Below are 57168 nucleotides of genomic sequence, written 5' to 3'. Positions count from 1 at the left end.
GCGCCCGACCCCATGAGCGGGCAAAGGACGATCGCGAAAAGCAAAGCTCAGACCGCGTTCTGAGGGCGCTCCGACAAGGAAAGGCCAAGACGGCTCCAACACTCGACAGGTCTCGTGCGCTTCGGCCTGCGGAGGCGTCCACTGGTTGAAGGACGCACCCGTCCTCGTCCAGCGGACAAGAGGAGCTGGCATGAGTGAGATCGCAGGTCAGACCGGGCAGATCACTGGAGATCCTGGCCACCGCACCACGGCGACCGACATAGTCCACGAGTCGTACTCCTTCGCCTGCATGCGCTGCGGGCACGGCTGGGAGCAGTCGTACGAGATCGAGCACCACCTCGACGCCGAGGGCACCGAATTCGTCATGTACGTGGCCGACGGCCGGGTCGTGCCGTCGCCGCTGAGCCGGCCCAGCTGTCAGAACTGCGACGGCCATGTCGTCCGCATCATGCGCGCGGGGCAGGTCTCCTCGGCGCAGAACTCGCTGCACCGGCCGACGCCCGTAAGGCCGCGGAGGGCCCCGGACGCCGAGACCCCGGACACGGCGGAGAACGCGGGGTCGGCAGCGGCCGAGGAGCGTCACCACTGGCACCTCTCCGATCTGCTGCACCCGTTCCACCACCGCAGGGCGAGCTGATCCTCCGGTCTGCCGCCCGATGCCGGGCCCCACGTTCTGCGGCCTCCCCCCGCCTCCCGGACCGTGGGGCCCGGCATCGCCCTTCCCGAGACCTCCCGAGATCTCCCGGGCCCCCGAGACCTCCCGAGGCCCCCTTCGCAGGATCGGGCTTCGTAGGATCGGGGCATGCCTTCCAACGCCGAAGCCCCGCCCCCGCCGACCCCTCTCCGGGTGCCGGTCGCCGACTCGCACACCCACCTCGACATGCAGTCCGGCACGGTCGAGGAGGGCCTCGCCAAGGCCGCGTCGGTCGGTGTGACCACGGTCGTCCAGGTGGGCTGCGACGTGAAGGGCTCGCGCTGGGCCGCCCAGACCGCCCTCGACCACGAGGCCGTCCACGCGACCGTCGCGCTGCACCCGAACGAGGCCCCCCGGATCGTGCACGGCGACCCCGACGGCTGGTCCCGGCAGGGCGCGCGGCAGCCCGGTGGCGACGGCGCGCTGGACGAGGCGCTCGCCGAGATCGACCGGCTCGCTGCCCTTCCCCAGGTCAAGGGCGTCGGCGAGACCGGCCTCGACTACTTCCGCACGGGCCCCGAGGGCAAGGCCGCCCAGGAGAGGTCCTTCCGCGCCCACATCGAGATCGCCAAGCGGCACGGCAAGGCGCTGGTCATCCACGACCGCGACGCCCACGCCGACGTGCTGCGGGTCCTGAAGGAGGAGGGCGCGCCCGAGCGGACCGTCTTCCACTGCTACTCGGGGGACGCCGCCATGGCGGAGATCTGCGCCCGCGCCGGCTACTACATGTCGTTCGCCGGGAACATGACCTTCAAGAACGCCCAGCCGCTGCGCGACGCCCTCGCCGTGGCCCCGCTCGAACTGGTCCTCGTCGAGACCGACGCGCCCTTCCTGACCCCCGCGCCGTACCGCGGACGGCCCAACGCCCCGTATCTCATTCCGGTCACGGTCCGGGCCATGGCCGTCGTGCGGGGGCTGGACGAGGACGCGCTGGCGACGGCGATCTCGGCGAACACGGCCCGCGCGTTCGATTTCTGAGCCGTAACGACCGGCCCGCTCGCGGGGGTCCGACCGGGGGACGTGTCGCGACACAGCGTAGTCACGATGCTTTGGAGAGTGACGAACGCTCCGCTAGGTTCCTCTGGCCCGATCCGGATCGGATCCCTGGAGCGTGTCGTAGTGAGCAATTCGCAGTACGAGACGTATGGCCCGACGTACGAGATCCCTGAGCCGTACGGTCACGGATACCCGGACACGTACCGACCCGCTTATGAGGACGTGAGCGGGGGCGGCAACGAGTACGCCCCCGACGGTTGGCGCGGGCCGGAGGCTCCGACGCTTCCCCGGCAGGTTCCGCCCACGCTGGAGATGCCGCTGCCCGGCGGCCGTGCCGAAGCCCGGCGGGCCGCCCGGCGGCGCAGGAGCGCCGAGCGGCCCGACATGCGCCGGCTGCTGCCGCAGGCGCTGGTCGTGGCGTTCCTCGCGGGCGGCACCACCGCGTTCGTGGCCGACGACAAGGCGATCGAGCTGAACGTCGACGGGAAGCCGCGCACGCTGCACACCTTCGCCGACGACGTGACCGAACTCCTCGCCGACGAGGGCGTCGAGATCGGCGCGCACGACATCGTGGCGCCCGGCCCCGGAGCCGCGCTGACCAGCGGGGACGAGGTGGCCGTACGGTACGGGCGGCCCGTGCGCCTCACCCTCGACGGGCAGCGGAGCAGGGTGTGGACCACGGCCCACACCGTGGACGGCGCGTTGCGGGAGCTCGGGGTGCGTGCGGAGGGCGCGTACACATCCGTTCCGCGCTCCCGGCGGATCGGGCGGGAGGGGATCGCGCTCGACGTCCGTACCGAGCGGACCGTGACGGTCATGGCGGACGGGCGGGCGCGGACGGTCCGGACGAACGCGGCGACCGTCCGCGAGGTCGTGGCGGACGCCGGGATCACGCTGCGCGGCGAGGACACCACGTCCGTACCGTCCGGGAGCTTTCCACGGGACGGGCAGACCGTGACGGTCATGCGGATCACCGCCACGCAGGAGGTCCGTGAGGAGCCGATCCCCTTCGCGGTGCGGCGCACGGAGGACCCCGGGTTGTTCCGGGGAACGGAGGTCGTCGAGCGGGCCGGGCGGCCGGGGCTGCGGCGCGTCACGTACGCCCTTCGTACGGTCAACGGGGTGAAGCAGCGGCCTCGGCGGCTCGGGGCCGAGGTGGTGGACCTGCCGCAGGCGCAGGTGGTGAAGGTGGGGACGAGGCCGCTTCCCACGTCCGTGCGGGGGGCGGACGGGCTGAACTGGCAGGGGTTGGCGCACTGTGAGTCGGGTGGTCGGCCCGGGGCGGTCGACTCCTCCGGCACGTACGGGGGGCTCTACCAGTTCGACGCCCAGACCTGGCGCAGCCTCGGCGGGTCCGGGCGTCCTCAGGACGCCCCTGCCGCGGAACAGACCTTCCGCGCGAAGAAGCTGTATGTGCGGCGGGGGGCGAGTCCTTGGCCGCACTGTGGGGGGCGGCTGCAGGGCTGAGGGCTTTTCCTCGCCCCCGCCGCCCCTACCCTCCCCCACTCTCGGCTTCGCTCGAGCGGGGGGACCCCCATCGTCCCTTACTCAGGGGCTCCGCCCCCGAACCCCCAAAAGACTGCGCAGTTCCCCGCGCCCCTTATTAGGGGCGCGGGGAACTGCGCACCCCAGCCACAACGAACCCTCACCCGACAACCCACCCCACGGGGCTTGGGGCGGAGCCCCAGAAGGATGGGACGGGTAGGGGCGGCGGGGGCGAAAAACGGCCCCGCCGCATCACACCCGTACCCTTGGGGCGTGAGCAGCCCCACCTCCGACGCCCTCCTGGGTCCCGCCGACGTCCGCGAACTCGCGGAAGCCCTCGGCGTACGACCCACCAAGCAGCGCGGCCAGAACTTCGTCATCGACGCCAACACCGTGCGCCGCATCGTGAGGACCGCGGGCGTCCGCCCCGAGGACGTGGTCGTCGAGGTCGGCCCGGGACTCGGCTCCCTGACCCTCGCGCTGCTGGAGGCCGCCGACCGCGTCGTCGCCGTCGAGATCGACGACGTCCTCGCGGGCGCACTCCCCGCTACGATCACCGCCCGCATGCCGACCCGCGCGGACCGCTTCGCGCTCGTCCACTCCGACGCCATGCAGGTGACGGAACTCCCCGGCCCCGCCCCCACCGCCCTCGTCGCGAACCTCCCCTACAACGTCGCCGTCCCGGTACTCCTGCACATGCTCGACACCTTCCCCACCATCGAGCGCACGCTCGTGATGGTGCAGGCGGAGGTCGCCGACCGCCTGGCCGCCCCGCCCGGTTCGAAGGTCTACGGCGTGCCGTCCGTGAAGGCGAACTGGTACGCGGACGTCAGGCGCGCCGGTTCCATCGGCCGCAACGTCTTCTGGCCCGCGCCCAACGTCGACAGCGGGCTCGTCTCGCTGGTGCGGCGCGAGGAGCCGGTGAAGACGACCGCGTCCAAGCGCGAGGTCTTCGCCGTCGTGGACGCGGCCTTCGCCCAGCGGCGCAAGACCCTGCGGGCCGCGCTCGCCGGCTGGGCGGGTTCCGCCCCCGCCGCCGAGGCCGCCCTCGTCGCGGCGGGCGTCTCGCCCCAGGCACGCGGTGAGTCCCTGACGGTGGAAGAGTTCGCACGGATCGCGGAGAGCAAGCAGTGAGCGTGTCGAACGTGACGGTACGGGTCCCCGCCAAGGTCAATGTGCAGCTCGCGGTGGGCGGCGCCCGCCCCGACGGGTTCCACGACCTGGCCAACGTCTTCCTCGCGGTCGGCCTCTACGACGAGGTCACCGTGGCTCCGGCGGACGCCCTCCGGGTGACCTGCGAAGGGCCTGACGCCTCCCAGGTACCCCTGGACCGTACGAACCTGGCGGCCCGCGCGGTGGAGAAGCTCGCCGCGAGGACGGGGCGCGAGGCCCGTGTGCACATCCACATCGCCAAGGACATCCCCGTCGCCGGGGGCATGGCGGGCGGCTCCGCCGACGGTGCGGGCGCACTGCTCGCGTGCGACGCCCTCTGGGGTACGGGGGCCACGCGCGAGGAACTCCTCGACATCTGCGCCGAGTTGGGCAGCGACGTGCCGTTCAGCCTGGTCGGCGGTGCGGCGCTCGGGACCGGGCGGGGAGAGAAGCTGCGGGTCCTGGAGGTCGGGGGGTCCTTCCACTGGGTGTTCGCCGTCGCCGACGGCGGGTTGTCGACACCGGCCGTGTACGGGGAGTTCGACCGCCTCAACGAAGGGGTGGAGGTGCCCGAGCCGGTTGCCTCAGACGGACTGCTCGGGGCGTTGGCCAAGGGTGACTCTTCGGCTCTCGCCGCCGCCCTCTCCAACGACCTTCAGGCCGCCGCGTTGTCCCTCCGGCCCTCGCTGGCCCTGACGCTGGCCGCCGGTACCTCCGCCGGGGCGCTGGCCGCGCTGGTGTCGGGGTCCGGGCCGACGACCGCGTTCCTCGTGCGTGACGCCGAGGCTGCGGTGAAGGTCGCGGACGCGCTCCTTGCTTCCGGGACGTGCCGCAACGCCCGTGTCGCCGCGGGGCCCGTGCCGGGGGCTGTCGTGGTCTGACGGTTGCTGCGGCACGCGCCGCAACCGTTGGCTTGAAAGGTGCCCTCGGAAACCGCTTACACAAAAGGAGTTACCGGTTCCAGGACAGCCTGTGTGGGCCGTGTGGAGGTAGTCGGCGGATTCCGCCCGGCCCGGTCGCTTGCATATAAATGCAGGTCAAGTGTTATGCAGGTCACCGTAGTTCAATTCACGTCTATCTCCCGGCTGGACCCCTTTCGTCCTGGTCCGCCGCTCATCTCGGGCTGGCATTATCGGCCGCCTCCGGTGTCTTGTTACCGGCGGTACTTCCGTGCGTACGGTCAGGCCGTGCGGCGGGCGAGAGGGGCTTCCCCATGGGTCACATGGACCACTTCAGCGCCGGATGGGTCACTCCCGTCCTGTCCTATGCGATGGCCTGCGTCGGCGCGGCACTCGGACTGCGGTGCACGGTGAGGGCACTTGAGGCGGACGGTGCCTCCAAGCGGAACTGGCTGCTGCTGGCCTCGGTCGCCATCGGCTCCGGGATCTGGACCATGCACTTCGTCGCGATGCTCGGCTTCGGTGTCGACGGCACGCCGATCCGCTTCGACGTCCCGCTGACCGTGCTCAGCCTTGTCGTCGCCGTACTGGTCGTCGGCGCGGGTGTGTTCACCGCCGGCTACGGCCGTTCCCGGGTACGTGCCGTGCTGCTCGGCGGGCTCGGCACCGGCCTCGGCGTCGCGGCCATGCACTACATCGGCATGGCGGCGCTCAACCTGCACGGTTCGGTCCGGTACGACCCGGCCCTGGTCATCGCCTCCGTCGCGATCGCCGTCGTCGCCGCGACCGCCGCACTCACGCTCAGCCTCGTCGTCCGGGGGCCCGTCGTCGCCACCGCGGCCGCCCTCGTGATGGGCCTCGCGGTCAGCAGCATGCACTACACCGCGATGTACGCCGTGAGCATCTCCCTCGCGCCGAGCAGCGCGGCCCTGGCGGGCGCCACCGCCACGGAGTTCATCTTCCCCCTCGCCGTCGTCCTCGGCTCCTTCCTCTTCCTGGCCGCCGCGTATGTCGCGCTCTCCCCGACCGGCAAGCGCGCCGAGTCCGCGGTGGCCGCCGAACTCCTGCGCCAGGTCGAGCTCTCCACCGCCTGAGCGGGCCGCCGGGGGCGGGCGACCCGCAGCCGCCCCCGGACCGGCCACCGTACGTCCCCCCTCCCTGAACGAGGTGTCCCCATGCGTGTCCGACGCACGCCCGACCGGCTGCGACCCAGATCGGTCAGAGCCAAGATCGTCTCCCTGCTCATGCTCCCCATCGTGTCGCTGATGGCCCTGTGGGGCTTCGCCGCGGTGACCACCGCCTCCAGCATCGGCGCCACCGAGCGGGCCAAGGAGGTCAACGCCGAACTCCTCGTCCCCGTCGACGGGTTCGTCACCGCCGTACAGGCCGAGCGGACCGCCGCCCTGCGGTACGCCGCCACCCCAGGCAAGGGCGACCCCGCCGAACTGCGCGCCGCGGGGCGGACCTCCGACGCCGCCGCCAAGAAGCTCCTCGACGGCGCCAACGCCAGCAGCGCCGACGCCGGACTGCTCGACTCCGCGCTGCCCGGTCGCATCGACCGCCTGGAGACCGATGCGGAAGGCCTCGCCGCGCTGCGTGCCGAGGCCTCCGGCGACGGCGCCAAGACCACGGACCTCCACACGGCGTACTCCACGACGATCGAGCACGCCTTCGCCGTCTCCGGCGCGCTCACCGGCGAGGAACGCACGAGCTCCGCCTCCGAGGCCCGGGTCGTCCTCGAACTCGCCCGTGCCCGCGAGGCGTTGGCCCAGGAACAGGCGATCCTCGCCGCCGGCCGGGCCGCCGGAACGCTCACCAAGGACCAGTACGCGCTGTTCGTCGGCGCCGTCGCCACCCAGCGCCAGCTGCTCGCGCCCGCCGTCGCCGATCTCCGGCCCGGACACCGGTCCGCGTACAACACCGTTCTGCAGAGCGGGAGTTACGAGAGCCTCCAGGCCATCGAGAACCGGGTGCGCAGCGCCGGGCCGGGCGCCTCGGCCGTGTCGGCGGGCTTCCTCACCCAGTGGGACGGCTCCGCGAGGTCCGTCCTGGACGGGCTGGCCAAGGCCGAGAAGAGCGCCGGAACGGCCGCCGTCTCGCAGGTCAACGCCTTCGGCTGGGACACGCTCGGCGCCTCCGGCGTCGCCGTCGTCCTGGGCCTCGTCGGCGTACTGCTCTCGCTGCTCGTCTCCGTACTCGTCGGGCGCGGACTCATCGTCGAACTCCTCGACCTGCGCAACTCCGCCCTCGAAGTGGCTGGCCGCCGGCTGCCGCAGGCCATGCGGCGGCTGCACGCCGGGCAGGGCGTCGACATCGACGCCGAGGCACCCATGCGACGCCTCGCCGGCGGCGAACTCGCGCAGGTCGGCACCGCCCTCACCGCCGTCCAGCGGGCCGCCCTCAAGGCCGCCTCGGAACGCGCCGAGCTCCTCAGCGGGATCTCCGGCGTGTACGTCAGCATCGCGCGCCGCAGCCAGGTCCTGCTGCACCGCCAGCTCGATCTGCTGGACGGGATGGAACAGCGCCAGCGCGATCCGGCCGAGCTCCAGGACCTGTACCGGATCGACTACCTCGCCACCAGGATGCGGCGGCACTCCGAGAGCCTGCTCATCCTGTCCGGCATCGCGCCCGGGCGCGGGTGGCGCGATCCGATCCCGCTGTCGGAGGTGCTGCGCGCCGCCGTCGCGGAGATCGAGAACGCCTCCCGCGTACGGATCTGGGCCACGCCCCGTGTCTCCGTCGCGGGCGGGTCGGTCGCCGACGTCATCCATCTGCTCGCCGAGCTCGTCGAGAACGCCTCTGCCTTCTCGCCGCCCAGCACCCAGGTGCAGCTGCGGGCCGCGCGGGTGCGGGGCGGGCTGCTCATCGAGGTCGAGGACAGCGGCTTCGGTATGAAGGAGGACGCGATGGCCGAGGCCAACCGGAAGATCCGGTCAGAGAAGGTCGATCTGCTGGACGCCAAGCAGATCGGGCTGATCGTGGTGAACCGGCTGGCCGAGCGGCAGGGGGTGAGTGTCGAGCTGCGGTCCTCCGGAAGCGGGGGTGTCACGGCGGCCGTCCTCATTCCGGAGAATCTGGTCCGGGACGACATGCCTGTGCATGACCGGGCTCTTGCGGAGTCCGGGGCCGGGGGGCGCTCGCTGGCGCCGGCTTCTGCGCTCGTGCCGCCCCAGCGGAGGCAGTAGACACCGCGCGCGGCGGAGCGGCATCTGGGCACAGCCCCGCGCCCCTTCGGGGGCGAAGGGAGCCGCCCTCTGGACGGGCGGAAGGATCAACCTTTCGGGCGACTACCCTGGAAGGTCGATCGATCCCCCTTGTCAGGAGTGCGATGGCCGTCAATCTGGTCAATGTCGAGGCAGTCAGCAAGGTGTACGGAACCCGTGCGCTGCTCGACGGAGTCTCCCTCGGCGTGTCCGAGGGCGACCGGATCGGGGTGGTCGGCCGCAACGGTGACGGCAAGACCACGCTGATCCGGATGCTCGCCAAGCTGGAGGAGGCCGACACCGGGCGCGTCACGCACTCGGGCGGCCTGCACCTCGGCGTGCTCACCCAGCACGACTCCCTCGACCCCGAGGCCACCGTCCGCCACGAGGTCATCCGGGACATGGCCGACCACGAGTGGGCGGGCAACGCCAAGATCAGGGACGTACTCACCGGACTGTTCGGAGGGCTCGACCTGCCGGGCTTCCCGCAGGGGCTCGACACCGTGATCGGACCGCTCTCCGGCGGTGAGCGGCGGCGGATCGCGCTGGCCAAGCTGCTCATCGAGGAGCAGGACCTGATCATCCTCGACGAGCCCACCAACCACCTGGACGTGGAAGGCATCGCCTGGCTTGCCCAGCATCTGAGCCGGCGCCGGTCCGCGCTCGTCTGCGTCACCCACGACCGGTGGTTCCTCGACCAGGTCTGCACCAGCATGTGGGACGTGCAGAAGGGCGATGTGTACGAGTACGAGGGCGGCTACACCGACTACGTCTTCGCCCGGGCCGAGCGGGAGCGCATCGCCGCCACCGAGGAGGCCAAGCGGCAGAACCTCGTCCGCAAGGAGCTGGCCTGGCTGCGGCGCGGGGCGCCCGCCCGTACGTCCAAGCCGCGCTTCCGGGTCGAGGCCGCCAACGAGCTGATCGCCGATGTGCCGCCGCCGCGGGACAGCAGCGAGCTGATGAAGTTCGCCTCCACCCGGCTCGGCAAGACCGTCTTCGACCTGAAGGACGTCACCGTCCAGGCCGGGCCCAAGGTGCTGCTCAAGCATCTGACCTGGCAGCTCGGACCGGGGGACCGGATCGGTCTCGTCGGTGTGAACGGCGCGGGCAAGACCTCCCTGCTGCGGGCCATGAGGGACGCCGCCCTGTCCGAGGGCGAGACGCAGCCCGCCGCCGGGCGGGTCGCGGTCGGCAGGACCGTCAAGCTCGCCTACCTCTCCCAGGAGGTCGCCGAACTCGACCCGACGCTGCGGGTGCTGCAGGCCGTCCAGGCCGTGCGCGACCGTGTGGACCTCGGCAAGGGCCGCGAGATGACCGCGGGCCAGCTCTGCGAGACCTTCGGCTTCAACAAGGAGAAGCAGTGGACGCCGGTCGGTGATCTGAGCGGTGGTGAGCGCCGACGGCTCCAGCTGCTGCGGCTGCTGATGGACGAGCCGAACGTCCTCTTCCTCGACGAGCCGACGAACGACCTCGACATCGAGACCCTCACACAGCTGGAGGACGTCCTCGACGGCTGGCCCGGCTCGATGATCGTGATCTCCCACGACCGGTTCTTCATCGAGCGCACGACGGACCGCGTGTTCGCGCTCCTCGGCGACGCGACCCTGCGGATGCTGCCGCGCGGGATCGACGAGTACCTGGAGCGGCGCCACAAGATGGAGGAGGCCGCGGCGGCCGCGGCCCCCGCGCCCGTCCCGTCGGCCGAGAAGACCGGTGTCTCCGCCGCGGACGCCCGCGCGGCGAAGAAGGAACTCCAGAAGATCGAGCGGCAGCTGGACAAGATCTCCGACAAGGAGAGCCGGCTGCACACCCAAATCGCCGACAACGCCACGGACTTCGAGAAGGTGGCGAAAATGGACGCCGACCTGCGCGAACTGGCCACCGAGCGCGAGGAGTTGGAAATGCGGTGGCTGGAGCTCGCAGACGACGCGTGAAGGCTGCGTGAAGGACCATAACGAGGGCATCACGGGCCGGTCCTCCCTTGGGAACAGGGGAGGAACCGGCCCCTTGTTCGAGCGCGTCATGGTGATAGAAAGAGCCGTCCGAGAACACTCTTGGGCAGTCTGACAACCACTGTGAGTGCATCGCCTACTGCGGTGCGTACTGCAGGGCATGGCTAAAAATCAGTGAAGAGGGGGAACGCGCTGATGACTCAGCCGCCCAACCAGCCGCCGCAGGGCGGGTTCGGAGCGCCGCAGGACCAGCCACCGCAGGGAGGCTTCGGCCCGCCGCAGGACCCGCATGCAGCCACACCTCCGCCGCCCGCCCAGCCGCCGGGGACTCCGCCGCCGCCTCCGCAGGGCGCTCCGGGGACCCCGCCGCAGCCCGGTTACGGCTACCCGCAGCAGCCAGGTCCCTACGCCCAGCCGGGTCCGTACGGCCAGCAGCCGGGGCCGTACACCCCGCCCGGTCCGTACGGGAATCCGCAGCAGCCGGGGCCGTACGGCCAGCCCGGATACGGGTATCCGCAGCAGCCGCAGTTCCCGGGTGCGCCCGGGACGCCGCCGGGCGGTGGCTCGCGCAACCCCTTCAAGGGGAAGCCCGCGGTGATCATCGGGGCCGCGCTGGCCGCGGCGCTCGTCATCGGCGGCACCGTGTGGGCCGTCTCCGGCAGCGGCGACGACACCAAGAAGAAGCCCGTCGCCGACAAGAGCCAGGACGGCAAGGCCTCGGAGTCCGGCGCCCCGGTCAACCCCGGTGACGGCGACGGCGACGGCAACGAGGGCACCGAGGACCTCAACGAGGGCCGCCAGGCGGGCGAGTCGAAGGTGCTCTGGTACAAGGAGGCGCCCGATGCCCCCGGTTCGGGCGCCGACGCCCCCGGCATGTGGGTCACCGACAAGGTCGCCGTGAAGGCCGCGTACAAGCAGGTCTTCGCCTACAAGGTCGGCGACGGCAAGGTCGCCTGGCCCGCGGTCTCCTTCCCGGAGAAGATCTGCGCGGTGTCCCCGCAGAAGACGTCCGCGGACAAGGTCTTCGTGGCGTACAAGGAAGGCACCAAGGACACCGCCGAGTGCAACCAGGTCGTCGAACTCGACCTCGCCACCGGCAAGAAGGGCTGGACGAAGGAGATCCCGGAGGGCGACCTCTTCGACAGCGCCCTCAGCCTCAGCCTGAACATCGTTGGCGACACACTGATGGTCGGCCGCTCCATGTCCGGCGTCGCCTACGACGTGACCAGCGGCGACAAGCTCTACGACAAGAAGAAGTACGGCGCCTCCTGCTTCCCGTCGGCGTTCACCGGCGGCGCCAAGCTGCTCGCCGTCTCGTCCTGCGGGGCCGGCGGCGACGACGAGCACGACGAGGTGCAGGAACTCGACCCGGCCACCGGCAAGGCCGAGTGGACCAGGAAGTTTCCCAAGGGCTGGCGCGTGGAGCGGACGTACTCCGTCGACCCCGTCGTCATCTACCTCACCAACGCCGACAAGAAGCAGTGGAACGTCACCGCGCTGAAGAACGACGGCTCGGTCCGCTCGGAGGTCGACGTCGACGAGTCGTTCGCGCCCGAGTGCGGCTGGGCGATCCTTTCCCGCGACCTCCAGGGCTGCGGGGGTGTGGCGGCCGACGCGAACACCCTCTACCTGCCGACCGAGGCGAAGAGCGGCGCCAACGAGGTCGTCGCCGTCAGCCTGGAGACCGGCAAGGAGAAGTGGCGGGTCAAGTCCCCGGCGGACGAGTCGATGATGCCGATGAAGCTGGACGGCACGAACCTGATCGCCTACGTGCAGCCCTCGTACGACGCGGGCGGGCGGGTCGTCTCCATCCCGACCGGCGGCGGCTCGCACACGCCGCAGAAGCTTCTGCAGAACCCGCAGGGCACCGCGGACATCGAGGACGGCTTCTTCTCGAAGGCCGTCGACTACGTGGACGGGCGTTTCTACCTCTCCACCACTCGCCTGACGGGCAACGACGAGTCCAAGGAGAAGCTGATGCTGGCGTTCGGCAAATGACCGGGCCGGCTCTCCCGCACGGCCTGCACGGCCTGCAAGCCCTGTACGCCCTGCCCGCTCGTCCCGTCCGGCCCGTCCACGGCCACCAGACCTTCGTCCCCTTCGTATCCGAGGTACACACGTCATGAGCCAGCCGCCGCCCCCGCCGCCCAACCAGCCGCCCCAGGGAGGCGGTTTCGGCGCCCCGCAGGACCCGCCCCCGGGTGGCTTCGGTGCGCCCACCCCACCGCCGGCCACTCCGCCCGCCGGGCCCCCGCAGCAGCCGCAGCCGGGCTACGGCTACCCGCAGGCGCCGGGCCAGGCACCCCAGACCCCGCCCCCGGCCGGGCCCCCGTCGGCCCCGCCGCAGCAGCCGTACGGCTACCCGCAGGCACCCGGCGCGCCCCAGGGAGCCCCGCAGACGCCGCCGGCCCAGCCGGGCTACGGCTACCCCGGTCAGCAGCAGCCCGGGTACGGCTACCCGGGCCAGCAGCCCCAGTACGGCTACCAGCAGCTGGGCACCATGCCGATGCAGCCGCAGGCTCCGTCGGGCGGACGCAAGGTCAACCCGCAGGTGGCGATCATCGTCTCGGCCGTCGTGGCGATCGCGCTCATCGTCGGCGGCGGTGTCTGGTACGCGAACTCGTCCGGCAAGAGCGACGACAAGGACACCTCCGCGGGCCCCGGCGGCACTGAGGGCAAGGACGACAACAACGGCGGCGACGACGTCGGTGGCGGAGGCGGCACGGAGAGGGTGCCCGCCAGCACCAGCGCCAAGGTCCTCTTCCAGCTGCCCGCGGCGGAGGTCCCCAAGAAGGACGTCTGGAGCGTCGCCGGCTCCTGGCTGACCGACAAGGTGTACGCCAAGTCCGGCCCCAGCGAGGTTGTCGGCTACGACCCGGACACCGGCAAGGAGTCCTGGACGCTGCCGCTGACGGGTCTCACCTGCGCCGGTTCGCCCGAGATCACCAAGGACGGCGTCGCCGTGGTGGTCGCCGAGGACGCCAAGCGCACCAAGGCGAACCCGTACCCGGAGTGCACCGAGGTCACCGCGTTCAACCTGAACACCGGCAAGGCGCTCTGGACGAAGTCCGTGGCCCCGGGCGGCGGTGAGAAGGCCGCGTTCAAGGAAGTCAGCATCACCGGCACCACGGTCGCGGCCGGCTCCGGCCTCAACGGCGGCGCCGCCTTCGACATCAGCAACGGCAAGATCCTCTGGCAGCCGAAGGTCGGCACCTGCGAGGACGTCGGCTACGCGGGCGGCGAGCAGCTCGTCGCGGTCCGCAAGTGCGGCGACTACGGCAACGAGAAGTACGAGGTCCAGCTCCTCGACCCGAAGGCCGGCACCGTCAAGTGGAGCTACAAGCTCCCCGCGGGCATCGACAACGCCAAGGTCATCTCTACCAAGCCGGTCGTCTTCGGCGTGGACTCCGGTGAGATCACCGCGTCCGGCGCGACGGACGTCTTCTCGCTGGACGACAGCGGCAAGCTGCGCACCAAGATCACGCTCGAGGACGGCAAGTACGAGCACGACTGCGGTGTGAACAAGATCCACAACTGCCGGTCCATCGCGGTCGGCAACGACAGGCTGTACGTGCCGACCAAGCAGCACGAGGGCGCCGAGCAGTACTCCCGGGTCAACGAGATCGTGTCCTTCTCGCTGGCCACGGGCAAGCCCACGAGCGACCGGGCCGACGCCGGTGACGGCTACGAGATCCTGCCGATCCGGATGGACGGCGGCAACGTCCTGGCGTTCAAGAACGGCCCGTACGACAAGGGTTCCCAGGTCGTCTCCATCGACGGCAAGACCTTCAAGGAGACCAAGCTCCTGGAGACCCCGGCCGAGGCCCAGGTCCGCAGCGCGATCAGCAGCATCGTCCCGAGCAGCTCGGAGATGCGGTACACCGCCGGCCGGCTCTTCATGGCACAGGAGCTGATCAGCGCGCCGTACTCCGCGGACGACAAGGAGTACGCGGCGATCGGCTTCGGCGCCAAGTAGGCACGTAGGCGTCCGGCGGTTGCCCGAGGTCTTCGAGTGATCTCGGGCAGGTCGTACGCCGATCAAGCGTTCGCCTGTCGATCACGACTCCGTCCCTGCTCAGGGGCGGGGTCGTTCTCGTACGGCCCATCGCTCGCGAATGCGAGGAATTTCGGAAATCCGGGGCACTTCTCTCCAGTAGGGGAAGCGCAACGTCGAACAAGCGTGTAGCTTCCGGGGGATGGAGAGCCGGGGGGCTCCTATCCATGGGGTACCAGTGGGGATCCTGGGGGGACTGGGGGGTTGGGCTCGATGGGAGTGCGGCTCATGGTGGTCGACGACCACCGACTGCTCGCCGAGGCGTTGGCCTCGGCCTTGAAGCTGCGCGGGCACCGCGTGCTGGCCGCGGCCGCGCCTGCCGCGGGAGCGGCGGAGCTGGTGATCACGAGGGCGCCGGAAGTGTGCCTGATCGGCACGGCGACGCCCGCCGAACCGGGCATATTCGACCCGGTGGTGAGGATCAAGCGGGAGCGGCCGCAGGTCGCGGTGCTGGTCCTCGGACCGGTGCCCAACCCGCGCGGAATCGCCGCGGCGTTCGCCGCCGGTGCGTCCGGCTACGTACGGCACGACGAGCGCATAGAGGGTGTCGAGCGGGCCATCATGAAGGCCCGGGCGGGGGAGGCGGCCGTGGCGCCGCAGCTTCTGCAGGGCGCCTTCAGCGAACTGCTCAACCCGGCCGCGCAGCCCGACGACGAGGGCCAGCGGCTCCTCCAGATGCTGACGCCGAGAGAGGTCGAGGTGCTGGTGAGGGTGGCCGACGGCGAGGACACCCGGCTCATCGCGGCCGGCATGGGCATAGCGCCGAGCACCGCGCGGACCCACGTACAGCGCGTACTGATGAAGCTGGGCGTCGGCTCCCGGCTGGAGGCGGCGGCGCTCGCCGCACGTACGGGGCTGCTGGACCGGGCGGGGCCGATCCCGCACCCGGCGTCGGACGCGGGGTCCGAGGTCTAGCCCCGGTCCCGGTCCGGTCCTGGTGCAGGTGCAGGTGCAGGTGCAGGTGCAGGTCCCGGTACACGTGTGGGGGCCGGAGTCGCGCTGTGCGGCTCCGGCCCCGTACCCGCGCCCGCCGTGCCCGGCGGTTATTCGGCGGGGCGCTCGGTGGTGTCCTGGTCCGGTGTGGGCGGTGCCACCGGGCGCAGCCAAAGCCAGGCCAGGAAGAACAGGCCGAGCGCCAGCATGCCGAGGCCCGTCCAGAGGTTGATGTTGACGTCCTGGGCCTTGGCGATGTCGGCGTCGGACTCGGTGATGCCGGCGATCGTGACGATGATCCCGTAGACGACGAACAGGCCGCCGATGATGCGGCGGATGTCGAACAGGCGGGCCGCGGTGGCGGATTTGCCCTGCAGTTCGGTGACCTCGCGCTGGAGGTCGCGGTCGGAATAGCCAGAGTGCTCGGGCATGGGTGATCAGGCCTCCGGTCGTCAGAAGGAGAAGGGGATGTAGCAGGCGGCGGCCAGGATGATCGCGCCCCAGCCGAGCAGGGCCGGCTTGCGGTACCAGGCGTCGTCGCCCTCCGCCGACGGCTCCTCCATGCCGGGCGAGCTGGTCCCGTACACCAGGCCCTGGAGTTCCTCCGCCGGCTTCGGCGCGGTGAAGAGGGAGACGGCGAACATGACCACCGCGCCGGCCACGAACCCGGCGATCGCGGAGACGAAGTTGGCGCCCTGGTCGGAGGGGATGCCGATGACGTCCTGCTTGTAGAGGACGAAGTAGTTGATCATCGCGGCCGTGGTGCCCGCGAGCAGGCCCCAGAAGCCGGACTTCATGGAGGCGCGCTTCCAGAACATGCCGATGATGAAGACGACGAACATCGGCACGTTGAAGAAGGAGAACAGCGTCTGGAGGTAACTCATGATGTTCGAGAAGGAGGAGGCCAGGAACGCCGTGCCGATCGATGCCAGGACGCCGATCGCCGTGATGAGACGCCCGAACCGCACGTAGTACGCGTCCTCCTCGTCGCGCTTCACGTACTTCTGCCAGATGTCCGTGGTGAAGACGGTGTTGAAGGACGAGATGTTGGCCGCCATGCCCGCCATGAAGGCCGCCAGCAGACCGGTCACCGCGATGCCGAGGACGCCGTTGGGCAGCAGGTCCTCCATCAGGTACGGGATCGCGTCGTTGTACTGGAGGTCGGACCCGGATGTCCCGATCTTCGGTACGAGCACGGCCGCGACGAGCCCCGGGATCATCACCAGGAAGACGATGAAGATCTTCGGGAACGCGGCGATGAGCGGGGTGCGCTGGGCCGCGGAGAGGTTCTTCGCGGAGAGCGCGCGCTGCACCTCGGCGAAGTTGGTCGTCCAGTAGCCGAAGGACAGCACGAAGCCGAGGCCCAGGACGATGGTGAGCCAGTTGGCGCCGAGCGGGTTGTCGCTGCCGATGCCGGTGCCGCCCCACGCGGTGGTGAAGTCGGCGCCGTGGGACGCCGTCAGGGAGTCGGTCAGACCGTCCCAGCCGCCGACCTTCTTCAGCCCGAGCACCGAGAGCGGGATCAGCGCGGCGAGGATCACGAAGAACTGCAGCACCTCGTTGTAGATCGCGGACGACAGACCGCCGAGGGTGATGTAGCCGAGCACGAAGAAGCCCGCGACGACGATCGACACCCACTGCGGCCAGCCGAGCAGCGCCTCGACGACGATGGCGAGCGCGTAGAGGTTCACCCCGGCGATGAGGATCGCGGCGAACGCGAACAGGATCGAACTGAGCAGATGCGCCCCCTTGTCGAAGCGCAGCAGCAGGAACTCGGGGACGGACCTGACCTTCGAGCCGTAGTAGAAGGGCATCATCACCAGGCCCAGGAAGACCATGGCGGGGATGGCGCCGATCCAGTACCAGTGCACGGTGTAGACGCCGTACTGGGCGCTGTTGGCTGCCATGCCGAGGATCTCGGTCGCGCCCAGGTTGGCGGCGATGAACGCCAGACCGGTCACCCAGGCGGGCAGCGAACGCCCGGACAGGAAGAAGTCGAGGCTGGTCTTCACCGAGCGGCGGGCCGCGAAGCCGATGCCGAGCACGACGACGAAGTAGATCGCCAGGATCGTGTAGTCGAGCCAGTTGGTGGGGAGCCGCAGCTCCGCCGCCAGGTGCACGGGCGACGCGGGGGCCGGATATGTGGGAGCTGGATATGTGGGGGTCTGCATTCAGCACTCACTTCACTTCACTGTGGTGTTCTTTGTTTGGTTGTGGTGGTGACGGACGTGGGGATTTGTGGTTTGATGTGTTTGCTTCTGTTGAATGCTTTGATCGGGTACGGATGGGGAGTCCGGCGTGAAGAAGACCTCGACCCGGCTGGCCGACGGTCGTGAGCTCATCTACTACGACTCGCGCGACGACACGGTGCGCGACGCGGTGGACCGGCGCCCGCTCGACCGGACGGTCACCACATCGGAGGTACGCCGCGATCCGCTGCTCGGCGACGCGGTGGCCATCGCCTCGCACCGGCAGGGCCGCACCTACCACCCGCCGGCCGACGAATGCCCGCTGTGCCCCTCCCAGGGCGACCGGCTGAGTGAGATCCCGGACTCCTCGTACGACGTCGCGGTGTTCGAGAACCGCTTTCCGTCGCTGGCCGGGGACTCCGGTCGCTGCGAGGTCGTCTGCTTCACCTCGGACCACGACGCGTCCTTCGCGGATCTGACCGAGGAGCAGGCGGGTCTGGTCCTGGAGGCGTGGACCGACCGCACGGCCGAGCTGTCGCATCTCCCCTCCGTGGAGCAGGTGTTCTGTTTCGAGAACCGCGGCGCCGAGATCGGCGTGACGCTCGGACATCCGCACGGGCAGATCTACGCGTACCCCTTCACGACGCCTCGAACGGCCCTGATGCTGCGGTCACTTGCGGCACACAAGGAGGGGACGGGCGGGGAGAACCTCTTCGACGCCGTGCTTGAGAGGGAACTGGCCGGCGAGCGGGTCGTGCTGGAGACCGAGCACTGGGTGGCCTTCGTGCCGTACGCCGCGCACTGGCCGTACGAGGTGCACCTCTACCCGCGCCGCCGCGTGCCGGACCTGCTCGGGCTCGACGAGGCGGCACGCACAGAGTTCCCCAAGGTCTATCTGGAACTGTTGAGGCGCTTCGACCGGATCTTCGGCGAAGGTGAGCCTCCGACGCCGTACATCTCGGCCTGGCACCAGGCGCCGTTCGGCACGCTGGAGGAGTTCGACGGTGTGGTGCGGGACGACTTCGCGCTCCACCTCGAGCTTTTCACCATCCGCCGCACTTCCGGCAAGCTGAAGTTCCTCGCGGGTTCCGAGTCCGGCATGAGTGTGTTCATCAACGACGTGCCGCCGGAGGCCGCGGCCCAGCGACTGCGAGAGGTAGCGAGTTCATGAGTGGGAAGTACCTGGTCACCGGCGGTGCGGGCTATGTGGGCAGCGTGGTCGCCCAGCATCTGCTGGAGGCGGGCCACGAGGTGACCGTCCTCGACAACCTCTCCACCGGCTTCCGCGAGGGCGTCCCGGCGGGCGTCGAATTCATCGAGGGCGACATCCGCGACGCCGCCAAGTGGCTGGATTCCTCGTTCGACGCCGTGCTGCACTTCGCCGCGTTCTCGCAGGTCGGCGAGTCGGTCGTGAAGCCCGAGAAGTACTGGGACAACAACGTCGGCGGCACGATGGCCCTGCTGGCGGCCATGCGCTCGGCGGGCGTGCGCAAGCTGGTCTTCTCCTCCACGGCGGCGACCTACGGCGAGCCGGAGACCACCCCGATCGTCGAGTCCGCCCCGACGTCCCCGACCAATCCGTACGGTGCCTCCAAGCTCGCCGTCGACCACATGATCACCGGCGAGGCGGCCGCGCACGGACTCGCGGCGGTGTCGCTGCGCTACTTCAACGTGGCGGGCGCGTACGGCGCGAGCGGCGAGCGGCACGACCCCGAGTCGCACCTCATCCCGCTGGTCCTCCAGGTCGCCCAGGGCCGCCGCGAGGCCATCTCCGTCTACGGCGACGACTACCCGACCCCGGACGGCACCTGCGTCCGCGACTACATCCACGTCGCGGACCTGGCGGAGGCCCACCTGCTGGCCGTCGCCGCCGCGCAGCCGGGCGAGCACCTGATCTGCAACCTCGGCAACGGCAACGGCTTCTCGGTCCGCGAGGTCATCGAGACCGTCCGCCGCGTGACCGGACACCCGATCCCCGAGGTCGCGGCCCCGCGCCGCGCCGGCGATCCGGCGGTCCTCGTCGCCTCCGCGGCCACGGCCCGCGAACGGCTCGGCTGGAACCCGTCCCGCGCGGATCTCGCGGGGATCGTCGCGGACGCGTGGGAGTTCGCGCAGAACATCGCGCAGTCGCAGTCGCAGCCGAAGTCGAAGTCGAAGGAGAGCTAGTGGGGGCACAGCAGGTACGAGAAGGCTTCGAGGCGCTCTTCGGGGCGGCCCCCGACGGTGTCTGGGCGGCACCCGGCCGGGTCAACCTGATCGGTGAGTACACCGACTTCAACGAGGGCTTCGTGATGCCGCTCGCGCTGCCGCACACGGCGGTGGCGGCGGTCTCGCGCCGCGACGACGGCGTACTGCGCATCCACTCGGCCGACATCGAGGGCCCGGTCGTCGAACTGCACGTCGACGAGCTGGCGCCGCTGACGAACACGAGCTGGGCCGCCTACCCGGCGGGGGTCGTCTGGGTCCTGCGCGAGGCCGGCCACGCCGTCACCGGCGCGGACATCCACCTCGCCTCGACGGTCCCGACGGGCGCGGGCCTGTCGTCCTCGGCCGCGCTGGAGGTCGTCACGGCCCTGGCGCTGAACGACCTGTTCGACCTTGGCCTTACGCGTCCGGAGCTGGCCCGGGTCTCCCAGCGCGCGGAGAACGACTTCGTGGGCGTGCCCTGCGGAATCATGGACCAGACGGCGTCCGCCTGCTCCACGGAGGGCCACGCCCTCCACCTCGACTGCCGTGACCTGTCCATCCGCCAGGTCCCCTTCGACCTGCCCGCGCACGGGCTGCGGCTCCTCGTGGTCGACACCCGTGTGAAGCATGCGCTGGGGGACGGGGAGTACGCGGAGCGGCGGGAGGGCTGCGAGGAGGGGGCGCGGCAGCTCGGCGTCCCGTTCCTGCGGGACGTCCGGTACGAGGACCTGGAGGCGTCCCTCGCCCGCCTGTCGGACGAGCGGGTCCGTCGCTACGTACGCCATGTCGTGTCGGACGACCACCGGGTCGACGAGGTCATCGCGCTGCTGGACGCCGGGGACGTCCGCGCGATCGGGCCCGTCCTGACGGACGGGCACGCCTCGTTGCGGGACGATCTGCGGATCTCGTGTCCGGAGCTGGATCTGGTGGTTGCCACGGCGAACGAGGCCGGGGCGCTCGGCGCTCGCATGACGGGGGGTGGGTTCGGGGGCTCGGCGATCGTGTTGGTGGAGTCGTCGGACGCGGACACGGTCACCAAGGCGGTCGAGGAGGCCTTCGCGGCCGCGGGCTTCACCGCGCCGCGAGTGTTTCCCGCGGTACCTTCCGAGGGCGCCAGCCGGGTGGGCTGACCTGGGGGTTCCTCGCCCCCGCCGCCCCTACCCGTCCCGTTCCTGGGGGCTGCCGCCCCCAGACCCCCGCTTCGGCCTGAACGGCCTCGTCCTCAAACGCCGGACGGGCTGAAATCAGCCCCTCCGGCGTTTGAGGAGCGGGGGTTCGGGGGCAGCGCCCCCGAAAAGGGACGGGAATGGGTAGGGGCGGCGGGGGCGAGGAACTGCTGGTCAGGGGAGGCTCTTGGTCAGGGTGTACTCCGTGATCCCCGGGGGATAGTCCGGGATCACGCACACCACCTCGTAGCCGTGCTTCTTGTAGAACTCGGGAGCCTGGAAGTCCCACGTCTCCAGCCGCGCGCTGACGCACCCATGGGACGAGTGGGCCAGATGTTCCGCCCGGGACAGGAGCTGTGAACCGAGGCCGGAGCCCCGATGGCGCTCGTCGACCCAGAGGTACTGCACATGGAGCCACGTAGCCCAGACGTGCCCGATCAGCCCTCCCACGACCTCCCCGCCCGGATCCAACGCCCATACCTGGAGCGGAACTTCCCGTTCACCAGGGGTTCCGCGCAGAGAACGCAACAAGGGAGACGCAGCGATGTTCGCGTCCCGTAGCCGTGAACGCAGGAATTGACTACGCTCTTTGTCGACTTCTGTCTCAATACGAAACATACGGCTCACCATAAACGCGCTGGCCAATCAGTTCTGCAAATCACCTTCCGCTCCTGCTGCCCGGCCGTACTCTGATGAGCAGCACCGGTGGGGGCCGGTGCTGATCAGGGGGCGAGACAGTCGGGTACGACGCCCGGAGTGGGGGTAGCAGTTCCAGCACGGCGGCGGCCGTGCGGCTGCGGCACCCCGTTTTCCGAGCGTAGGAGTTCGGGATCTCCGGGCGCCGTACCTGCGTCGGCCGTCCCCCGAGCAGTGGGGGTTTCAGTGGTTCGCATCCGTGTCCTGGTCGTCGACGACCACCGTATCTTCGCCGAGTCGCTCGCCGCCGCCCTGGCCGCCGAGCCCGATGTCGATGTCTCCGCGGCCGGCAGCGGTCCCGCCGCGCTGCGCTGCCTGGAGCGGGCGGCCGCCGAAGGCCGCAGATTCGACGTGCTCCTCGTCGACGCAGACCTGGGCGGCAATGTGCCGGGCGCCCGCCCGGCCGTACCCGTCCACGACAACAACGAAGAGGGCCTGGTCGACGGCATCTCGCTGGTCGCGGGCGTTCGTTCGGGCCAGCCCACCGTCCGTACGGTCGTGCTCGCCGAGAAGGACGACCCGCGTCGCGCGGCGCTCGCCCTGCAGGCCGGTGCCTCGGGCTGGGTCGCCAAGGACTGCTCGCTGTCCCGGCTGCTCACCGTCATCCGGGGCGTGCTGCGGGACGAGACGCATCTGCCGCCCGCGCTGCTCACCGGCGTGCTGCGTGAGCTGACCGCCGCGCGGAAGCACCGTACGGAGAGCGAGCGCCTGGTGGAGTCGCTGACTCCGCGGGAGCGGGAAGTGCTGCGGTGCATGGTTGCGGGGCTGGGGCGCAAGGCCGTCGCCGAGCGCCTGTTCCTCTCGCCGCACACCGTCCGTACGCACATGCAGAACGTGCTGGGAAAGCTCGGCGTGCACTCGACCCTCGCCGCAGTGGCGCTCGCCCGCCGGGCCGGGGTCGGGCCCGTCGACCTAGCCGGGGATGTTGTCGAACGGGGCGGTCAACTGGCGTAGCAGCCCGGCGAGTTCACCGCGCTGGGCCCTGCTGAGTTCCGCCAGGATCGCGCGCTCCTGGTCGAGAAGTCCGGACAGTGCCTGGTCCGCGCGGTCGCGGCCGTCCTCGGTGAGGCGTACGAGCACGCCGCGGCGGTCGCTGGGGTCGGGGAGGCGCTCCACCAGGCCCTTCTTCGCCAGCCGGTCGATGCGGTTCGTCATCGTGCCCGAGGTGACGAGCGTCTGGGTGAGCAACTGGCCGGGGGAGAGCTGGTACGGGGTCCCCGCGCGCCTCAGCGCCGTCAGGACGTCGAACTCCCAGGGCTCCAGGGCGTGCTCGGCGAACGCGATCCGGCGTGCGCGGTCCAGATGCCTGGCGAGCCTGCTCACGCGGCTGAGTACCTCGAGCGGTTCCACGTCGAGGTCAGGGCGCTCCCGACGCCACGCAGCGACCAGCCGATCGACCTCGTCCTCCATGGCGATCAGTGTAGTGGTTGTGTCGACATGAAGTCTCTTGACGTAAAGTCTCTTGACGTCAAGAGAGTGGGGGTGTGAGGCTGGAGTTCCTTGGGGACGTCGGGTGCGGCGTCGATCGTGACTTCGAGGAGGCCTCATGCCTGCCACCACCACACCCACCTGGGACCCGGGCCAGTATCTGCGCCATGCGGAGCACCGCGCCCGGCCCTTCGCGGAGCTTCTCGCGCGGGTGCCGGCGCTGCCCGGCGACCCGGCGCGTGTCGCCGATCTGGGCTGCGGTCCGGGCAACGTGACCGTCCAGCTCGCCGAGCGGTGGCCGGGCGCGCGCATCACCGGGTACGACAACTCCGCGGAGATGCTGGCCAGGACGGCTGAGCACGCGGGGCCCACGGCGGGGGGTGGCCGGCTGGACTTCGCCCACGCGGACCTCACGGACTGGGCGCCCACGGAGACGTACGACCTGATCGTCTCCAACGCGGCACTGCAGTGGGTGCCGGGGCATCTGGACGCCTTCCCCGGCTGGCTCGACGCGGTGGCCCCCGGCGGGACCTTCGCTTTTCAGGTCCCGAACAACATCGATGCGCCCCTGCACGCCCTGATGCGCGAACTCGCCGCGTCCGCCCGCTGGAAGGGCCACCTCGACGGCGTCCTCCGCCACACGGACTCCGTCCATCCGCCGCTCCTCTACCTGGACCGACTGGCCCGTCTTGGGTGCGCGGTGGACGTCTGGGAGACGACCTACATGCAGCTCCTGCTCGGCGAGGACCCGGTACTCGACTGGTCCAAGGGCACGGGGCTGCGGCCCGCTCTCACCGCCCTCGCGGACGATCCCGAGGCGCGGGACACCTTCGTCGAGGAGTACCGCGATCTTCTCCGCAAGGCCTACCCGTCGGCTCCGTACGGGACGGTACTTCCGTTCCGGCGGCTGTTCGTCGTCGCCCGGAAGGGGTAGCCGCCCGCGGGCCGCGGGGATCGAGGCGTACGCGGCCCGCCTCGCCGCATGGGGAGTGGCGGTGACCTGGGACGACAGCCTTCCGGGGCACCGCCGCTTCTACTCCGAGGACCCGGTGGGCAATCGGCTGGAGTTCCTGGAGCCGGCCCTCAGGGAGTGCGGCTCGAAGGTGATCTTGTAGGTCACTACTGTTCGAGCCCCGGTCGCCTGCGCACCTCTTCCAGGGGGATACCGGGTTCAAGCGTTCCCTCAGCCTTGCGTCGCTGATAGTCGGCGACTGCCAGGGCGTCTTCGAGATCCTCTACCACCTGCGGTGATACGAGGAGAGCGGCCACGTGACCATGGTCGGTGAGGGCGATGGTCTCGCTGCTGTGAGCGACCCGGCGGACCAGATCACCGAGCTGGGAGCCAGCCGCGCTGATCGCAATCTCAGTCATGGGCACATAGGTATCGCAAAGTCGAGCCTGCGGTCGCTTGGTTCAACTCGTTCGGTGGGAAGGTGTGCGGACTCGTGCGTTCCCGGCGTAGAGCCTGCTACGACTTCCGGCGCCCTATCAGGCGTGGCTTGGCCTCCAGGCCGTCCAGGCCGTGCCAGGCCAGGTTTACGAGGTGGGCTGCCACCTCGGCCTTCTTGGGGCGGCGGACGTCCAGCCACCACTGGCCGGTGAGGGCGACCATGCCGACCAGGGCCTGGGCGTAGAGAGGGGCGAGCTTCGGGTCGAAGCCGCGGCGTTTGAACTCGCGGCCCAGGATGTCCTCCACCTGTGTCGCGATGTCCGAGATCAGGGATGCGAAGGAGCCTGTGGACTGGGGGATGGGGGAGTCGCGGACCAGGATGCGGAAGCCGTCCGTGTACTCCTCGATGTAGTCGAGGAGGGCGAAAGCTGCTTGTTCGCAGAGCTCGCGTGGGTGGCCTGCGGTGAGTGAGCTCGTCACGCCGTCCAGCAGGCGGCGCATCTCTCGGTCCACGACCACCGCGTACAGGCCCTCCTTGCCGCCGAAGTGCTCGTAGACCACCGGTTTGGAGACGCCGGCCTTGGCCGCGATCTCCTCCACCGATGTCGCCTCGAAGCCCTTCTGGGCGAAGAGGGTGCGGCCGATCTCCAGCAACTGGGCCCGCCGCTCCGCACCGGTCATCCGGGTGCGGCGGGCGCGCCGCGGCTTTTCATTGCTGGGTGTGCTGGAGTCGGCCACGCCGTCAATCATGCCGCGTCGGCGGTCTCCGCCTTGCGTCGGGAACCCTTCCCGTCCGGGTTGCGGCGGGAATCGATACGTGAGCGTGACGGCCAGCGCACGTCGTACGCCCAGCCGAGCATTTCGAACCAGCGGATCAGGCGGGCCGAGGAGTCCACCTGGCCGCGCTCCACGCCGTGCCGGGCGGAGGTGGGATCGGCGTGGTGGAGGTTGTGCCACGACTCTCCGCAGGAGAGGACCGCCAGCCACCACACGTTGCCCGAGCGATCACGCGACTTGAAGGGGCGCTTGCCCACCGCGTGGCAGATCGAGTTGATCGACCAGGTGACGTGATGCAGCAGCGCCACCCGGACGAGCGAGCCCCAGAAGAAGCCCGTGAACGCGCCCCACCAGGACATCGTCACCAGGCCGCCGATCAGCGCCGGGAGTGCCAGGGAGAGTCCGGCCCAGAGGAGGAACTGGCGCGAGATCGTACGGAGTGCCTTGTCCTTGATCAGGTCCGGCGCGTACTTGTCCTGCGGTGTCTGCTCCTCGTCGAACATCCAGGCGATGTGGGCCCACCACAGGCCCTTCATCAGCGCCGGGACCGTCTCTCCGAAGCGCCACGGCGAGTGGGGGTCGCCCTCGGCGTCGGAGAACTTGTGGTGCTTGCGGTGGTCGGCCACCCAGCGGACCAGCGGGCCCTCGACGGCCATCGAGCCCGCGATCGCGAGGGCGATGCGCAGCGGTCGCTTCGCCTTGAAGGCGCCGTGGGTGAAGTACCGGTGGAAGCCGATCGTGATGCCGTGGCAGCCGAGGTAGTAGAAGAAGACCAGCAGGCCGAGGTCCAGCCAGCTCACGCCCCAGCCCCAGGCCAGCGGCACTGCCGCGAGCACGGCGAGGAACGGGACGGTGATGAAGAGGAGAAGGGTGATCTGCTCGATCGAGCGCTTCTTCTCGCCGCCCAGCGTGGCGGAGGGGAGTGCGGTGTCGTCGTTGTTCGCCTCGGGGGCGTCATCGATCACATCGGAACTCGTGGTCATGGGAGCGTCCCCTGTGGGGTCGAGGGTTGTGAGAGTGGCCGGTAATCGCGCCTGCCGGGTTGCCGGAAACCGCGCCTACGGTTCCGTAACCTACGGCGTCGTAAGTATGGCAGTGCCTCGCCCGGCGGCAAGAGCCCGAGAGACTGCGCGTCCGTATGGACACCTATCCTTAAGGTCGGTCGGACAGCGCGGTCCGCTCTGTTTCATTCCCGGATGCCCCGTCGCCGATGCGCGCCCGCCGCCAAGGTGACGGGTTCCCCTCCAGACGAGCTTCAACACTGCAAGGAGCCGCACCTGTGAGCAGTGCCGACGACCAGACCACGACAACCGGCAGTGAGCTGCGCGCCGACATCCGCCGCCTGGGCGATCTGCTGGGCGAGACCCTCGTACGTCAGGAGGGGCCCGAGCTTCTGGAGCTGGTCGAGAAGGTCCGCCGTCTCACCCGCGAGGACGGTGAGGCCGCCGCCGAGCTGCTGCGCGGCACGGAACTGGAGACCGCGGCCAAGCTGGTCCGCGCCTTCTCGACCTACTTCCACCTGGCCAACGTCACCGAGCAGGTGCACCGTGGCCGCGAGCTGCGCGCCAGGCGGGCCGCCGAGGGCGGACTGCTCGCCCGCACGGCGGACCGGCTCAAGGACGCCGACCCCGAGCACCTGCGCACGACCGTGCAGCACCTGAACGTCCGCCCGGTCTTCACGGCGCACCCCACCGAGGCGGCCCGGCGCTCGGTCCTCAACAAGCTGCGCCGGATCGCCGCCCTGCTGGAGACGCCCGTCATCGAGGCGGACCGGCGTCGCTACGACACCCGTCTGGCCGAGAACATCGACCTCGTCTGGCAGACGGACGAGCTGCGCGTGGTGCGTCCCGAGCCCGCCGACGAGGCCCGCAACGCCATCTACTACCTGGACGAGCTGCACGCCGGCGCCGTGGGGGACGTCCTGGAGGACCTGACGGCGGAGCTGGAGCGCGTCGGGGTGACGCTGCCTGTCGAGACCCGCCCGCTCACCTTCGGCACCTGGATCGGCGGCGACCGCGACGGCAACCCGAACGTGACCCCGCAGGTCACCTGGGACGTCCTGATCCTCCAGCACGAGCACGGCATCAACGATGCGCTGGAGCTGATCGACGAACTGCGCGGCTTCCTGTCGAACTCCATCCGCTACACGGGTGCCACCGAGGAGCTCCTGGACTCCCTGCGGACCGATCTGGAGCTGCTTCCGGAGATCAGTCCCCGCTACAAGCGCCTCAACGCCGAGGAGCCCTACCGGCTCAAGGCCACCTGCATCCGGCAGAAGCTGGAGAACACCAAGCAGCGCCTCGCCAAGGGCACCCCGCACGAGGACGGCCGGGACTACCTCGGCACCGCCGAGCTGCTCCAGGACCTGACCCTCGTCCAGAGTTCGCTGCGCGAGCACCGGGGCGCGCTGTTCGCCGACGGCCGCATGAACCGTACGATCCGCACGCTCGCCGCCTTCGGCCTCCAGCTCGCCACCATGGACGTACGGGAGCACGCGGACGCCCACCACCAGGCGCTCGGGCAGCTCTTCGACCGGCTCGGCGAGGAGTCGTGGCGGTACGAGGACATGCCGCGCGAGTACCGGCACAAGCTGCTCGCCAAGGAGCTGCGGTCCCGGCGGCCGCTCGGGCCCACCCCGGCACCGCTGGACGCGGCCGGGGAGAAGACCCTCGGTGTCTTCGAGACCGTGAAGCGGGCGCTCGGGGTGTTCGGACCCGAGGTGATCGAGTCGTACATCATCTCGATGTGCCAGGGCGCGGACGACGTGTTCGCCGCGGCGGTGCTGGCCCGCGAGGCCGGGCTGATCGATCTGCACGCCGGCTGGGCGAAGATCGGCATCGTGCCGCTGCTGGAGACGACGGACGAGCTCAAGGCAGCGGACACGATTCTGGAGGACATGCTGTCCGACCCGTCCTACCGGCGGCTCGTGGCGCTGCGTGGTGACGTCCAGGAGGTCATGCTCGGGTACTCCGACTCGTCGAAGTTCGGCGGCATCACGACCTCGCAGTGGGAGATCCACCGGGCGCAGCGGCGGCTGCGTGACGTCGCCCACCGGTACGGCGTACGGCTGCGGCTCTTCCACGGCCGCGGCGGCACGGTGGGGCGTGGCGGCGGTCCGTCCCACGACGCGATCCTCGCCCAGCCCTGGGGCACGCTGGAGGGCGAGATCAAGGTGACCGAGCAGGGCGAGGTCATCTCCGACAAGTACCTCGTGCCGTCGCTCGCGCGGGAGAACCTGGAACTCACGGTCGCGGCCACGCTGCAGGCGTCCGCCCTGCACACCTCGCCCCGCCAGTCCGACGAGGCGCTCGCCCGCTGGGACGCGGCCATGGACGTGGTCAGCGACGCCGCCCACGCGGCCTACCGCAGGCTGGTCGAGGACCCGGACCTTCCGACGTACTTCCTCGCCTCCACGCCGGTGGACCAGCTCGCCGACCTGCACCTGGGCTCGCGGCCCTCCCGCCGCCCCGGCTCGGGCGTCTCGCTCGACGGTCTGCGCGCCATCCCGTGGGTGTTCGGCTGGACCCAGTCCCGGCAGATCGTGCCCGGCTGGTTCGGCGTCGGCTCCGGTCTGAAGGCACTGCGCGAGGCCGGTCTCGACAGCGTGCTGGAGGAGATGCACGAGCAGTGGCACTTCTTCCGCAACTTCCTCTCCAACGTCGAGATGACGCTGGCGAAGACGGACCTGCGGATCGCCGGGCACTACGTCGACACTCTGGTCCCGGACGATCTGAAGCACGTCTTCGAGACCATCCGGGCCGAGCACGAGCTGACCGTGCGCGAGGTGCTCCGCATCACCGGCGAGCCGGGCCTCCTCGACGCCCACCCGGTGCTCAAGCAGACCTTCACCATCCGTGACGCGTACCTGGACCCGATCTCGTACCTCCAGGTCGCCCTGCTGAAGCGGCAGCGCGACGCGGCGGCGGCCGGTGAGGAGCCGGATCCGCTGCTGTCGCGGGCCCTGCTCCTGACGGTCAACGGCGTGGCGGCCGGTCTGCGCAACACGGGCTGACTCCGTCGGGAAGCGGTCCGCTGCGGCCGGTGGGTCGCTGCGAGTCCGTTGGGCTGGTCGCGCAGTTCCCCGCGCCCCTTTGGGGCTCGGGGGACCGCGGGCCCGCTGCCAGGCCTCAGAGGGTCACGAAGGCCGCCGTGAGCAGTGTCAGGCCCGCGCCGCCGAAGGCCCAGGCGAGGCGGGGCAGGCGTAGGCCGCCCGCTACCACCATCGAGGCGAGCAGCAGTGCGCCGCCGAGCGGGGCCCAGGCGTAGAGGAGTCCGCCGGTGCCCGTGCGTACGACCTCGTCGCTGCCGGGCTTCACGGCGACCGTGTAGGTGCGGCCCTTGTCCACCGCGACCTCGCTGTCGAGGACGACCCGGTCGCGGGCGGTGGATCCTTCCGACACCGGCCGGTACGGGCCTGTGCAGCGGTCGTCGGCGCATCGCGCGACCGTCATCGTGCCGCGCTCACGGCCCTTGGTGAGCATTACGTGCTGGGCGGTGCCCCAGGAGGCCCAGACGCCCGCGATCAGGATCAGCGCCGCGACCGTACCCATCGCCGCGAGCTGCCCGAACCGCAGCGCCGCGAACGCGTTCTGACGGGAGGCGAGGGCAGGCATGGCGGCGATCTTTGGCCATGACCCTGCGCTCGGTCAACTCCGGTGGGGCTCCGTGGGGGGACAAGTCCCGCGTTGTACGGACCTTTTGTGCGGACCTTCCGGCGGCCCGCCGGGTTTCTCAGCGGCCGGCCGGAGCTCTCAGGAGTTGTACGTCGACTGGGCCCGCTCCAGGCCCTCGATCACCAGAGCCTCCACCGCGTCCGAGGCACGGTCCACGAAGTAGTCCAGTTCCTTGCGCTCCGCCGCGGAGAAGTCCTTGAGGACGAAGTCGGCGACCTGCATACGGCCCGGCGGGCGGCCGATGCCGAAACGGACGCGGTGGTAGTCCGGGCCCATCGACTTCGTCATCGACTTCAGACCGTTGTGGCCGTTGTCGCCGCCGCCGAGCTTCAGCCGCAGCACGCCGTAGTCGATGTCGAGTTCGTCGTGGACGGCGACGATGTTCGCCGTCGGCACCTTGTAGAAGTCGCGCAGGGCCGTGACCGGGCCGCCCGACAGGTTCATGTACGACATCGGCTTGGCCAGGATCACCCGGCGGTTCGCCGGTCCCGGCGGGCCGAGGCGCCCCTCGATCACCTGGGCCTGCGCCTTGCCGGCCCGCTTGAACTTCCCGCCGATCCGCTCGGCGAGGAGGTCGGCCACCATGAAGCCCACGTTGTGGCGGTTCCTGGCGTACTCGGGGCCGGGGTTGCCGAGCCCCACGATCAGCCAGGGGGCGCCTGGTTCCGTGGTCACGTCCGTGTCTCCCATGGGTCCTCGATCGACGGGCTGTCCGGATCAAGGACACGCACCGGCCGCCGCCCCCTCGGGAGCGGCGGCCGGCGCACGGTGATCCGGTGCGGGATCAGGCCTCGGCGGCCTCGTCGCCCGCGGCGTCCTCGGTGGGCTCCTCCGCCTGGGCGGCCAGGACCTGGAGCACGACGGCGTCCTCGTCGATGACCAGCGTGGTGCCCTCGGGGAGCGGGATGTCCTTGGCGAGGATGGAGGCACCGGCCTCCAGGCCCGCGATGGACACGGTGACCGACTCGGGGATGTGCGTGGCCTCGGCCTCGACCGTCAGCGTGCTCAGCACGTGCTCAAGCAGGAAGGCGCCCGGGGCCAGCTCGCCCTCGGTGTGGACGTAGACCTCGACGGTGACCTTCTCGCCGCGCTTCACGGTGAGCAGGTCGACGTGCTCCAGGAAGCCCTTGATGGCGTCGCGCTGGACGGCCTTCGGGATCGCCAGCTCGGTCTTGCCCTCGATGTCCAGGGTGAGCAGGACGTTCGGGGTACGCAGGGCGAGCTGGAGCTCGTGGCCCGGGAGCGTGATGTGGACGGGGTCGGCGCCGTGGCCGTAGACGACCGCGGGAACCTTGTTCTCACGGCGGATGCGGCGGGCGGCACCCTTGCCGAACTCGGTGCGGGTCTCGGCGGCGAGCTTGACGTCGGCCATGGTCACTCCTCGTAGAGCAGAAGGGGAAGGTGGTCACCCGGCCAAAACATCGGCCTGCTACGAAGAGCGCGTCGATAACGGACCGCCGCACCAAAGAGTGCGGCCTCCCTCGCCGAGCAACTGTGACAGCTTACGGGGCGGGGAGGCCGTACAAGAAATCGATCTACGCGGCCCCGCGGGACCGGTGGACCTGTTTCCCGTCTACTCGTCGAACAGGCTGGTCACCGAGCCGTCCTCGAAGACCTCGCGCACCGCGTTGGCGATCGTCGGCGCGATCGACAGCACGGTGATCTTGTCGAGTTCCAGCTCGCCCGGGGTGGGCAGCGTGTCCGTGAAGATGAACTCGCTGACCTTGGAGTTCTTCAGCCGGTCGGCGGCCGGACCGGAGAGCACACCGTGCGTGGCCGTCACGATGACGTCCTCCGCGCCGTGCGCGAACAGGGCGTCCGCGGCGGCGCAGATCGTGCCACCGGTGTCGATCATGTCGTCGACCAGGACACAGACCCGGCCCTCGACGTCACCGACGACCTCGTGGACCGTGACCTGGTTCGCGACGTCCTTGTCGCGGCGCTTGTGCACGATCGCCAGGGGCGCGCCCAGGCGGTCGCACCAGCGGTCGGCCACGCGCACGCGGCCGGCGTCGGGCGAGACGACCGTGAGCTTGGAGCGGTCCACCTTGTGGCCCACGTAGTCCGCGAGCAGCGGCAGCGAGAACAGATGATCCACCGGGCCGTCGAAGAAGCCCTGGATCTGGTCGGTGTGCAGATCGACCGTCAGAAGGCGGTCGGCGCCGGCCGTCTTCATCATGTCGGCGATCAGACGGGCCGAGATCGGTTCACGTCCGCGGTGCTTCTTGTCCTGCCGGGCGTAACCGTAGAAGGGCATGATCACGGTGATGCTCCGGGCGGAGGCCCGCTTCAGAGCATCGATCATGATCAGCTGCTCCATGATCCATTTGTTGATCGGAGCGGTGTGGCTCTGGATGAGGAAGCAGTCGGCGCCGCGGGCCGACTCCTCGTAGCGGACGTAGATCTCGCCGTTGGCGAAGTCGAAGGCCTTCGTCGGGACGACCCCGACACCCAGCTGGTGGGCGACCTCCTCGGCAAGCTCGGGGTGGGCGCGGCCGGAGAAGAACATCATCTTCTTCTCGCCGGTCGTCTTGATCCCGGTCACAGCACTGTCTCCTCAGAGGTGTCTCAGCTGGATGTTGAGATGTGTTCTCAGATGCGGTCCCAGCTGGGTGTGCGGGTGTGCATCTATCACGGTACGCCGAGTCCGACCCACCGCTTTCCGGTCAGCTTTCGTCGGCCGACTCCCGGGCAGCCGCCTCCGCCGCTTTCGCGGACGCGCTTCCCGGACGCTTCCGGGCCACCCAGCCCTCGATATTCCGCTGCTGGCCCCGGGCGACGGCCAGTGAACCGGGCGGCACGTCCTTCGTGATGACGGAGCCCGCGGCGGTGTAGGAGCCGTCCCCGACCGTGACAGGCGCCACAAACATGTTGTCCGAACCCGTCTTGCAGTGCGACCCGACCGTGGTGTGGTGCTTGGCCTCGCCGTCGTAGTTCACGAAGACGCTCGCGGCGCCGATGTTCGTGTACTCGCCGATCGTCGCGTCGCCCACGTACGAGAGGTGCGGGACCTTCGTGCCCTCGCCGATCGAGGCGTTCTTCGTCTCCACGTACGTACCCACCTTGGCCTTCAGCCCGAGGCGGGTGCCGGGGCGGAGATACGCGTACGGACCTACGTTCGCCTGGGGGCCGACCTCGGCGCCGTCGGAGACCGTGTTGTCGATCCGGGAGCCCGCGCCCACCCTGGTGTCCTTCAGGCGGGAGTTGGGGCCGACCTCGGCGCCCTCGGCGAGGTGCGTGGCGCCCTGGAGCTGGGTGCCGGGGTGCACGATCGCGTCCTGCTCGAAGGTGACGGTGACGTCGATCCAGGTGGAGGCCGGGTCGACGACGGTGACGCCGGCGAGCATCGCCCGCTCCAGCAGCCGGTCGTTGAGGATGCGGCGGGCCTCGGAGAGCTGGACGCGGTTGTTGATGCCGGCGATCTCGCGGTGGTCGCCCGCCACGGAGGCGCCGACGCGGTGCCCGGCCTCGCGGAGGATGCCGAGGACGTCGGTGAGGTACTCCTCGCCCTGGCTGTTGTCGGTGCGGACCTTGCCGAGCGCGTCCGCGAGGAGCTGTCCGTCGAAGGCGAAGACACCGGAGTTGATCTCACGGATCGCGCGCTGGGACTCCGAGGCGTCCTTGTGCTCGACGATGGCGGTGACCGCGCCGGAGACGCCGTCGCGCACGATGCGGCCGTAGCCGGTGGCGTCCGGGACCTCGGCGGTGAGCACGGTGACCGCGTTGCCGTCGGTGGTGTGGTTGGAGGCGAGGTCGCGCAGGGTCTCGCCGCTGAGGAGGGGTGTGTCCCCGCAGACGACCACGACGGTTCCGTCGATGCCGCCGCCGAGCTCCTCCAGGGCCATCCGCACGGCGTGACCGGTGCCGTTCTGCTCGGCCTGCACGGCGGTCCGTACACCCGGAGCGGTGTCGGTGAGGTGCGCGGTGACCTTCTCGCGGGCGTGGCCCACGACGACCACCAGATGCTCGGGCTCCAACTCGCGTGCGGCGGCGAGTACATGGCCGACGAGAGAACGGCCACAGATGTCGTGCAGGACCTTGGGTGTGGCCGACTTCATACGGGTGCCCTCACCCGCTGCAAGAACGACGACGGCTGCCGGGCGGTTGGCGCTCACGGGGATGCCCTTCGGCTTCGGATGGCTGGGGTGCCTTTGGGGAGTGGACATCCGCAGGATACCGGGGCGTTGTGAGGGAGAAATGGGAGCGGGCCCTGACAGTGCGGTCGGGACCCGGTTCGAGTAGGGCTCCCCCGCCAGGACTCGAACCCGGACAGATGGCACCAAAAGCCACAGTGCTGCCAATTACACCACGGGGGATGGAACTCGACGGGACCGGAGATCCGGTCGGGCTGCCGAGTCGACATCCAACACTATGCCGTACCGGGTGCCTTCGGTGCGACGGTACTTCGACGGTGCCGGGGTGGAGTCGGGGTGGAGTCGGGTGGTGTGGGGCGGGCGTGGGGCGACTCCGGGGCGGCTTGGGGTGGTTCTGGGTTTTCGGCGGATTGCGGCGGGTTTCGTGTCTGTTCGATTACGGCGAGTGGTGTAGGCCAGTACGCGAAACTCACCGGAAAAGCGGCGGGGGGCGACCGTAGGCTGGAGGCATGACCACGACGGGGGAAGACCACACCGCGACCCTGACCGGGCCGTGGTGGTGGGCGAGGTGGCGCAGCGCGGTGCTCGACGGGAGCCTCGCGCTGGTGTCCGCCGTGGAGTGTGCGATCGAGGGGTATCCCTTCGCGGACGCGGCGGGGGTGCCGGTGCCCGCCGGGATGGTGTTCGGGGCCGTGGCCGGGTCCGTGCTGTTGTTCCGGAGGCGGTGGCCCATCGCCGTTGTGCTGGTGTCGATCGCCATCACACCGGCCCAGATGGGGTTCCTGATGGGACTCGTCGGGCTCTACACGCTCGCCGCGTCCGAGATGCCCCGGCGGATCATCGGGGCGCTGGCCGGTATGTCGATGGTGGGCATGCTCATCGTCACGTACGTGCGCGCGCACCAGGGGATGGTGCGGGGCGACCTGCAGATGGTGGGCGACTGGTTCGTGCCTTTCGTGTCCATCACCACCTCGCTCGGGATGACCGCGCCGCCGATTCTGCTCGGGTTGTACGTGGGGGCCAGGCGGCGGCTGATGGAGAGTCTGCGGGAGCGGGCCGACTCCCTGGAGCGGGAGTTGCAGCTGCTGGCCGAGCGGGCCGAGGAGCGGGCGGAGTGGGCCCGTAACGAGGAGCGGACCCGGATCGCCCGCGAGATGCACGACGTCGTCGCGCACCGGGTGAGTCTGATGGTCGTGCACGCGGCGGCCCTGCAGGCCGTTGCGCGCAAGGACCCCGAGAAGGCCGTCAAGAACGCCTCGCTCGTGGGCGACATGGGCCGGCAGGCGCTGACCGAGCTGCGGGAGATGCTCGGGGTGCTGCGTACGGGTGAGGGGGGTTACGGGGGTTCCTCCGTGCGGATGCAGACCGTGCCGCTCGCGGCGGTGGGAGTCGCGGCCGCCGCCGCGGCGTCCCGGGCCGTGGACGAGGACACGGGGGACGGACCCTGCCTCGACGATCTCCAGGAGCTGGTGGGGCAGTCCGCCGCCGCGGGGATGGTCGTCGACCTGTTCGTGGAGGGAGACGCCCGGGGCTACGCGGCGGCGGTGGAGCAGACCGCCTATCGCGTGGTGCAGGAGGCGCTGACCAACGTCCACAAGCATGCGGCGGGGGCGAAGACCCGGGTGCGGGTCGCGCACCGCGGTGCCGAGATCGCCATGCAGGTGGAGAACGGCCCCCCGCCCGAGCCCGGCGCCGCCTCCGACGCACGGCTGCCCAGCGGGGGGAACGGCCTGGTGGGGATGAAGGAGCGGGTCCTGGGCCTCGGAGGCGTCTTCGTCTCCGGCCCGACCGACGCCGGCGGCTTCCGCGTCTCGGCGGTCATCCCGGCGGAGGCGTGAGCGCCACCGGGGTGGCGTGAGCCGGTCCGGGGTGGCGTGAGGCCGGCTGGGGTGAACTGGTCCGGGGTTGACCGGTCTCGGGTTGACCGGTCCGGGAAGTAATCCAGTCCAGAGCGAGGCCGAGCCAGGTCGAGCCGGGACGGGGTGAGTCCGGCCGTGACCGAGTTCGTCGGGCCGCCGGTCGTGGTGAGACCGGGCCGGTTCAGCCGGCCGTCAGGCGTACCGGTTCCAGGCCCGAGACGAGGGTGGTCAGGGCCTGGTCGATGGTGGCGCCCAGGTACCAGTCGCCCGTGTGGTCGAGGGTGTAGGTGCGGCCCTCCGCGTCGATGGCGAGCAGGGCTCTGGTGTCGGACTCCTCGCCCAGCGGGGCCACTTCGCTGTCCAGGGCCCTGCCCAGGTCCACGAGCGTGCGGGCCATGTGGAGGCCGTGCAGGGGGTCCAGGTGCAGCGGGGTCGGGGCGATCTGGCGGCCGGGGGCGGTGACGGGGACGTGGAGACCGCCGAACTCCGCCCAGGCCTCGACCGCCGCCGGGAACACCGAGTGACGGTGACCGGCCGGTGACTCGTGGCTGCGCAGGGCGTCGGCCCAGATCTCGGCCTGCTTTATGTCCCAGCGTCCCGGCTGCCATCCCGCGGAGCGCAGCGCGGCGTCGACCACGGCGGAGAACCGGGTCGAGGTCGGTGTGGGGGAGGGAGAGGTGCGGTCGGTGTGCATCGGACCTTCGCGTTCGTCTGAGCTGCCGCGGCCGTGGTTCGGCGGCTTCTGCAAGGGGCGCCGGTGACGCCCTGTGTGGGGGAAGAGGGGTTTCTCAGTCCCCCGGTGCCGTCGGATCGACGATGCGTACGCCGAAGTGGGCGCTGAGCGCCGTGCAGGAGCGGCAGGGTGGCGCGAAGCTGCCGTGCAGCGGGTCGCCGTCCTCGCGGATGCGGCGGGCGGTGAGTTTGGCCTGCTTGAGGGACTTGCGGGCCTCTCCGTTGGTCATGGGTTTTCGCGCGGCCCGTTTGGAACGGTCCGCGTCCACCGCCGTGATGTGCCGGGAGATGAGGATCACTTCGGCGCAGCGGCCGGTGAAGCGGTCGCGCTGTCCGCTCGTCAGCGTGTCGAGGAAGTCCCGGACCAGCGGGTGGAGCGGCGGCGGCTGGTCGCCCCGGCCCGCCGTGCCGGTGAGCGTCGCGCCCCGTACGGACAGGGCGGCGGCGATGGTCGGAAGTATGCCGTCACGGCGGTGGAGGAGAGTCGGAGTGACTGGCGCCTCGGTGTTGCTCCAGCCCACCCTGGGATCACCAGACCTGCCTGTCTGCGTTGAGTTCATCGTCCTGTTTCCTCCCCTTACCGCATCCCCCGGTGCTCCGACAGAGTGCCAAACTCCGTGGCTGGTGCGGAAGCTGGGGCGTCGCGACACGCACGGTCTTCGCCGCACCGTCACGGCGCGATGACGGCAGGTCACGGAACCGGAGTCCCGCTGACCGGTACGGAACCGGAGGCCCGGTGACCGGTGTCGTTCAACCGCATAGGCTGTCGATATCCGCGATCCTTCAGAACGCCGCAGGGGGCAACCGCCATGACGACAGGTCGGCTCGGGCAACAAGCCGCGCCGCCGAACGCGGCCTACGCCGGGCAGGTCGTGCACTTCCCGGACCCGGTCCGGGCGGCGCGTCACCCGAGAGGTGTGAGTGTCGACGACCGCGGCTATCCCGACTTCTCGTTCTATGCGCGTGCCGCTGCGGAGATCGCCGAGCCGCCCGAGGGCTTCGGGGTCGACGAACTCCGGCTGACGGACTACGTGTCCGCGAACGCGGCCATGGCCGCGGACGGTCATGACCTGTGGGACACCATCCCGTCCGTCGCCACTCCGCACGGCTGGACCTGGCACCACGTGCCGGGGACCCGGCGGCTGGAGCTGGTGCCGGTCGAGGTGAAGGCGCTTCTGCGCCACCACGGTGGACTGGCCACGGCCGCCGTGGACCAGAACAAGCGCGGGACCCGGCCCTTGCAGGAGACCCGGCCCGCGCACTTCGTGCTGCCCAAGGCGGCCGTCGCGGTGACCGAGCAGGAGGTGCTGGGCGTCGAGGAGGACCTCGGGTACCGGCTGCCCGGCGCGTACCGGTCGTTCCTGAAGGCCGCCGGCGGGTGCGCCCCGATGGGGGCCGCGCTCGACGCCGAGCTGGGACTCCTGGTCGACCAGCCGTTCTTCACCGTGCGCGACGAGGCCGCCGTCAACGACCTCGTGTACGTCAACAAATGTCTGCGGGACCACCTCACCAAGGACTATCTGGGCGTCGGTTTCGTCCAGGGCGGCCTGCTGGCCGTGAAGGTCAAGGGCGAGAAGGTCGGGTCCGTGTGGTTCTGCGCGTACGACGACGCCCGTGACCAGGACCTGTGGGCGCCCCCGGAGCGTGTGCAGCGGCTGCTGCTGCCCTGCGGGGACGACTTCGACCAGTTCCTGGCCCGGCTCGCGGGCAATCCGCCCGAGCTGGAGACCGTGGCGAACCTGATGGTGGACGGTGGATTCGCGCGGGCTGTGTCGGTGTCCGCGGTGTCTTCGGTGGGGGAGTGAGCGTCCGATGGTGACCTTCGCGCAGGCGCAGGAGCGCGCGGAAGAGTGGATCAACGGGGATGTGCCCGGCTACCAGCACCGCGAGGTGCGGGTGCGGGAGTTCGAACTCGGATTCGTGGTGTGGGCCGAGGACCGGGCCGAAGGACCGCGGTCCGACGGCGGTGCCCAGCGGCTCGTCATCGCCCGTGACAGCGGCGAGGCCACGCTGTGGCCCTCGCTGCCGGTGGGCGAGGTGATCCGCCGGTACGAGGAGGAGTACGGGCTGCCGGACGCGGCGCCCGATCCGGCGCCCGCGCCTCCCGCGCGCGTCGACCTCAACCAGACGTCCTTCCTGCTGACTCCTCCGGAGTGGCTCCAGGAGGCGGCGGACCGGATGGGCATTCCGGACCGGCGGGACCGGACGTCCGGCGGGGCGTCGGGCGGTTCGTCGGGCGGCGGTTCGCCCCGTCCGTCCGACAGGACTCCGGACAGGGCGTCGGACGGGGCCGGGTCCCGTCCCGCCGCTGCCGCCGCCAGTGACGCGGTTCCGCCCGGCGGTCCTGCCGGTCCCGCCCATGGAGGGGCCGGGGCCGGAGGGGCGATTCCCGAGACGTTGCCAGGGCCCGTCGGTGGCCAGGGGGCAGCCTCCGTTCCCGGTGGCGGTACGTCGTGGCCCGCCGCCGGCGGGGAGGCCTCGGGCGGTTCCGGGGTGCCCGCCGACGCGACGCCGTGGGCCGGGACCGACACCAACGCCGAGACGGGCGACGACCGTTCGGTACCGCTCCCCGCGACCGTGTACGCGCCGCAGATAAGGGACGTCGGGGACGCGGGCGCCGGTGGCAGGCCCTCGGAGCCCGACGCGACACCCGAGGCCAAGACCAAGCTGATCTCGGGCGGCAGCCAGCTTCCGAGCACGGCCGTCGCACCCGCCGTGGGCGGCACGAACGCGCCCTCGTTCCCGCAGGGTCCCGGGGGCCCGGGAGCTCCGGCCGTCCCTGGCGGGCCTGGTCCGCAGGGCACCCCGCCGCCCGGGGCGCCGTCCTCGTACGGCTATCCGCAGGGTCCCGGTGCGCCGGGTACACCCCCGCCGGGGGCGCCGTCCTCGTACGGCTATCCGCAGGGTCCTGGCGCTGGGACGCCGCCTCCGGGTGCGCCCGGTGCTCCCGGTGCGCCTGGTACGCCGCCGCCCGGGGCACCTTCGTCCTATGGCTATCCGCAGGGTTCCGGCGCGGGCGCACCGCCGCCCGGTGCGCCCGGTACGCCGCCTCCGGGTGCTCCCGGTGGTCCCTCGTACGGCTTCCCGCAGGGTGCTCCGCAGTCGCCCGCCGGGCCCAATCCGCCGCAGCCGCCCGCCGGTCCGGGTGCGCCCGGGCGGCCGTTGCCCCCCAACGCCGGTGACATCGCCGACGCCGCCACCAGCAAGGCGCAGGCTCCGCCGCGCGGTGCCCGTGGTTCGGGTGCGGCCGGTACGCCGCCGCCTCCGGGGGCGCCCGGAACGCCCGGCGCGCGGCCGGGTGGTGCGGCTCCCGCGTCCGGTCCCGGTGCGCCGGGGACGCCGGCCGGTGGGTACGTACCGACGCAGCTCGTCTCGCAGCTCGGCCCCGACGGGCCGGGCGGGCCCGGGACCCCGCAGCCTCCTGGAGCCCCGGGTGCCCCTGGCGCTCCGGGTACCCCGGGCGGTACGCCCCCGGGTGGTGTCCACCACGCGGCGACCATGCTCGCCGACCCGAACCAGCCCGGCGCGCCCAAGCCTCCTGGCGCGCCCGGTACTCCGGGTGCCCCGCAGCCTCCCGGTGTGCCCGGCGCACCGGGTGCTCCGGGCGCGCCCAACAACCCCGGCGGTACGCCCGCCGGTGGCGTCCACCATGCCGCGACGATGCTCGCCGGTCCGCCGGTGGGCGGCCCCGGCGCGCCACAGCCTCCGGGTGCTCCGGGTGCTCCGGGTGGGCCAGGGGCTCCCGGCAACCCAGGCGCCCCCGGTGCCGTCCACCACGCCGAGACCATGCTGTCCGGTCCACCGAGCGGTGGCCCGGGCACGGCCCCGCCGCCCCAGGCGCCCCCCGGGATGCCGCCGGGCGCCCCCGGCATGCCGCCGCCCGGTCAGCAGCCCTTCCCCGGGCAGCCCATGCCGGGGCAGCCGATGCCGGGACAGCAGCCCCCGGCCTACGGCTACCCCCAGCAGGCGCAGCCGACCGTCGGCCCCGGCTACCAGGCGGTCCTGCGCTACCGCGCCCAGGACGGGAGCGAGCAGCAGCTCATCCGGCGTTCGGCGCCGGGCACCCCGCACCCGGAGTGGCAGATCCTGCACGAGCTGCGCGCGATGAACGTGCCGCCGCAGCAGGTGCTGGAGCTCCACACGGAGCTGGAGTCCTGTGAGCTGCCCGGCGCGTACTGCGCCCGGATGATCCGGGAGAGCTGGCCGCAGGCACGGATCACCAGCATCGCCTCGTACGGCACGGACCACGCGAGCCGTCAGCAGGGCATGGCCCAACTGCTCGCGCACCAGGGTGAGTTGCACCAGGTCGCGGACGGTCCGGCCCGGCCCGGACCCGTACGGGCGCCGCTGCCGCCGGTGCAGCCCGCGCCGCCGATCCCGCCGGAGGCGATCGGGCAGGAGCTGGCGGCGGCGTTCGGACCGGGGCTGTTCCGGTTCGACCAGGCGGCCGTGTCCCGGCAGGGTGTGCCGCCGATCGTGGCGCACACGCTGGTGGTGGCCGGACTGCCCGTCGACATGAACCCGTTCTTCTGGGCGCAGGCCCAGCCGGGCCGCCCGGTGCCGACGCTCGCCGAACTGGCGCAGGAGCGGGGCGTTCAGCCGTCCGCGGACGCGGGCTCGTACCTCGTCATGGGCAGCGACTTCGGCAAGGCGATCTGTGTCCAGTACGGGACGGCGCACATCGTGGCCGTGCCCGTGGAGGCGGGGCCCGGCGGCGCTTCCGTACCGCCGCAGTTCGTGAACACGGGGCTGCCCGAGTTCACGCGCAGCCTCGCGCTGCTGGGCCGTATGTGGCGCCTCCGCTTCGGGCTCAACCAGGAGCAGGCGGGGCGCTGGACCGTCGACTTCCAGGCGCAGTTGGCCGCCCTCGACCCGGCGGCGCTCGGTTCGCCGGAGAGCTGGTGGTCGGTGCTGCTGGAACAGATGTGGGACGGCTTGCTGTGACGTCGAGTCGCTGAACCCTGCGAACGTCCTGAGAGGGCCGGGCCCGGTCGGTTGACCGGGCCCGGCCCTTTTGCGTCATATTCCTGCCTGACGCAAGTCCGGAGTGTCGCGTTATGAACGCTTCTGCCTGATCCGCCAAGATGTGCGACAAATCATGTCGTACGCCGGAGAGGGGATTCGAGGATGAGCAACGCATCGGTGTCGCCTCATGGCTTCGAGGCCGTACGGGGGCGCGGATACCGTCCCGACCAGGTCGACGCGTACGCCGCGGCGCTCTCCCGGGGGCGTGACGCCGCCTGGGAACGGGCCGCCCGGCTGACCGTCCTGGCCAGGGAGATGGAGACCGAGGCCGACCGGCTGCACGAGGTCGTCGCGGGGCTGGCTCCCCAGACGTACGAGACGCTCGGCGACCGTGCCAGGCGGCTCTTCGAACTGGGCGAGGAGGAGGCCGCGGCCGTGAGCGAGGGCGCGCGGCGGGAGGCCCGGCTGGTCGTGGAGGAGGCCGAGGCGACGGGCGGGCAACTGCGCGCGGCCGCGGGCGCGTACGCCGACGCGGTGCGCGGGGAGGCCGAGGAGCGGATCCGGCACCGGCTGCTCGCCGCGCAGGCCGAGGCCGACGAGATGCGGATCGCCGCGCGGCGCGACGTGAAGGAGAACCGCGGTGAGGCGCTCGCCGCGCTGCGCGAGACGAGACGGCGCAGCGAGATGCTCCTCGCCGAGCAGGAGAAGGAACACGCCGAGCGCTGGGAGCGGGTCGAACGCGAGGCGGCCGAACGGGAGGCGGCGCTCGACGCGCGCCACGAGGAGCGGGCTTCGCGCGCGGCGGCGGAGCTGGCCGAGGCCGAACGGGCTCTCGCCGAGGCCCACGAGTCCACCCGCCATCTCCAGGAGGACGCCGAGGCCCGCGCCGCCGAACTCCTCGCCGAGGCGCGTCTCCACGAGGACCGCATCACCCGCGAAACGGAACGCGTCCTGCGCGAACACGGCGACGAATGGGACGACGTCAGCGCCCACATGACCCACGTCCGCAACAGCCTCACAGCCCTGACGGGCCGAGCGACGGCGGAGTAGCCCAGGGTGCGTTGTCGGCTGCGGCCCGGCGGGGGCGGGCCGCGCAGTTCCCCGCGCCCCTAAAAAGAGGGGGGCGCCCCCTGCTCTTTTCTTTTAGGGGCGCGGGGAACTGCGCGAACAACCCCCACCGGCCCGCAGCCAACACACACGCCTCAGCCCCACCCCTCAGCCCCACCCCTCAGTCCCGCCGCACCGCCCCCGCAAGAATCCACCCCTCCACAGCCTCGTACTGCTTCCGCTGCTCCTCCGCCGCCCCCCGGCCTGAGGCCACCGTGCCGAGCCAGCCGAAGAGGAAGCCCAGGGGGATGGAGACGATCCCGGTCGTGGTGAACGGGAACCAGGTGAAGTCATGGCCGGGGAAGGCCGAAATGGGAGACCCGGACACCAGATTCGTACCGGTCATCAGAACGAGCGTGCTCACCGAGCCGCCGATGAGTGTGCACATCAGCCCGGCACGGGTGTACCGCCGCCAGAACAGGCTGTAGACGAGCGCCGGCGCTATGGCGGACGCGCCGAGGCAGAACGACAGTGTCACCAGCGGCTGCAGGCTGTGGTGCTGGACCAGTGTTGCCAGCAGGATCGCCGGGATGCCGACCGCCGCCGCGGACGCCCGCGCCAGTGTCATCTCCCGGCGCGGCGACAACTGCTTCCTGCCGTGCGCGAAGACGTCATGGGCAAGGGAGTTGGCGCAGGCGAGGATCATCCCGGCGACAGAGGCGAGCACCGTCAGGAAGATCGCCGCCGTGACGGTGGTGAACAGCAGTGTCTCGGCCGTCGAGACGTCCGCCCCGAACGCGGCCCGGGCCCCCAGCAGATACGCCGTGTTGCCCTGCGGGTCCTCCGCCGCGATCGCCTCCCGCCCGATCAGCGCCGTCGCCCCGAACCCGACGACCGTGATGATCAGCACGAACAGCGCCACGGCCGGCACCGCCCAGGACATCGAACGGCGCACCTGACGCGCGCTGCCCGCCGTGTACATGCGCATGGTGATGTGCGGCAGACAGGCCCCGCCCAGCACCACCGTCAGCTCCGAACTGATCATGTCCAGGCGGGGGTTGGGGCCGCCCGCGAACTGCAGCCCCGAGCTCAGGAACGCGGATCCGGCCCCGCTGCTCCGCGCCGCCTGGTCGAACAGGCCGCCGAGGTTCCAGTCGAACTTGTTCAGGATGAGTACGGCGATGACGGCGCCCGAGCCGAGCAGCATCACGATCTTCAGGATCTGGATGAGGGCGGTGCCCTTCATGCCGCCGATCGCCGCGTAGCTGATCATCAGCGCGCCGAGCCCGATGATGCAGCCGGTCTTCAGCCCTTCGCTGGAGAAGCCGAGGATGAACGCCAGCAGGTCGCCGGTTCCGGCGAGCTGGACCAGCATCAGCGGGAGCAGCGCGGCCAGCGTCGCCGCGCACGCCGTGATGCGTACCGCCCGGCCCGGCATCCGCCGTGCCAGCGCGTCGCCCATGGTGAACCGGCCCGCGTTGCGCAGGGGTTCGGCCAGCAGGAACATCAGCAGCATGAGGGAGAGTGCCGTACTGAGGGCGAGTACGACCCCGTCGTACCCGAAGAACGCGATCACACCGCCCGTGCCGAGCACGGTGGCCGCGGAGATGTAGTCGCCCGCGATGGCCAGGCCGTTGCGCATGGGGGAGAGGGAGCCGTACCCCGTGTAGAACTCGTCGAGGTCGTCCCGGTCCGGGCCCGTCATCACGCACAGCAGCAGCGTGATGGTCGCCACGACCGTGAACGCCACGAGCGACATCGCCTGGGCGGAACTGCTGAAACCCGTCATCGGCCGGACTCCGCCCGCTTGGTGTCCAGCTCCGCCTGCTTCCGTATCCGCTCGGCGATCGGATCCACGCCCCGGCGGGCCGTGTACTCGTACAGCGCGATCGCCACGCAGGTGACGGGCATCTGGAACAGCCCCAGCAGCAGGCCGAGGGGCAGCCCGTCGGCCACCTCCCTCGTCATGAACGACGGCGCCGACGCGGACAGGACGAGGAACAGCGTGAAGTAACCGAGCGCGGTCAGCGTCGCCACGCGCCGCTGCCAGCGGTACGCGGTGCGCAGCACCCGCAGGTCGCTGTGGTGCCCCAGAGCGGTGTGGCGATGCCGGTTCGGCTGTCTGGCGGGTTCGGGCTCCGGCTGTTGCGGAGCCCACGGATACGTCGGCTGCGACGGGTATGTCGAGTAGGACGGTGACGAGTTGTGGGGCGGATGGTGCGGTGGAACGGGGTACGACGGGGACGTGTCGTAAGACATCCCGGTTCTCCTTGCGTGGCTCGGGCCCGGTGCGGACCGCAGGGAGCGGGGGGTGAGCGAGGACGCACGCTACTCGCAGGTAGCAGGGCTGCGCGAGCGTTTCACCAAACTGTCTGGTCGGTATGCGCTTACTTCGCTGACCTCGGGTGTTACCGTCGTTAACCACGTTTACGTGGGTAGTGCTTCTGTTCCTGATTTGTCCGTCGCCAACTCGGCGTAGACCAGGGGCAGTTCGGACTCAGCTCGGAGTTTCGGCCACGGGACTGGAGTTCCTCGGCGGGAATCCCCGTACGGGCGGCACGCCATTCCTCATGTCCAGTTGGTGTGCCGCCCGCGAAGCCTCAGTTCATGGTTCGCCCGAGGGCGGTGACGAAGGCCGTCCAGGCGGGGGCGGAGAAGGTGATGGCGGGGCCGCAGGGGTTCTTGCTGTCGCGGACGGGGATGCGGGTGGGGAGGGCGGAGTGGTTCACTTCGAGGCAGTCGCCGCCGCTTTCGCCGCTGTATGTGGACTTGCGCCAGGCCGCGTACGAGGCGGGGTCGGTGACTTCCAGGCAGGAGCCGCTGCTTCCGCCGCTGTGGGTGGATTTGCGCCAGGAGGTCAGCACTGAGGCGTCAGGGATGCTGTGCTCGTTGCGCTTCATGCTCATAATCCTCCGCGACGGCCCTGAGGAGGTCCAGGGATTTACGGTGCGACAGGGAGTCGCCCAGCACATGATCGTAGATCTCCTGGCAATCGCGTACCACCGACGGAAGCTCCAGGATCCGCCCGCTGTTCACTCCCTCCGCATACGCGATGGGCGGCAGTTCCGCGAACCACATAAGCGTGAGGAAGCCCTCCTGCAGAGGGTGCGCGCCTGCGGAAAAGGGGAGTACGTGCACGCGGATACGACGGCTCTCGCTCAACTCCACAATGTGACGGAGCTGTTCGCACATCACCTCGTTCTCGCCAACCACACGCCGAAGCACTGCCTCGTCGAGCATCGCGCAGACCTCGGGCGAGTGGAAGTTGTCGAGAATCCGGGCTCTTTCGAGTCGGGTGGCCAGGAGTTTGTCACGCTCCTCGTCGCTCGTGCGCGGATAGGCGGAACTGAGCACCTCGTACGCGTACGCCTTGGTCTGCAAGATGCCTGGCACCAGTGTCGGTGCGTACTCCTTGATTACCGTCGCCTTGCCCTCGAACTCCAGCGCCTCCTTGAAGTGTTCCGCCACCTTCCTGCCATCCAGCGTCGGCAGAAACCGTACGAAGAACCCACCCGTGCCCAGCACTTGATCCAGCCGCCGCGCGTCATCCACGTCCGGCCGTCGCCGCCCCGCCTCGATGTGGGCGATGTGCGTGCGTGACATCACCGCCCGCTGGCTCAGCTCCTCCTGCGTGAGGCCCGCCGCCTCGCGGAGCCGCCGCAGCTCCTCGCCGTACTTCACCCGAGACTGCGGATTGTCCTCGATCGCCATGTGTGCAACTCCCGTACGTGCAGGTTTGCTTGTCACGCTCCGCTATCTGTCGAGCGTACCCACGGTGACGCCACTCTGTGTCCTGATCGACACAGACAGTGAAAGGCGGCGGCAGTGGCAGCGACGGATGAGAAGGCCCCCGGCCCGTACATCACCCTCCGGGTCTCCCGGGACAGCGGACGGACCTGGGGCCCGCGCGTGACGTACGAGCCCGCGCGGGAGGCCCCGCCGATCGAGTCGCCGACGCGTTACCCGCTGTGCCAATGCCCCAAGTGCGGCCCGCTTACTTGAGTTGGACCAGCGACACCGACGGCGGCACCTCGTCGCCGTCGAGGGTCGCCGTGAACGCGAGGTGGTGGTCGGTCCGGCGCTTCACCCCGCCGGCCGCCGTGACGGTGAAGTCGACCGTCTTACGTCCCTGGGGTGGGACCTCGACCTGGGTCGGACCCTCCGCCCGTGCCGACCAACCTCCGGTGGGACGCGGCGCGTTCACGATCACCGTCCGTGAGGTGGAGGTGAAGTTGTAGACGTCCAGGGACATTCGGGTGCGGCGTGACAGGCGGTAGCCCAGCGGGGGTTCCGCGTCGCCGTTGTCCTTGTTGGGGGCGGCGTTGCGGGCGGAGTAGCGCTGGCTCAGGACAATGTGTTCGGCGGGGGAGAGGGGAGGGCGGTGGTGTGGGGCCGGGCGCTGCTCGCGAGGGGCGCCCTCGACGACCGCGTACACCGGGTCCCGGGAGACGGTCACCGTGTCTGCGCCCGTCGTCGCCCGCCTGCCCATCACGTCGTACACAGTCGCCCCCGGGACCGGCACCCGTACCGGCTCCGCCGCCCAGAGCACCCTCACCGACTCGCCCCGGCCCGAGTCGAATTCGAAGCCGACGGCCCCGGCGGGCAGCCCGCTCACCGCTCCGACGAAGTGCGCCTCGCCCAGCAACGACGTCAGCGCCGCGCACGCGCTGTACGCGGGCAGCGGCTGGAACTCCCGGCTCAGCAGCCCGAAGTACACGCCGTCGTCGTGGAGCGGCGGACCCGCGAACCAGAACTGCCTGGCGTTCCCCGCTGCCAGCCCCTGCACCATCGAGCGGACCAAGTAGCGTGCCTGGACGGCTTGTTGGGCGGGTGTGAGATCGACGCCCGGCCGCACCGGGAAGAACGCGCCGCACTCCGTCATCCACCGCGGTACGTCATCCGCACCGAGCCGCTCGGCCAGCTCGCGCTGCTCGTCCGCCGCCCCCGGGAAGGCCGGTTCGTCCTGCTCGGCCGGGTCCGGGTAGCCGTGGAACGCCCACACGTCCGCGTACCGTACGACGTCGTTCGCCAGCAGGAGGTCCTGGAAGTGGCCCGCCTGCGCGATGCCCGGCAGGACGACGAGAGGTGGGTCGGGGGTGTCCGCGATGCCCAGTGCCGCCGCCTTCACGAAGGCCGCGTGGGCATCGCCGGTGCTGCTGGTGACGTCCACGTCGGGCTCGTTGGAGAGCTGGATGGCGGCGGGGTGGCCGGAGGCCAGGCGGCGAGCGTAGCGGTACGCGTGGCGCAGGTCCGCCGGGAGGGGCAGCGAGGCGGCCGTCATGGCCCACTCGGGAGCCGGCGAGATGACCTCCAAAGGAGACAGGCCGTGGCGGCGCATCGTCCGCGTGACCCGGTCGTGGTGTTCCGTGTCGTACGTGCCCGGTGTCGGCTCGGCCGCGGGCCATGCCTGGCCGTCCCGTATCCAGCCCGCGCCCATGTCCCGCATCGCGGCGGCGAAGGCGTCCAGGCGGGAGGGGGGTACGAGGGAGGTGGCCCAGACGTTGACGCCGAAGCGGTTGGCGGGGCCGGTGACGGCGGGACGCGGGGGAAGACAGGCGAAGTGGCCCGTCGTCTCGGCGGCCTCGACCCGGTAGTTGCCCGGGGGGAGTTCAGGCAGGGCAACGATCGCGGTCGTCTCTCCGGTCGCGACCGTCGCGTACCCCTCGGAGGCCCGATTTCCGAAGTAGTCGGTGACGCTGTAGCGCACGCGGTGTGGTTGGGCGGCGCTGCCGTCGAGTCGTAGGCGCAGGTGCGCGAGCTCTCCGTGCCGGTACGTGCCCCGTTCGCCCACTGACACCTCGCGGAGCCCCGCCCCCTTCCGCCGCCTCAGCGTGAAGCGGTCCAGCGAGAGTGCGTACGCCGTCCCGGCCTCCCGGACCGTCGGCTCGGTCACCCGGAACGTCAACGTGTTGTCGCCGCCCCGGAGTTCGAGTTCTCCGAGGTCGAGGACGGAGAGGTCGCCCCAGGCGGGTTTCGACTCGTACCAGTACGGCTGGGAGCGGGCGGTTTCCGTGAACGGGCCGTTGTTCAGGGAGAGTTGGAGGTACGAGGCCGTTGTCTCGGTGTGCGGTACCTCGACCGGGGAGGTTGCGACGGCGGTCAGCGCGTACAGGCCGGGCTGCGGGGCGTGTACGACGTATGTCGCGTACCAGCCCGCCCGCGGGGGCTTCTTGGTGGTGGCCAGGGCCAGGTATCTGCCTCCGGACGCGCGGCGGTCCCGTACGACCGGGATGTTGGTCCGTGTCGCCGCCTCGCCCTGGACCGTGAGCACCGCGGCTGCCCTCGAAGTGCCTTGTGCCCGTGCCGGGTTCAGCCCCGTCGCCGACACCGCGGTCGTCAGGAGGCCCGCCTTCATCGCCGTACGCCTGTTGAAGCCCATCGCTCAAGGACACACGGGCGGGGCTGTGGTCCGCCTCCTGCGGGAGGCGGACCGTACCCGGACAGGGTCTCAGGGGCAGGCCTCAGGGATGCCGGCTATCGCTTCTTGTACCTCGCCGTCACCTCGACCTCGACGAGCCAGCCCGGGACGGGCAGCGAGGCGACCTCCACCGACACCCGGGCCGGGCGTGCGTTGTTGGCGAGCAGCGGGGCCTTGGCGGGTGAGGTGCCCATGGGGACCGGGACGACCTCGTGCGACTTCAGGTCGATGTTGGCGAAGTACTGCCGGTACGCGCGGTTCCAGCCCGCGTAGTCGGCGATCTCCGTGCCCGGCGGATTGGAAAGATAGGCCTTCATCGTGATGACGTCGGCCGGGGTCAGGCCCGCGGCCTCCAGGTTGGTCTTGATGTTGCGCAGGACGACGAGGGCCTGGGCCTCGGTGATCGTGACGCCCGTGGCGCCCTCGGTGAGCGAAGGGTCGGTGTACCGCTCGGGCGTGCCCTCCGGTGCGCTGGGGTTGAGCGCGGTCGGGCCGAGGCCGCTGCCCTGGTAGACGGCCACCTCGCCGCCTGTCGCCACGCCGTTCGCGATGGCCGGGTTGGTCTGCCCCTCGGGCAGCATCACGCGTACCGTCTTCGGGCCGGGCGACCACCAGCCCTGGGCGTCGGCCAGCGTGACGGAGCCGCTCAGGAACGCGCCCGTCAGCGCCGTGGCGGCAAGGATCTGCGTACGCCGCTTCATGCGCTTCATCTGCCTCATCTGCTTCATGCGGCCATCACCCTTTCGTGGATGTCTGTCACGACCTTGCGGGCCGAGGTGAACGCACCGTGCTGCCAGGCGATGACATGGCTGAGCCAGTCGCCGGCGAAGTAGACATGTCCTGCGGGCTTGTTCAACAGCCTGTATTCCGGGCCGGTCTGCGAGGGCCAGCCCACCCAGCCGGCCTCGATGTGGGGCGTGCGGTGCCAGGCCACGCTGAAGGAGCGGTCGAGTTCGGTGCGGTACTTCTCGCCGTGGATCCTGACGCCACGGCTCACCGCCCGCTGCACGCGCTCGGCGTGCGGCAGGTCGCTGTAGGCGATGGCGTTGGCGCCGAAGTTGTAGTAGCCGATGAGCGTGCCGCGGCGGCCCTGGTAGCCGTACGAGGGATACCAGATGGTGGCCAGGTCGGTGTCGGTCGGCGTGATGCCGCCGTAGATGTGCTCGTCCGTCTCCCACCAGCGGCTGCGGTACTCGAGCCCCACCTTGCCGACCGGCGTCGCGACGGGGTACTTCAGCGCCGCGGTGATGTCCGCGCCAAGGTTGTGCTTGATGCGGGCCATGACCATGGGCGGGACCGCCGCCACGACGAAGTCGGCGCGGCGGCTGCGGGTTCGGCCCGTCGCGTCCTTGTAGACGACCTCGGCACCGTCGGGGAGGTCCTTGACCTCCGTCGCCTTGGCGCCGTAGATGATCCGGTCCTCGCCGATCGCCTTCGCCAGCGCGTACGGGATCGCGTCCATCCCGCCGATCGGCTGGAACATCAGCATGGCCTGGTCGTAGCCGAACTCGAAGGAGAAGCGCTGCCCGACGCCGCTCCCGATGACGTCCGACAGCGAGGGCACCGGGCCGAGCACGGTGCCCTCCTCGAAGGCCGCACCCGGCTCGACCGAGTAGCCGCGCCGGTCGGAGCCCGTGTAGGCGAAGCCGTCGGCCTTGCCCTTGATGGCACCGAAGTTCTGCAGGAACGCGATCAGCCGCTCCTTGTCGGCGGCGGTGAGATCCTTGTCCAGGGCTCCCTGGTCGGTGGCCTTGGCGAGCAGCTCGGAGACATATCCGTAGGCGTCGGCCTTCGCGGTGCGCCAGCGGATCGGTTTGCCCGCCAGGGCGGCGCTGTTCTCGTGGTAGATGTACGCGTTGGCGTTCTGATTGGTGAACACCTCAAGCGGGACGCCCAGTTCACGGCAGTACTCGAGCGTGACATGGGACTGCGGCAGCCGGGCCGGGCCCGCGTTCATGTACTGGCCCTTGGAGAAGGACGCCGTCTGGGTGCGCCCGTCCAGGTCGGTCAGCGTGGTGCCGCCGCGGACCGTCCAGTTGCGGCCACCGGGGCGGTCCTTCGCCTCCAGGATCCGGCAGTCGTAACCGGCCTTGCCCAGCTCGTACGCGGTCGCCAGGCCGGCTATGCCGCCGCCGAGTATCAGGACCTTCTTGCCGTTCCTGCCGCTCTGTCCGGTGAGCGTGAAGTCGCTCTTCCGGGGCGGCCGGTACGCCTCCGCCCGTGCTTCCGGGACCGGGGCCAGCCCCAGCGCGCCCATCGCCGAGTAGAGCATTCCGGCGCCGCCCGCGACTCCGACGGATCTCAGGAAGTTGCGTCTGGATGCTTCGTGGGTCATCAATGTCTCCTCACCCGCAGCCCTCGGCCCGCGACTTGCGTGGGCTGGGCACATCGTCCGATCGAACCCGGCCACGTGGGGGGTGAGTTGCTGGTGAGCCGGAAGGTGCTCCACGAGCCTCGTTCAGGACTGTTACAGCGCTATGCCGATGACATATCGGTGACATGAGCACGTACGGAGTACGTGCGGAGACCGCGCCCTCAGTCCTCCGGGTCCTTGATCACCGGGAAGCGCCTCGGCGCCACGAACAGCAGGACCAGGAAGGCGAGTCCGGCCGCGCAGGCCGCGCCGAAGTAGACGGAGTGGACGGCCTCCGCGACCGCTCGGCGTACGTGCTCGCCGGGGGTGCCCGAGTCGAGCGCCTTGGTCACCGAGTCCAGGTCGCCCGCGCCGCCGAGCCGGGCGGTCAGTACCCCGTTGGCGACCGCGCCGAAGAGGGCGGCGCCGATCGTCTGGCCGGTCTGGCGGCAGAAGAGGATGGAGGCTGTCGCCGTACCGCGTTCGTTCCACTCGACGGTCGACTGCACGCCGATGATCAGCGGGAGTTGGAAGAGCCCGAGCGCGCCGCCGAGCAGGAGCATCAGGAGCGTGGGCTGCCAGGCCTCGCCGGGGTACGGGAGGAAGGGGAAGGCGAACAGGATCAGCGTGGCCGTGCCGATGCCGAGCATCGCCGTGTTGCGGAAGCCGATGCGACGGTAGACGTGCTGGCTGAGGGCCGCCGAGACCGGCCAGCTCAACGTCCATACGGAGAGTACGAATCCGGCGGTGATCGGGGCGAGTCCGAGCACCGACTGCGCGTATGTCGGGAGGAAGACCGTCGGGGCGACCATCAGGAGGCCCAGTGCGCCGAGTGCCAGGTTCACGGCGGCGATGGTGCGGCGGCGCCAGACCCAGCCGGGGATGATCGGTTCGGCGGCCCGGCGTTCGATGAGGACGAGAGCGGCGATCAGGACAAGTCCCGTACCGAACAAGGCCATTGAGGGCGGCGAGAGCCACGGCCAGGCCACCCCGCCCTGCACCAGCGCCGTCAGGAGTACGCCGCCGCAGGCGAAGACCGTGAGCGCGCCGGCCCAGTCGATGCGGGGGCGATCGGTGGTCCTTCGTTCGCGCTGGGGCTCGTGGAGGTGGCGGATCAGCAGCCAGAGGGCGACCGCGCCGAGCGGCAGGTTGATGAGGAAGATCCAGCGCCAGTCGGCGTAGGCGGCGAGCACCCCGCCGAGCGCCGGGCCCGCGACCGCCGAGGTGGCCCAGACCGTGGACAGCTTGGCCTGGATCTTGGGGCGTTGTTCGAGCGGGTAGAGGTCGGCCGCGAGGGTCTGGACCGTGCCCTGGAGGGCGCCGCCGCCGAGGCCCTGGACGACCCGGAAGGCGATCAGCGCGGCCATGTTCCAGGCGACCGCGCAGAGCAGGGAGCCGAGGAGGAAGAGGATCGAGCCGGCGATCAGCACCGGCTTGCGGCCGAAGGTGTCGGAGAGCTTGCCGTAGACGGGCAGGGTGACCGTCACGGCGAGCAGATAGCCGGAGAACAGCCACGAGAAGACGGAGAAGCCGCCCAGGTCGCCGACGATCTGCGGGACGGCCGTCGACACGATCGTGGAGTCGAGTGCGGCCAGGCCCATGCAGAGCATGAGGGAGGCGACGACGGCTCGGCGGCCGCGGGCCCCGGCCCGCACGGCGGCGGGCTCGTCCTCCTTCGCGGCGGATATCTCGGTGTCTTCCCCCTGGCCCACTGGATTCCTTCCCCCTGCACCTATCTGCCGGAAGCCACTCTCCCACTTGATCCTCACGTCGGGGGAGGGCGGACGCTGACCGGGGCTGGTGGGTGGAGGCGTCCCTGAGAGGGGGTCCACCGAAGGGTGGAGATCCCCTAGGGGGCTCTCCGTACTACGGCCCGGGGAGGGTTCGTACCGCCGGAGGAGGAGAGGGGCGAAACCGCTCCTTAACCTGGCTTTATGCCGCTGGGGGGCGGCGTACCGCACCTGCCGGGGTGGGGTTTACCCCAGCAGAAGACTGCGCTGGGCACCAGCGCGGTGGACCACCCGCCGCCACCAGACTTATCGCTGTAACCGCACGGCGTGAACGAACACCGTCACCGCACGGTGTGAACGAACACCGCACGACGCGACCGCACGACATACACGACAACCGCAGATCCCGTCGTCCTCAAGGGCGTCCGACTTAGGAGACATACCGTGACATCGGCTGTAACCATTCCCAGGCACGGCAGCACTGGAGGACGTACGGCCGTCGCGGCACGGGCGCGGCAGGTCGTGAAGGCGTACGGGTCCGGTGAGACCCGCGTCGTCGCCCTCGACCAGGTCGACGTGGACATCGCACGCGGCCAGTTCACCGCGATCATGGGCCCCTCGGGCTCCGGCAAGTCCACGCTGATGCACTGCCTCGCCGGACTCGACACCGTCTCCTCCGGGCAGATCTTCCTGGACGAGACCGAGATCACCGGCCTCAAGGACAAGAAGCTCACGCAGCTTCGCCGGGACCGTATCGGCTTCATCTTCCAGGCGTTCAACCTGCTGCCGACGCTGAGCGCGCTGGAGAACATCACGCTCCCGATGGACATCGCGGGCCGCAAGCCGGACAAGGGCTGGCTGGCCCAGGTCGTGGAGACCGTCGGGCTCAAGGACCGGCTCAAGCACCGGCCCAACCAGCTCTCCGGAGGCCAGCAGCAGCGCGTCGCCGTGGCCCGGGCACTGGCCGCCCGGCCCGAGATCATCTTCGGTGACGAGCCGACCGGAAACCTCGACTCCCGCGCCGGCGCCGAGGTGCTGGGCTTCCTGCGCCGCTCGGTCGACGAGCTCGGCCAGACCATCGTGATGGTCACGCACGACCCGGTGGCCGCCTCGTACGCGGACCGTGTGCTGTATCTCGCCGACGGCCGGATCGTCGACGAGATGTACCGGCCCACCGCGGACGCCGTCCTCGACCGCATGAAGGACTTCGACGCCCGGGGGCGCACGTCATGACCGTCTTCAAGACCTCGATGCGCAACTTCTTCGCGCACAAGGGGCGGATGGCCCTCTCGGCCGTCGCCGTCCTGCTCTCGGTGGCCTTCGTGTGCGGCACGCTCGTCTTCACCGACACGATGAACACGACCTTCGACAAGCTCTTCGCGACGACCTCGGCCGACGTCACGGTCTCCCCCAAGGCGGCCAAGGCCGACGACACCCCGCAGAACGGCAAGCCGGAGTCGCTGCCCGCGTCGACCGTCGCCCGGGCGCAGAAGGCACAGGGCGTCAAGTCGGCCGAGGGCGCGGTCAGTTCGATGAACGTGACCGTCGTCAACAGCAAGAACAAGAACATGGGGTCCAGCACCGGCGCCCCGACGATCGCGGGCAACTGGACGAAGAACGACCTGCGTTCGATGGAGATCACCTCCGGGCACGCCCCGCGCGGGCCCACCGAGGTGATGGTCGACGCCGACACCGCGGACAAGCACGACCTCAAGATGGGTGACGAGCTGCGCACCATCGCCGTCACCGGTGACTTCAAGGCGAAGATCGTCGGCATAGCCACCTTCAAGGTGACCAACCCCGGTGCCGCCGTCGTCTACTTCGACACCGCCACCGCACAGCGCGAACTGCTCGGCTCCACCGGCCGGTTCACGCAGATCAACGTCTCGGCGGCGCAGGGCGTCACCGACACGCAGCTCAAGCAGAACGTCTCCACGGCGCTCGCCGGTGCCGAGAAGGCCACCGGGGCGTACAAGATCCAGACGCAGAAGGAGTTCTCGGACGAGAACCGCGAGGGCATCGGCGAGTTCATGAACGTCATCAAGTACGCCATGCTCGGCTTCGCCGGAATCGCCTTCCTGGTCGGCATCTTCCTGATCATCAACACCTTCTCGATGCTGGTCGCCCAGCGCACCCGTGAGATCGGCCTGATGCGGGCGATCGGCTCGTCCCGCAAGCAGGTCAACCGGTCCGTGCTGGTCGAGGCGCTGTTCCTCGGCGTCATCGGCTCGATCCTGGGTGTCGCCGCTGGTGTCGGAATCGCGATCGGCCTGATGAAGCTCATGTCGATGGCGGGCATGAACCTCTCCACCGCCGACCTGACGGTGAAGACCACGACCCCGGTCATCGGCCTGGTCCTCGGCGTCGTCGTCACGGTGCTCGCCGCCTATCTGCCCGCCCGCCGCGCGGGCAAGGTCTCCCCGATGGCCGCGCTGCGCGACGCCGGTACGCCGGCCGACGGCAAGGCCGGCTGGATCCGGGGCATCATCGGCCTCCTCCTCACGGGAGCCGGCGGCGCCGCGCTCTTCACGGCGGCCGGCGCCGACAAGGCCGCGGACGGCTCGTTGATGCTCGGCGCCGGTGTGGTGCTCTCGCTGATCGGGTTCGTCATCATCGGCCCGCTGCTCGCCGGCGTCGTGGTCCGGGCCATCAGCGCGGTCCTGCTGCGCGGCTTCGGACCCGTGGGACGACTGGCGGAGCGGAACGCGCTGCGCAACCCGCGCCGCACCGGCGCCACCGGCGCGGCCCTGATGATCGGCCTCGCGCTGGTCGCCTGCCTCTCCGTGGTCGGCTCCTCGATGGTGGCCTCCGCGACCGAGGAGCTCGACAAGTCGGTCGGCACGGACTTCATCGTCCAGGGCAACCAGCGGATCGTGCCGCAGGCCCAGAAGGCCATCGAGTCGACGCCGGGGCTGGAGCACGTCACCAGCTACAAGGAGGTCGAGGCCAGGTTGACCTCGCCCGACGGCAAGACCGAGGACAGCAGCGTGACGGCCGCGGACCCGACGTACGCGAGCGACCTGCGCCGCGAGACGACCGCCGGTGACCTGTCGGCGGCCTACGGCAAGGACGCGATGGCGCTCGGCTCCGACTACGCCAAGAAGCACGGCGTGAAGGTCGGCGACACGATGACCGTCGCCTTCAAGGGCGGCCAGACCGCCAAGCTGAAGGTCGCGGCGATCACGAACGACGACGTGGCCATCGACAAGGGCGCGCGGTACATGAGCATCGCCACGATGGAGAAGTACGTCCCGGCCGACAAGATCCCGCCGAACGACATCATGTTCGCCACGGCCAAGGAGGGCCAGGAGAAGACGGCGTACACGGCCCTGAAGAAGGCCCTGGACCCGTACCCGCAGTACCAGGTACGTGACCAGACCGACTACAAGCAGGAGCTCAAGGACCAGATCGGCCAGCTCCTGAACATGGTCTACGGCCTGCTGGCCCTCGCGATCATCGTGGCGGTCCTGGGTGTCGTGAACACCCTGGCGCTGTCGGTGGTGGAGCGGACCCGCGAGATCGGCCTGATGCGTGCCATCGGCCTCTCCCGCCGCCAGCTCCGCCGCATGATCCGCCTGGAGTCGGTCGTCATCGCCCTCTTCGGAGCGCTGCTCGGCCTCGGCCTGGGCATGGGCTGGGGCGCCACCGCCCAGAAGCTCCTCGCCCTGGAGGGCCTGAAGGTCCTGGAGATCCCCTGGCCGACGATCATCGGCGTCTTCATCGGCTCGGCCTTCGTGGGACTGTTCGCCGCGCTTGTGCCCGCGTTCCGGGCGGGTCGCATGAACGTGCTGAACGCGATCGCGACGGAATAGCCGCGGCAGCGGCGGCCGCCGTCCCTTCCGCCGCCGTCACCGCCCCAGAGCCACCGTGGACGGGGGTCACGGGGGAAGAGGGAGCCCGGCACCGGCGAGTCTCCGGACTCGCGGGTGCCGGGCTCCGGCGTGCGGCGGCTTTTGACGCGGGGATGTTCTCGCCCCCGCCGCCCCTACCCGTTCCCGTCCCTGGGGGCTGCGCCCCCAGACCCCCCTTTCGGCCTGAACGGCCTCGTCCTCAAACGCCGGACGGGCTGAAAATCAGCCCCTCCGGCGTTTGAGGA

General features: G+C 70.5%; 45 protein-coding genes, 1 tRNA gene and 1 pseudogene. 24 read left to right on the top strand and 23 right to left on the bottom strand.

From position 1 onward, the window contains the following. Window positions 1-190 precede the first annotated feature (190 nt). From ACZ5VQ_RS47810 to ACZ5VQ_RS47760, 11 genes are all read left to right on the top strand, one after another. Window positions 191-637, top strand: coding sequence for a hypothetical protein (locus ACZ5VQ_RS47810; RefSeq protein ID WP_469110495.1), 447 nt, complete (start codon window positions 191-193; stop codon window positions 635-637). A 165-nt stretch (window positions 638-802) separates the two neighbouring features. Beyond that, window positions 803-1672 carry a TatD family hydrolase gene (locus ACZ5VQ_RS47805; protein WP_469110494.1) on the top strand — a complete coding sequence of 290 codons (870 nt, stop codon included), beginning with the start codon at window positions 803-805 and terminating at the stop codon, window positions 1670-1672. Between the two features lie 141 nt (window positions 1673-1813). Further along, window positions 1814-3157: a ubiquitin-like domain-containing protein gene (locus ACZ5VQ_RS47800; RefSeq protein ID WP_469110493.1), complete on the top strand. Its 1344-nt coding sequence runs from the start codon at window positions 1814-1816 to the stop codon at window positions 3155-3157. Window positions 3158-3448: 291 nt separating this feature from the next. Beyond that, the gene (gene rsmA, locus ACZ5VQ_RS47795) at window positions 3449-4309 is read left to right on the top strand and encodes a 16S rRNA (adenine(1518)-N(6)/adenine(1519)-N(6))-dimethyltransferase RsmA (RefSeq protein ID WP_362088212.1); all 861 of its coding nucleotides are present in this window, start codon (window positions 3449-3451) and stop codon (window positions 4307-4309) included. Between the two features lie 2 nt (window positions 4310-4311). Then, on the top strand, window positions 4312-5208 hold the full coding sequence (locus ACZ5VQ_RS47790; RefSeq protein WP_469110492.1) for a 4-(cytidine 5'-diphospho)-2-C-methyl-D-erythritol kinase: 897 nt from the start codon (window positions 4312-4314) through the stop codon (window positions 5206-5208). Window positions 5209-5540: 332 nt separating this feature from the next. Next, a complete protein-coding gene (locus ACZ5VQ_RS47785; protein ID WP_362088216.1) occupies window positions 5541-6320 on the top strand; it encodes an MHYT domain-containing protein in 780 nt (259 codons plus the stop codon). 81 nt (window positions 6321-6401) lie between these two features. Then, window positions 6402-8411, top strand: a complete 2010-nt coding sequence (locus ACZ5VQ_RS47780; protein WP_469110491.1) for a sensor histidine kinase — start codon at window positions 6402-6404, stop codon at window positions 8409-8411. Between the two features lie 143 nt (window positions 8412-8554). Next, window positions 8555-10363, top strand: a complete 1809-nt coding sequence (locus tag ACZ5VQ_RS47775; RefSeq protein ID WP_469110490.1) for an ABC-F family ATP-binding cassette domain-containing protein — start codon at window positions 8555-8557, stop codon at window positions 10361-10363. A gap of 213 nt (window positions 10364-10576) precedes the next feature. Beyond that, window positions 10577-12379, top strand: a complete 1803-nt coding sequence (locus ACZ5VQ_RS47770) for an outer membrane protein assembly factor BamB family protein (RefSeq protein ID WP_469110489.1) — start codon at window positions 10577-10579, stop codon at window positions 12377-12379. Between the two features lie 124 nt (window positions 12380-12503). Then, a complete protein-coding gene (locus tag ACZ5VQ_RS47765; protein WP_469110488.1) occupies window positions 12504-14357 on the top strand; it encodes an outer membrane protein assembly factor BamB family protein in 1854 nt (617 codons plus the stop codon). A 291-nt stretch (window positions 14358-14648) separates the two neighbouring features. Continuing rightward, a complete protein-coding gene (locus ACZ5VQ_RS47760; RefSeq protein WP_200396434.1) occupies window positions 14649-15350 on the top strand; it encodes a helix-turn-helix transcriptional regulator in 702 nt (233 codons plus the stop codon). 128 nt (window positions 15351-15478) lie between these two features. Here ACZ5VQ_RS47760 and ACZ5VQ_RS47755 read toward each other — a convergent pair whose 3' ends face one another. Beyond that, window positions 15479-15799 (bottom strand): hypothetical protein, encoded by a 321-nt coding sequence (locus tag ACZ5VQ_RS47755; RefSeq protein WP_200396433.1) that lies wholly within the window; start codon window positions 15797-15799, stop codon window positions 15479-15481. A gap of 21 nt (window positions 15800-15820) precedes the next feature. After that, a complete protein-coding gene (locus ACZ5VQ_RS47750) occupies window positions 15821-17539 on the bottom strand; it encodes a sodium:solute symporter family protein (RefSeq protein WP_469110487.1) in 1719 nt (572 codons plus the stop codon). A gap of 127 nt (window positions 17540-17666) precedes the next feature. Between ACZ5VQ_RS47750 and galT the strand changes: the two genes are divergently transcribed. Genes galT through galK form a run of 3 tightly spaced genes read left to right on the top strand, consistent with a single transcriptional unit; the run spans window position 17667 to window position 20874 of the window. Further along, window positions 17667-18728: a galactose-1-phosphate uridylyltransferase gene (gene galT / locus ACZ5VQ_RS47745; RefSeq protein ID WP_469110486.1), complete on the top strand. Its 1062-nt coding sequence runs from the start codon at window positions 17667-17669 to the stop codon at window positions 18726-18728. Continuing rightward, entirely contained in the window at window positions 18725-19723 is a 999-nt protein-coding gene (galE, locus tag ACZ5VQ_RS47740; RefSeq protein ID WP_469110485.1) for a UDP-glucose 4-epimerase GalE, read from the top strand. The genes galT and galE overlap by 4 nt, the downstream gene beginning before the upstream one ends. Next, window positions 19723-20874 (top strand): galactokinase, encoded by a 1152-nt coding sequence (galK, locus tag ACZ5VQ_RS47735; protein ID WP_469110484.1) that lies wholly within the window; start codon window positions 19723-19725, stop codon window positions 20872-20874. The genes galE and galK overlap by 1 nt, the downstream gene beginning before the upstream one ends. 210 nt (window positions 20875-21084) lie before the next feature. On the opposite strand, the gene ACZ5VQ_RS47730 is transcribed toward galK, so the two are convergent. Then, a complete protein-coding gene (locus tag ACZ5VQ_RS47730; RefSeq protein ID WP_469110500.1) occupies window positions 21085-21540 on the bottom strand; it encodes a GNAT family N-acetyltransferase in 456 nt (151 codons plus the stop codon). Window positions 21541-21792: 252 nt separating this feature from the next. Between ACZ5VQ_RS47730 and ACZ5VQ_RS47725 the strand changes: the two genes are divergently transcribed. Next, window positions 21793-22560 carry a LuxR C-terminal-related transcriptional regulator gene (locus tag ACZ5VQ_RS47725; RefSeq protein ID WP_055617965.1) on the top strand — a complete coding sequence of 256 codons (768 nt, stop codon included), beginning with the start codon at window positions 21793-21795 and terminating at the stop codon, window positions 22558-22560. Here the strand turns inward: ACZ5VQ_RS47725 and ACZ5VQ_RS47720 are convergent. Next, window positions 22519-23016 (bottom strand): MarR family winged helix-turn-helix transcriptional regulator, encoded by a 498-nt coding sequence (locus ACZ5VQ_RS47720; protein ID WP_469110483.1) that lies wholly within the window; start codon window positions 23014-23016, stop codon window positions 22519-22521. The two genes, ACZ5VQ_RS47725 and ACZ5VQ_RS47720, sit on opposite strands and share 42 nt — an antisense overlap. A 136-nt stretch (window positions 23017-23152) precedes the next feature. Here ACZ5VQ_RS47720 and ACZ5VQ_RS47715 point away from each other — a divergent pair. Both ACZ5VQ_RS47715 and ACZ5VQ_RS47710 read left to right on the top strand, forming a co-directional pair. Further along, window positions 23153-23902, top strand: a pseudogene (locus ACZ5VQ_RS47715) (trans-aconitate 2-methyltransferase); the annotation flags it as partial. Then, complete coding sequence (locus ACZ5VQ_RS47710; protein WP_469110499.1) at window positions 23844-24149, top strand: VOC family protein; 306 nt, start codon at window positions 23844-23846, stop codon at window positions 24147-24149. The pseudogene ACZ5VQ_RS47715 and the gene ACZ5VQ_RS47710, both read left to right, overlap by 59 nt. Window positions 24150-24153: 4 nt before the next feature. On the opposite strand, the gene ACZ5VQ_RS47705 is transcribed toward ACZ5VQ_RS47710, so the two are convergent. The 3 genes from ACZ5VQ_RS47705 to ACZ5VQ_RS47695 form a co-directional block, all read right to left on the bottom strand. Continuing rightward, complete coding sequence (locus ACZ5VQ_RS47705; RefSeq protein ID WP_469110482.1) at window positions 24154-24405, bottom strand: type II toxin-antitoxin system Phd/YefM family antitoxin; 252 nt, start codon at window positions 24403-24405, stop codon at window positions 24154-24156. Between the two features lie 97 nt (window positions 24406-24502). Further along, complete coding sequence (locus ACZ5VQ_RS47700) at window positions 24503-25174, bottom strand: TetR/AcrR family transcriptional regulator (RefSeq protein ID WP_055617961.1); 672 nt, start codon at window positions 25172-25174, stop codon at window positions 24503-24505. Continuing rightward, window positions 25171-26184 carry an acyl-CoA desaturase gene (locus tag ACZ5VQ_RS47695; protein WP_469110481.1) on the bottom strand — a complete coding sequence of 338 codons (1014 nt, stop codon included), beginning with the start codon at window positions 26182-26184 and terminating at the stop codon, window positions 25171-25173. The genes ACZ5VQ_RS47700 and ACZ5VQ_RS47695 overlap by 4 nt, the downstream gene beginning before the upstream one ends. A 296-nt stretch (window positions 26185-26480) precedes the next feature. Here ACZ5VQ_RS47695 and ppc point away from each other — a divergent pair, with 296 nt between their 5' ends. Continuing rightward, entirely contained in the window at window positions 26481-29213 is a 2733-nt protein-coding gene (gene ppc, locus ACZ5VQ_RS47690; RefSeq protein WP_469110480.1) for a phosphoenolpyruvate carboxylase, read from the top strand. A 115-nt stretch (window positions 29214-29328) separates the two neighbouring features. Here ppc and ACZ5VQ_RS47685 read toward each other — a convergent pair whose 3' ends face one another. The 6 genes from ACZ5VQ_RS47685 to ACZ5VQ_RS47660 form a co-directional block, all read right to left on the bottom strand. Beyond that, a complete protein-coding gene (locus tag ACZ5VQ_RS47685; RefSeq protein WP_469110479.1) occupies window positions 29329-29814 on the bottom strand; it encodes a hypothetical protein in 486 nt (161 codons plus the stop codon). A gap of 138 nt (window positions 29815-29952) precedes the next feature. Then, a complete protein-coding gene (gene pth, locus ACZ5VQ_RS47680) occupies window positions 29953-30564 on the bottom strand; it encodes an aminoacyl-tRNA hydrolase (RefSeq protein WP_469110478.1) in 612 nt (203 codons plus the stop codon). A 94-nt stretch (window positions 30565-30658) separates the two neighbouring features. After that, window positions 30659-31246, bottom strand: coding sequence for a 50S ribosomal protein L25/general stress protein Ctc (locus tag ACZ5VQ_RS47675; protein ID WP_469110477.1), 588 nt, complete (start codon window positions 31244-31246; stop codon window positions 30659-30661). Window positions 31247-31447: 201 nt separating this feature from the next. Continuing rightward, the gene (locus ACZ5VQ_RS47670; RefSeq protein WP_055617955.1) at window positions 31448-32419 is read right to left on the bottom strand and encodes a ribose-phosphate diphosphokinase; all 972 of its coding nucleotides are present in this window, start codon (window positions 32417-32419) and stop codon (window positions 31448-31450) included. A 121-nt stretch (window positions 32420-32540) separates the two neighbouring features. Continuing rightward, a complete protein-coding gene (gene glmU / locus ACZ5VQ_RS47665; protein ID WP_469110476.1) occupies window positions 32541-33989 on the bottom strand; it encodes a bifunctional UDP-N-acetylglucosamine diphosphorylase/glucosamine-1-phosphate N-acetyltransferase GlmU in 1449 nt (482 codons plus the stop codon). A gap of 129 nt (window positions 33990-34118) precedes the next feature. Further along, a tRNA-Gln gene (locus ACZ5VQ_RS47660) sits at window positions 34119-34190 on the bottom strand. 287 nt (window positions 34191-34477) lie between these two features. On the opposite strand from ACZ5VQ_RS47660, the gene ACZ5VQ_RS47655 reads away from it, so the two are divergent. Further along, window positions 34478-35806 carry a sensor histidine kinase gene (locus ACZ5VQ_RS47655; RefSeq protein ID WP_362087053.1) on the top strand — a complete coding sequence of 443 codons (1329 nt, stop codon included), beginning with the start codon at window positions 34478-34480 and terminating at the stop codon, window positions 35804-35806. Window positions 35807-36008: 202 nt separating this feature from the next. Here ACZ5VQ_RS47655 and ACZ5VQ_RS47650 read toward each other — a convergent pair whose 3' ends face one another. Then, window positions 36009-36521, bottom strand: coding sequence for an SUKH-3 domain-containing protein (locus ACZ5VQ_RS47650; protein WP_469110475.1), 513 nt, complete (start codon window positions 36519-36521; stop codon window positions 36009-36011). 94 nt (window positions 36522-36615) lie between these two features. Then, the gene (locus ACZ5VQ_RS47645) at window positions 36616-37119 is read right to left on the bottom strand and encodes a YwqJ-related putative deaminase (RefSeq protein ID WP_200396417.1); all 504 of its coding nucleotides are present in this window, start codon (window positions 37117-37119) and stop codon (window positions 36616-36618) included. Between the two features lie 249 nt (window positions 37120-37368). On the opposite strand from ACZ5VQ_RS47645, the gene ACZ5VQ_RS47640 reads away from it, so the two are divergent. From ACZ5VQ_RS47640 to ACZ5VQ_RS47630, 3 genes are all read left to right on the top strand, one after another. Continuing rightward, window positions 37369-38364 carry an SMI1/KNR4 family protein gene (locus ACZ5VQ_RS47640; RefSeq protein WP_469110474.1) on the top strand — a complete coding sequence of 332 codons (996 nt, stop codon included), beginning with the start codon at window positions 37369-37371 and terminating at the stop codon, window positions 38362-38364. A 7-nt stretch (window positions 38365-38371) separates the two neighbouring features. Next, window positions 38372-41503: an SUKH-4 family immunity protein gene (locus ACZ5VQ_RS47635; RefSeq protein WP_469110473.1), complete on the top strand. Its 3132-nt coding sequence runs from the start codon at window positions 38372-38374 to the stop codon at window positions 41501-41503. Between the two features lie 183 nt (window positions 41504-41686). Continuing rightward, window positions 41687-42574 (top strand): cellulose-binding protein, encoded by an 888-nt coding sequence (locus tag ACZ5VQ_RS47630; RefSeq protein ID WP_469110472.1) that lies wholly within the window; start codon window positions 41687-41689, stop codon window positions 42572-42574. 178 nt (window positions 42575-42752) lie between these two features. Here ACZ5VQ_RS47630 and ACZ5VQ_RS47625 read toward each other — a convergent pair whose 3' ends face one another. The 8 genes from ACZ5VQ_RS47625 to ACZ5VQ_RS47590 form a co-directional block, all read right to left on the bottom strand. Next, entirely contained in the window at window positions 42753-44360 is a 1608-nt protein-coding gene (locus tag ACZ5VQ_RS47625) for a sodium/solute symporter (RefSeq protein ID WP_362087035.1), read from the bottom strand. Further along, window positions 44357-44830, bottom strand: coding sequence for a DUF485 domain-containing protein (locus tag ACZ5VQ_RS47620; RefSeq protein ID WP_362087032.1), 474 nt, complete (start codon window positions 44828-44830; stop codon window positions 44357-44359). Before ACZ5VQ_RS47620 ends, ACZ5VQ_RS47625 begins: the two co-directional genes overlap by 4 nt. Window positions 44831-45171: 341 nt before the next feature. Then, complete coding sequence (locus ACZ5VQ_RS47615) at window positions 45172-45471, bottom strand: DUF397 domain-containing protein (RefSeq protein ID WP_469110471.1); 300 nt, start codon at window positions 45469-45471, stop codon at window positions 45172-45174. Then, window positions 45443-46282, bottom strand: coding sequence for a helix-turn-helix domain-containing protein (locus ACZ5VQ_RS47610; RefSeq protein ID WP_469110470.1), 840 nt, complete (start codon window positions 46280-46282; stop codon window positions 45443-45445). The genes ACZ5VQ_RS47615 and ACZ5VQ_RS47610 overlap by 29 nt, the downstream gene beginning before the upstream one ends. Window positions 46283-46565: 283 nt before the next feature. After that, window positions 46566-48950 (bottom strand): hypothetical protein, encoded by a 2385-nt coding sequence (locus tag ACZ5VQ_RS47605; protein WP_469110469.1) that lies wholly within the window; start codon window positions 48948-48950, stop codon window positions 46566-46568. 95 nt (window positions 48951-49045) lie between these two features. Further along, the gene (locus ACZ5VQ_RS47600) at window positions 49046-49717 is read right to left on the bottom strand and encodes a Rid family hydrolase (protein ID WP_469110468.1); all 672 of its coding nucleotides are present in this window, start codon (window positions 49715-49717) and stop codon (window positions 49046-49048) included. Further along, window positions 49714-51324: a flavin monoamine oxidase family protein gene (locus tag ACZ5VQ_RS47595; protein WP_469110467.1), complete on the bottom strand. Its 1611-nt coding sequence runs from the start codon at window positions 51322-51324 to the stop codon at window positions 49714-49716. Before ACZ5VQ_RS47595 ends, ACZ5VQ_RS47600 begins: the two co-directional genes overlap by 4 nt. Before the next feature lie 200 nt (window positions 51325-51524). Further along, a complete protein-coding gene (locus tag ACZ5VQ_RS47590; protein ID WP_469110498.1) occupies window positions 51525-53030 on the bottom strand; it encodes an MFS transporter in 1506 nt (501 codons plus the stop codon). Between the two features lie 486 nt (window positions 53031-53516). Here ACZ5VQ_RS47590 and ACZ5VQ_RS47585 point away from each other — a divergent pair, with 486 nt between their 5' ends. Both ACZ5VQ_RS47585 and ACZ5VQ_RS47580 read left to right on the top strand, forming a co-directional pair. Continuing rightward, window positions 53517-54305 (top strand): ABC transporter ATP-binding protein, encoded by a 789-nt coding sequence (locus ACZ5VQ_RS47585; protein ID WP_306938518.1) that lies wholly within the window; start codon window positions 53517-53519, stop codon window positions 54303-54305. Continuing rightward, a complete protein-coding gene (locus tag ACZ5VQ_RS47580; protein ID WP_469110466.1) occupies window positions 54302-56884 on the top strand; it encodes an ABC transporter permease in 2583 nt (860 codons plus the stop codon). Before ACZ5VQ_RS47585 ends, ACZ5VQ_RS47580 begins: the two co-directional genes overlap by 4 nt. The last annotated feature ends 284 nt before the right edge of the window (window positions 56885-57168 follow it).

This window comes from Streptomyces sp. NPDC033178, assembly GCF_055577685.1.
Note: the sequence above shows the minus strand (reverse complement) of the source record. Positions and strands in the feature narration are given on the sequence as shown.

What these genes read in the sequence shown, in the direction of transcription:
- ACZ5VQ_RS47635 (WP_469110473.1), top strand. Translation starts at nt 38,372, where the DNA reads ATGGTGACCTTCGCGCAGGCGCAGGAGCGCGCGGAAGAGTGGATCAAC.
- ACZ5VQ_RS47760 (WP_200396434.1), top strand. Translation starts at nt 14,649, where the DNA reads ATGGGAGTGCGGCTCATGGTGGTCGACGACCACCGACTGCTCGCCGAG.
- ACZ5VQ_RS47630 (WP_469110472.1), top strand. Translation starts at nt 41,687, where the DNA reads ATGAGCAACGCATCGGTGTCGCCTCATGGCTTCGAGGCCGTACGGGGG.
- ACZ5VQ_RS47780 (WP_469110491.1), top strand. Translation starts at nt 6,402, where the DNA reads ATGCGTGTCCGACGCACGCCCGACCGGCTGCGACCCAGATCGGTCAGA.
- ACZ5VQ_RS47775 (WP_469110490.1), top strand. Translation starts at nt 8,555, where the DNA reads ATGGCCGTCAATCTGGTCAATGTCGAGGCAGTCAGCAAGGTGTACGGA.
- ACZ5VQ_RS47600 (WP_469110468.1), bottom strand. Translation starts at nt 49,717, where the DNA reads ATGAAGCAGATGAGGCAGATGAAGCGCATGAAGCGGCGTACGCAGATC.
- ACZ5VQ_RS47785 (WP_362088216.1), top strand. Translation starts at nt 5,541, where the DNA reads ATGGGTCACATGGACCACTTCAGCGCCGGATGGGTCACTCCCGTCCTG.
- ACZ5VQ_RS47810 (WP_469110495.1), top strand. Translation starts at nt 191, where the DNA reads ATGAGTGAGATCGCAGGTCAGACCGGGCAGATCACTGGAGATCCTGGC.
- ACZ5VQ_RS47645 (WP_200396417.1), bottom strand. Translation starts at nt 37,119, where the DNA reads ATGAACTCAACGCAGACAGGCAGGTCTGGTGATCCCAGGGTGGGCTGG.
- ACZ5VQ_RS47770 (WP_469110489.1), top strand. Translation starts at nt 10,577, where the DNA reads ATGACTCAGCCGCCCAACCAGCCGCCGCAGGGCGGGTTCGGAGCGCCG.
- ACZ5VQ_RS47805 (WP_469110494.1), top strand. Translation starts at nt 803, where the DNA reads ATGCCTTCCAACGCCGAAGCCCCGCCCCCGCCGACCCCTCTCCGGGTG.
- ACZ5VQ_RS47580 (WP_469110466.1), top strand. Translation starts at nt 54,302, where the DNA reads ATGACCGTCTTCAAGACCTCGATGCGCAACTTCTTCGCGCACAAGGGG.
- ACZ5VQ_RS47700 (WP_055617961.1), bottom strand. Translation starts at nt 25,174, where the DNA reads ATGATTGACGGCGTGGCCGACTCCAGCACACCCAGCAATGAAAAGCCG.
- ACZ5VQ_RS47675 (WP_469110477.1), bottom strand. Translation starts at nt 31,246, where the DNA reads ATGGCCGACGTCAAGCTCGCCGCCGAGACCCGCACCGAGTTCGGCAAG.
- ACZ5VQ_RS47695 (WP_469110481.1), bottom strand. Translation starts at nt 26,184, where the DNA reads ATGACCACGAGTTCCGATGTGATCGATGACGCCCCCGAGGCGAACAAC.
- ACZ5VQ_RS47730 (WP_469110500.1), bottom strand. Translation starts at nt 21,540, where the DNA reads ATGGTGAGCCGTATGTTTCGTATTGAGACAGAAGTCGACAAAGAGCGT.
- ACZ5VQ_RS47685 (WP_469110479.1), bottom strand. Translation starts at nt 29,814, where the DNA reads ATGCCTGCCCTCGCCTCCCGTCAGAACGCGTTCGCGGCGCTGCGGTTC.
- ACZ5VQ_RS47625 (WP_362087035.1), bottom strand. Translation starts at nt 44,360, where the DNA reads ATGACGGGTTTCAGCAGTTCCGCCCAGGCGATGTCGCTCGTGGCGTTC.
- ACZ5VQ_RS47650 (WP_469110475.1), bottom strand. Translation starts at nt 36,521, where the DNA reads ATGCACACCGACCGCACCTCTCCCTCCCCCACACCGACCTCGACCCGG.
- ACZ5VQ_RS47750 (WP_469110487.1), bottom strand. Translation starts at nt 17,539, where the DNA reads ATGCAGACCCCCACATATCCAGCTCCCACATATCCGGCCCCCGCGTCG.
- galE (WP_469110485.1), top strand. Translation starts at nt 18,725, where the DNA reads ATGAGTGGGAAGTACCTGGTCACCGGCGGTGCGGGCTATGTGGGCAGC.
- ACZ5VQ_RS47755 (WP_200396433.1), bottom strand. Translation starts at nt 15,799, where the DNA reads ATGCCCGAGCACTCTGGCTATTCCGACCGCGACCTCCAGCGCGAGGTC.
- ACZ5VQ_RS47705 (WP_469110482.1), bottom strand. Translation starts at nt 24,405, where the DNA reads ATGACTGAGATTGCGATCAGCGCGGCTGGCTCCCAGCTCGGTGATCTG.
- ACZ5VQ_RS47610 (WP_469110470.1), bottom strand. Translation starts at nt 46,282, where the DNA reads ATGGCGATCGAGGACAATCCGCAGTCTCGGGTGAAGTACGGCGAGGAG.
- ACZ5VQ_RS47765 (WP_469110488.1), top strand. Translation starts at nt 12,504, where the DNA reads ATGAGCCAGCCGCCGCCCCCGCCGCCCAACCAGCCGCCCCAGGGAGGC.
- ACZ5VQ_RS47620 (WP_362087032.1), bottom strand. Translation starts at nt 44,830, where the DNA reads ATGTCTTACGACACGTCCCCGTCGTACCCCGTTCCACCGCACCATCCG.
- pth (WP_469110478.1), bottom strand. Translation starts at nt 30,564, where the DNA reads ATGGGAGACACGGACGTGACCACGGAACCAGGCGCCCCCTGGCTGATC.
- ACZ5VQ_RS47615 (WP_469110471.1), bottom strand. Translation starts at nt 45,471, where the DNA reads ATGAAGCGCAACGAGCACAGCATCCCTGACGCCTCAGTGCTGACCTCC.
- ACZ5VQ_RS47640 (WP_469110474.1), top strand. Translation starts at nt 37,369, where the DNA reads ATGACGACAGGTCGGCTCGGGCAACAAGCCGCGCCGCCGAACGCGGCC.
- ACZ5VQ_RS47720 (WP_469110483.1), bottom strand. Translation starts at nt 23,016, where the DNA reads ATGGAGGACGAGGTCGATCGGCTGGTCGCTGCGTGGCGTCGGGAGCGC.
- ACZ5VQ_RS47605 (WP_469110469.1), bottom strand. Translation starts at nt 48,950, where the DNA reads ATGGGCTTCAACAGGCGTACGGCGATGAAGGCGGGCCTCCTGACGACC.
- ACZ5VQ_RS47655 (WP_362087053.1), top strand. Translation starts at nt 34,478, where the DNA reads ATGACCACGACGGGGGAAGACCACACCGCGACCCTGACCGGGCCGTGG.
- ACZ5VQ_RS47595 (WP_469110467.1), bottom strand. Translation starts at nt 51,324, where the DNA reads ATGACCCACGAAGCATCCAGACGCAACTTCCTGAGATCCGTCGGAGTC.